This window comes from Eikenella sp. NML120348 (assembly GCF_001648435.1).
In the GTDB taxonomy this organism is placed as follows: domain Bacteria; phylum Pseudomonadota; class Gammaproteobacteria; order Burkholderiales; family Neisseriaceae; genus Eikenella; species Eikenella exigua.
In genome coordinates, this window is record NZ_LXSP01000003.1 from 107878 (window position 1) to 164066 (window position 56189).

The 56189-nt window shown below is 57.6% G+C and carries 54 protein-coding genes, 3 tRNA genes and 1 pseudogene (2 of these 58 only partly in view); 30 read left to right on the forward strand and 28 right to left on the reverse strand.

Annotated elements, in window-relative coordinates; genetic code table 11:
* The 4 genes from plsX to A7P99_RS05730 all read left to right on the forward strand — a co-directional run.
* Positions 1–558: the 3' portion of a phosphate acyltransferase PlsX gene (gene plsX, locus A7P99_RS05715; RefSeq protein ID WP_067528443.1), read on the forward strand. It extends 498 nt beyond the left edge of the window; the window shows 558 of its 1056 coding nt (coding positions 499–1056); the start codon falls outside the window, past its left edge; its stop codon occupies positions 556–558.
* 36 nt (positions 559–594) lie between these two features.
* The gene (gene tpiA / locus A7P99_RS05720; RefSeq protein ID WP_067528441.1) at positions 595–1338 is read left to right on the forward strand and encodes a triose-phosphate isomerase; all 744 of its coding nucleotides are present in this window, start codon (positions 595–597) and stop codon (positions 1336–1338) included.
* A gap of 14 nt (positions 1339–1352) precedes the next feature.
* Entirely contained in the window at positions 1353–1697 is a 345-nt protein-coding gene (gene secG / locus A7P99_RS05725; RefSeq protein WP_067528440.1) for a preprotein translocase subunit SecG, read from the forward strand.
* Between the two features lie 20 nt (positions 1698–1717).
* Positions 1718–1803 (forward strand) — tRNA-Leu (locus tag A7P99_RS05730).
* A 232-nt stretch (positions 1804–2035) separates the two neighbouring features.
* Here the strand turns inward: A7P99_RS05730 and A7P99_RS05735 are convergent.
* A complete protein-coding gene (locus A7P99_RS05735) occupies positions 2036–2527 on the reverse strand; it encodes an RDD family protein (RefSeq protein WP_231863730.1) in 492 nt (163 codons plus the stop codon).
* Positions 2524–3477, reverse strand: a complete 954-nt coding sequence (gene miaA, locus A7P99_RS05740; RefSeq protein WP_067686884.1) for a tRNA (adenosine(37)-N6)-dimethylallyltransferase MiaA — start codon at positions 3475–3477, stop codon at positions 2524–2526. Before miaA ends, A7P99_RS05735 begins: the two co-directional genes overlap by 4 nt.
* Positions 3478–3735: 258 nt before the next feature.
* On the opposite strand from miaA, the gene A7P99_RS05745 reads away from it, so the two are divergent.
* Positions 3736–4626, forward strand: a complete 891-nt coding sequence (locus A7P99_RS05745) for an NAD(+) kinase (protein ID WP_067686886.1) — start codon at positions 3736–3738, stop codon at positions 4624–4626.
* Positions 4627–4913: 287 nt separating this feature from the next.
* Here the strand turns inward: A7P99_RS05745 and hflX are convergent, their stop codons facing one another.
* Positions 4914–6098, reverse strand: a complete 1185-nt coding sequence (gene hflX / locus A7P99_RS05750; protein ID WP_067687073.1) for a GTPase HflX — start codon at positions 6096–6098, stop codon at positions 4914–4916.
* 191 nt (positions 6099–6289) lie between these two features.
* Here hflX and A7P99_RS05755 point away from each other — a divergent pair, with 191 nt between their 5' ends.
* Positions 6290–6931, forward strand: coding sequence for a DUF4189 domain-containing protein (locus A7P99_RS05755; RefSeq protein ID WP_067686889.1), 642 nt, complete (start codon positions 6290–6292; stop codon positions 6929–6931).
* 118 nt (positions 6932–7049) lie between these two features.
* Here the strand turns inward: A7P99_RS05755 and glnD are convergent, their stop codons facing one another.
* Together glnD and A7P99_RS05765 are read right to left on the reverse strand one after the other, a co-directional pair.
* Complete coding sequence (glnD, locus tag A7P99_RS05760) at positions 7050–9608, reverse strand: [protein-PII] uridylyltransferase (RefSeq protein ID WP_193563036.1); 2559 nt, start codon at positions 9606–9608, stop codon at positions 7050–7052.
* Positions 9609–9721: 113 nt separating this feature from the next.
* Positions 9722–11935: a bifunctional (p)ppGpp synthetase/guanosine-3',5'-bis(diphosphate) 3'-pyrophosphohydrolase gene (locus A7P99_RS05765; protein ID WP_067528433.1), complete on the reverse strand. Its 2214-nt coding sequence runs from the start codon at positions 11933–11935 to the stop codon at positions 9722–9724.
* A gap of 151 nt (positions 11936–12086) precedes the next feature.
* Between A7P99_RS05765 and A7P99_RS05770 the strand changes: the two genes are divergently transcribed.
* Complete coding sequence (locus tag A7P99_RS05770) at positions 12087–12677, forward strand: adenine phosphoribosyltransferase (protein ID WP_067447806.1); 591 nt, start codon at positions 12087–12089, stop codon at positions 12675–12677.
* A 97-nt stretch (positions 12678–12774) separates the two neighbouring features.
* A pseudogene (locus A7P99_RS05775) lies at positions 12775–12930 on the forward strand (plastocyanin/azurin family copper-binding protein); the annotation flags it as partial.
* Positions 12931–13044: 114 nt separating this feature from the next.
* On the opposite strand, the gene A7P99_RS05780 reads toward A7P99_RS05775, so the two are convergent.
* A complete protein-coding gene (locus A7P99_RS05780) occupies positions 13045–13770 on the reverse strand; it encodes a phosphatidylserine decarboxylase (RefSeq protein ID WP_067447804.1) in 726 nt (241 codons plus the stop codon).
* 218 nt (positions 13771–13988) lie between these two features.
* Positions 13989–14651, reverse strand: a complete 663-nt coding sequence (locus A7P99_RS05785; RefSeq protein ID WP_153705513.1) for a hypothetical protein — start codon at positions 14649–14651, stop codon at positions 13989–13991.
* A 59-nt stretch (positions 14652–14710) separates the two neighbouring features.
* Between A7P99_RS05785 and argG the strand changes: the two genes are divergently transcribed.
* Positions 14711–16057 carry an argininosuccinate synthase gene (gene argG, locus A7P99_RS05790; RefSeq protein ID WP_067447800.1) on the forward strand — a complete coding sequence of 449 codons (1347 nt, stop codon included), beginning with the start codon at positions 14711–14713 and terminating at the stop codon, positions 16055–16057.
* A 76-nt stretch (positions 16058–16133) separates the two neighbouring features.
* Here the strand turns inward: argG and A7P99_RS05795 are convergent, their stop codons facing one another.
* Together A7P99_RS05795 and A7P99_RS05800 are read right to left on the reverse strand one after the other, a co-directional pair.
* The gene (locus A7P99_RS05795) at positions 16134–16754 is read right to left on the reverse strand and encodes a DUF4189 domain-containing protein (protein WP_067686896.1); all 621 of its coding nucleotides are present in this window, start codon (positions 16752–16754) and stop codon (positions 16134–16136) included.
* Between the two features lie 190 nt (positions 16755–16944).
* The gene (locus A7P99_RS05800) at positions 16945–18027 is read right to left on the reverse strand and encodes an ATP-binding protein (RefSeq protein WP_067447796.1); all 1083 of its coding nucleotides are present in this window, start codon (positions 18025–18027) and stop codon (positions 16945–16947) included.
* 181 nt (positions 18028–18208) lie between these two features.
* On the opposite strand from A7P99_RS05800, the gene A7P99_RS05805 reads away from it, so the two are divergent.
* Positions 18209–19309: an NUDIX domain-containing protein gene (locus A7P99_RS05805; RefSeq protein ID WP_345840824.1), complete on the forward strand. Its 1101-nt coding sequence runs from the start codon at positions 18209–18211 to the stop codon at positions 19307–19309.
* Between the two features lie 70 nt (positions 19310–19379).
* Positions 19380–19859 carry a hypothetical protein gene (locus A7P99_RS05810; RefSeq protein WP_067447794.1) on the forward strand — a complete coding sequence of 160 codons (480 nt, stop codon included), beginning with the start codon at positions 19380–19382 and terminating at the stop codon, positions 19857–19859.
* On the opposite strand, the gene A7P99_RS10070 is transcribed toward A7P99_RS05810, so the two are convergent.
* Complete coding sequence (locus A7P99_RS10070) at positions 19846–20127, reverse strand: hypothetical protein (RefSeq protein ID WP_156499706.1); 282 nt, start codon at positions 20125–20127, stop codon at positions 19846–19848. The two genes, A7P99_RS05810 and A7P99_RS10070, sit on opposite strands and share 14 nt — an antisense overlap.
* 26 nt (positions 20128–20153) lie before the next feature.
* On the opposite strand from A7P99_RS10070, the gene A7P99_RS10075 reads away from it, so the two are divergent.
* The 3 genes from A7P99_RS10075 to A7P99_RS05825 all read left to right on the forward strand — a co-directional run bounded on the left by A7P99_RS10075 (position 20154) and on the right by A7P99_RS05825 (position 22179).
* Positions 20154–20324, forward strand: a complete 171-nt coding sequence (locus A7P99_RS10075; RefSeq protein WP_153705510.1) for a hypothetical protein — start codon at positions 20154–20156, stop codon at positions 20322–20324.
* Positions 20325–20354: 30 nt separating this feature from the next.
* On the forward strand, positions 20355–21527 hold the full coding sequence (hemW, locus tag A7P99_RS05820; RefSeq protein WP_067528424.1) for a radical SAM family heme chaperone HemW: 1173 nt from the start codon (positions 20355–20357) through the stop codon (positions 21525–21527).
* Between the two features lie 238 nt (positions 21528–21765).
* Positions 21766–22179, forward strand: coding sequence for a hypothetical protein (locus tag A7P99_RS05825; RefSeq protein ID WP_067528422.1), 414 nt, complete (start codon positions 21766–21768; stop codon positions 22177–22179).
* A gap of 102 nt (positions 22180–22281) precedes the next feature.
* On the opposite strand, the gene A7P99_RS05830 is transcribed toward A7P99_RS05825, so the two are convergent.
* On the reverse strand, positions 22282–22746 hold the full coding sequence (locus tag A7P99_RS05830) for a universal stress protein (RefSeq protein ID WP_067440722.1): 465 nt from the start codon (positions 22744–22746) through the stop codon (positions 22282–22284).
* Positions 22747–22888: 142 nt separating this feature from the next.
* Here A7P99_RS05830 and A7P99_RS05835 point away from each other — a divergent pair, with 142 nt between their 5' ends.
* Entirely contained in the window at positions 22889–23665 is a 777-nt protein-coding gene (locus A7P99_RS05835; RefSeq protein ID WP_067528420.1) for a ThiF family adenylyltransferase, read from the forward strand.
* A 19-nt stretch (positions 23666–23684) separates the two neighbouring features.
* Positions 23685–24155 carry a DUF1870 family protein gene (locus tag A7P99_RS05840; protein WP_067686906.1) on the forward strand — a complete coding sequence of 157 codons (471 nt, stop codon included), beginning with the start codon at positions 23685–23687 and terminating at the stop codon, positions 24153–24155.
* Positions 24156–24339: 184 nt separating this feature from the next.
* On the opposite strand, the gene A7P99_RS05845 is transcribed toward A7P99_RS05840, so the two are convergent.
* Entirely contained in the window at positions 24340–25677 is a 1338-nt protein-coding gene (locus A7P99_RS05845) for a sodium-dependent transporter (protein ID WP_067686909.1), read from the reverse strand.
* Positions 25678–26232: 555 nt separating this feature from the next.
* Between A7P99_RS05845 and A7P99_RS05850 the strand changes: the two genes are divergently transcribed.
* The 3 genes from A7P99_RS05850 to A7P99_RS05860 are packed head-to-tail and all read left to right on the forward strand — an operon-like array spanning position 26233 to position 28339.
* The gene (locus A7P99_RS05850; RefSeq protein ID WP_067686912.1) at positions 26233–27180 is read left to right on the forward strand and encodes an energy transducer TonB; all 948 of its coding nucleotides are present in this window, start codon (positions 26233–26235) and stop codon (positions 27178–27180) included.
* Between the two features lie 51 nt (positions 27181–27231).
* Positions 27232–27888, forward strand: coding sequence for a MotA/TolQ/ExbB proton channel family protein (locus tag A7P99_RS05855; RefSeq protein WP_067447780.1), 657 nt, complete (start codon positions 27232–27234; stop codon positions 27886–27888).
* Between the two features lie 4 nt (positions 27889–27892).
* Positions 27893–28339 (forward strand): biopolymer transporter ExbD, encoded by a 447-nt coding sequence (locus A7P99_RS05860; RefSeq protein ID WP_023887013.1) that lies wholly within the window; start codon positions 27893–27895, stop codon positions 28337–28339.
* A 341-nt stretch (positions 28340–28680) separates the two neighbouring features.
* On the opposite strand, the gene A7P99_RS05865 is transcribed toward A7P99_RS05860, so the two are convergent.
* Positions 28681–30081, reverse strand: a complete 1401-nt coding sequence (locus A7P99_RS05865; RefSeq protein ID WP_067447778.1) for a Na+/H+ antiporter NhaC family protein — start codon at positions 30079–30081, stop codon at positions 28681–28683.
* 480 nt (positions 30082–30561) lie between these two features.
* On the opposite strand from A7P99_RS05865, the gene A7P99_RS05870 reads away from it, so the two are divergent.
* The 3 genes from A7P99_RS05870 (at position 30562) to A7P99_RS10235 (ending at position 32144) form a co-directional block, all read left to right on the forward strand.
* Positions 30562–31122, forward strand: a complete 561-nt coding sequence (locus tag A7P99_RS05870; protein ID WP_067528414.1) for an SH3 domain-containing protein — start codon at positions 30562–30564, stop codon at positions 31120–31122.
* A gap of 129 nt (positions 31123–31251) precedes the next feature.
* Entirely contained in the window at positions 31252–31833 is a 582-nt protein-coding gene (locus A7P99_RS05875; protein WP_067686915.1) for an SH3 domain-containing protein, read from the forward strand.
* 137 nt (positions 31834–31970) lie between these two features.
* A complete protein-coding gene (locus tag A7P99_RS10235; protein WP_197474744.1) occupies positions 31971–32144 on the forward strand; it encodes a hypothetical protein in 174 nt (57 codons plus the stop codon).
* Between the two features lie 261 nt (positions 32145–32405).
* On the opposite strand, the gene A7P99_RS05885 is transcribed toward A7P99_RS10235, so the two are convergent.
* From A7P99_RS05885 to A7P99_RS05910, 5 genes are all read right to left on the reverse strand, one after another.
* Positions 32406–33311, reverse strand: a complete 906-nt coding sequence (locus A7P99_RS05885) for a metal ABC transporter solute-binding protein, Zn/Mn family (protein WP_193563039.1) — start codon at positions 33309–33311, stop codon at positions 32406–32408.
* 494 nt (positions 33312–33805) lie between these two features.
* Positions 33806–34678, reverse strand: a complete 873-nt coding sequence (locus A7P99_RS05895) for a metal ABC transporter permease (RefSeq protein ID WP_067686917.1) — start codon at positions 34676–34678, stop codon at positions 33806–33808.
* Positions 34679–34760: 82 nt separating this feature from the next.
* On the reverse strand, positions 34761–35198 hold the full coding sequence (locus tag A7P99_RS05900; protein WP_067447768.1) for a hypothetical protein: 438 nt from the start codon (positions 35196–35198) through the stop codon (positions 34761–34763).
* Between the two features lie 55 nt (positions 35199–35253).
* Positions 35254–35598: a hypothetical protein gene (locus A7P99_RS05905; protein WP_067447766.1), complete on the reverse strand. Its 345-nt coding sequence runs from the start codon at positions 35596–35598 to the stop codon at positions 35254–35256.
* A gap of 22 nt (positions 35599–35620) precedes the next feature.
* Complete coding sequence (locus A7P99_RS05910) at positions 35621–36349, reverse strand: metal ABC transporter ATP-binding protein (RefSeq protein WP_067447763.1); 729 nt, start codon at positions 36347–36349, stop codon at positions 35621–35623.
* 506 nt (positions 36350–36855) lie between these two features.
* Here A7P99_RS05910 and A7P99_RS05915 point away from each other — a divergent pair.
* Complete coding sequence (locus tag A7P99_RS05915) at positions 36856–37980, forward strand: polyamine ABC transporter substrate-binding protein (RefSeq protein WP_067447761.1); 1125 nt, start codon at positions 36856–36858, stop codon at positions 37978–37980.
* Between the two features lie 259 nt (positions 37981–38239).
* Here A7P99_RS05915 and A7P99_RS05920 read toward each other — a convergent pair whose 3' ends face one another.
* The 5 genes from A7P99_RS05920 to A7P99_RS05940 form a co-directional block, all read right to left on the reverse strand.
* Positions 38240–39580: an anaerobic C4-dicarboxylate transporter gene (locus A7P99_RS05920; protein WP_067686920.1), complete on the reverse strand. Its 1341-nt coding sequence runs from the start codon at positions 39578–39580 to the stop codon at positions 38240–38242.
* A gap of 272 nt (positions 39581–39852) precedes the next feature.
* Positions 39853–39926 (reverse strand) — tRNA-Gly (locus A7P99_RS05925).
* Between the two features lie 362 nt (positions 39927–40288).
* The gene (locus A7P99_RS05930; protein ID WP_067686923.1) at positions 40289–40933 is read right to left on the reverse strand and encodes an HAD-IA family hydrolase; all 645 of its coding nucleotides are present in this window, start codon (positions 40931–40933) and stop codon (positions 40289–40291) included.
* A 53-nt stretch (positions 40934–40986) separates the two neighbouring features.
* Positions 40987–41205: a hypothetical protein gene (locus A7P99_RS05935; protein WP_067686926.1), complete on the reverse strand. Its 219-nt coding sequence runs from the start codon at positions 41203–41205 to the stop codon at positions 40987–40989.
* Between the two features lie 71 nt (positions 41206–41276).
* Entirely contained in the window at positions 41277–42260 is a 984-nt protein-coding gene (locus tag A7P99_RS05940) for an RluA family pseudouridine synthase (RefSeq protein ID WP_067686929.1), read from the reverse strand.
* Between the two features lie 427 nt (positions 42261–42687).
* Here A7P99_RS05940 and A7P99_RS10080 point away from each other — a divergent pair, with 427 nt between their 5' ends.
* The 5 genes from A7P99_RS10080 to A7P99_RS05960 all read left to right on the forward strand — a co-directional run bounded on the left by A7P99_RS10080 (position 42688) and on the right by A7P99_RS05960 (position 50152).
* Positions 42688–42957, forward strand: a complete 270-nt coding sequence (locus tag A7P99_RS10080; RefSeq protein WP_153705502.1) for a hypothetical protein — start codon at positions 42688–42690, stop codon at positions 42955–42957.
* Positions 42958–42964: 7 nt separating this feature from the next.
* The gene (locus tag A7P99_RS05945) at positions 42965–45781 is read left to right on the forward strand and encodes an Rne/Rng family ribonuclease (protein ID WP_067447747.1); all 2817 of its coding nucleotides are present in this window, start codon (positions 42965–42967) and stop codon (positions 45779–45781) included.
* Positions 45782–46239: 458 nt separating this feature from the next.
* Complete coding sequence (ileS, locus tag A7P99_RS05950; protein ID WP_067447746.1) at positions 46240–49023, forward strand: isoleucine--tRNA ligase; 2784 nt, start codon at positions 46240–46242, stop codon at positions 49021–49023.
* A 227-nt stretch (positions 49024–49250) separates the two neighbouring features.
* Positions 49251–49853 (forward strand): hypothetical protein, encoded by a 603-nt coding sequence (locus tag A7P99_RS05955; RefSeq protein WP_067447744.1) that lies wholly within the window; start codon positions 49251–49253, stop codon positions 49851–49853.
* A 223-nt stretch (positions 49854–50076) separates the two neighbouring features.
* Positions 50077–50152 (forward strand) — tRNA-Lys (locus tag A7P99_RS05960).
* Between the two features lie 97 nt (positions 50153–50249).
* Here A7P99_RS05960 and A7P99_RS05965 read toward each other — a convergent pair.
* The 3 genes from A7P99_RS05965 to dapF are packed head-to-tail and all read right to left on the reverse strand — an operon-like array spanning position 50250 to position 52392.
* On the reverse strand, positions 50250–50894 hold the full coding sequence (locus A7P99_RS05965; RefSeq protein ID WP_067447742.1) for a hypothetical protein: 645 nt from the start codon (positions 50892–50894) through the stop codon (positions 50250–50252).
* Positions 50894–51544 (reverse strand): DUF484 family protein, encoded by a 651-nt coding sequence (locus A7P99_RS05970; protein WP_067447740.1) that lies wholly within the window; start codon positions 51542–51544, stop codon positions 50894–50896. Before A7P99_RS05970 ends, A7P99_RS05965 begins: the two co-directional genes overlap by 1 nt.
* Positions 51544–52392 carry a diaminopimelate epimerase gene (gene dapF, locus A7P99_RS05975; protein WP_067447738.1) on the reverse strand — a complete coding sequence of 283 codons (849 nt, stop codon included), beginning with the start codon at positions 52390–52392 and terminating at the stop codon, positions 51544–51546. Before dapF ends, A7P99_RS05970 begins: the two co-directional genes overlap by 1 nt.
* 360 nt (positions 52393–52752) lie before the next feature.
* On the opposite strand from dapF, the gene lgt reads away from it, so the two are divergent.
* Positions 52753–53622, forward strand: coding sequence for a prolipoprotein diacylglyceryl transferase (gene lgt / locus A7P99_RS05980; RefSeq protein ID WP_067447736.1), 870 nt, complete (start codon positions 52753–52755; stop codon positions 53620–53622).
* An 84-nt stretch (positions 53623–53706) separates the two neighbouring features.
* Here lgt and A7P99_RS05985 read toward each other — a convergent pair whose 3' ends face one another.
* Positions 53707–54483 carry a 1-acyl-sn-glycerol-3-phosphate acyltransferase gene (locus A7P99_RS05985; protein WP_067447734.1) on the reverse strand — a complete coding sequence of 259 codons (777 nt, stop codon included), beginning with the start codon at positions 54481–54483 and terminating at the stop codon, positions 53707–53709.
* Between the two features lie 46 nt (positions 54484–54529).
* Entirely contained in the window at positions 54530–55351 is an 822-nt protein-coding gene (gene mutM, locus A7P99_RS05990) for a bifunctional DNA-formamidopyrimidine glycosylase/DNA-(apurinic or apyrimidinic site) lyase (RefSeq protein ID WP_067447732.1), read from the reverse strand.
* A 418-nt stretch (positions 55352–55769) separates the two neighbouring features.
* Between mutM and rarD the strand changes: the two genes are divergently transcribed.
* Positions 55770–56189, forward strand: the 5' end (the start) of a protein-coding gene (gene rarD, locus A7P99_RS05995) for an EamA family transporter RarD (RefSeq protein ID WP_067447730.1). It continues 483 nt past the right edge of the window; only the first 420 of its 903 coding nucleotides appear in the window; the start codon lies at positions 55770–55772; its stop codon lies beyond the right edge, outside the window.

The window sequence follows — 56189 nt, forward strand, 5'->3', positions numbered from 1 at the left end:
GCCATGTATCCGCGCAACAGCCAACCGCGTATCGGCCTGCTTAATGTCGGCACTGAAGACATCAAAGGCGGTAGCGTGATTAAAGAAGCACACCACCTGTTGCAACAAAGCCCGCTGAATTTTGTTGGCAACGTGGAAGGCAACGCTGTGTTCAGTAGCGAAGTCGATGTTGTCGTGGCTGACGGCTTTACTGGCAACGCCGTACTGAAAGCCATTGAAGGTGCGGTTAAATTTATCGGCGGCATTATCCGCGAAGAATTCAGCCGCAACTGGCTAAACAAACTGGCTGCCCTGCTGGCACTGCCCACCCTGCGCGGCTTCAAAAACCGCCTCGACCCGCGCAAGTTTAACGGCGCCATCTTCCTCGGCCTGCGCGGCATCGTGATCAAAAGCCACGGCGGCGCAGACGTAGAAGCCTTCAAATACGCTCTACTCGAGGCCTACCACGAAGTTGAATCCGGCTCCATGGCCAAAATCGAACAAGGCATCGCCACCCAAATGGCACGCCTGACTGCCGCAGCAGAACAAACCCAAACCGTAACCAACCCCGCAGAATAAGCCCCCACCATCCCTCAACCGAAAGGACGGCACAGCATGAATTGGCAACAACCCTGGATTATCGGCAACTGGAAAATGAATGGCCGCCGCAGCTCAACAGCAGCATTCTCCCAAGCTTGGACGGCACAAAGGCTACCTGAAAATGTCAGCACCGGTATTGCCGCCCCCCTACCCTATCTGCTCGACTTAAAACAAGCCGCACCCGCCCTGCCAGTTGGTGCACAAGATGTCAGCCGATTCGATAAAGACGGCGCGTTCACCGGCGAAACTTCCGCCGCCATGCTGGCTGACCTTGGCGCACAATTCGTTCTGCTCGGCCACTCTGAACGCCGCCAGTATTTCGGCGAAAACAACGAATTCCTCTCTGCCAAACTAGACAACGCCTTAGCCGCCGGTCTTACTCCGATTCTGTGCGTGGGCGAAACTCTAGCCCAACGCCAAGCCGCCCAGGAGCAGGCTGTAGTGGCCGGGCAACTCTCTGTACTGCGCGGCAAAGCCATGCCCCATATTGCCGTTGCCTACGAGCCGGTGTGGGCTATCGGTACCGGCCAGGTGGCCTCTGCCGAACAAATTGCCGATATGCACGCTTTTATTTACACGGAACTCTTGTCTTTCGCCAACAAGAGTGCTAATATCCGCGCTCTTTACGGCGGCAGTGTCAATGCACAAAACGCACAAACCATCCTGACCCTGCCTAATGTAGACGGTGCCTTAGTCGGCGGCGCATCCTTGCAGGCCGACAGTTTTGCCGCCATCGTTCAAGCCGCAGCAAAGCAATAAATAGCGAAACAAACATGGAAGCTTTTAAAACCCTTATTATGATTATTGGTGGCTTTGCCTCGATTGCTGTCATCGGCTTAGTGCTGATGCAGCAGGGCAAGGGTGCTGATGCTGGTGCGGCTTTTGGCACCGGCAGCGCGCAAGGCGTATTCGGTTCTGCCGGCAGCGCCAACTTCCTCAGCCGCAGCACTGCTATCGCCGCCACTGTATTTTTCTGCTGCTGCTTAGCACTCAGCATCATTTCCTCCAAGCAGAACAGCGGCAACAAACTGGGCTTGGATACGCCTGCTGCAACACAACATCACGCTCCGGCCGCTTCTCAACCCGTAGCAGCCAGCCAACCGGTTATTCCGGAATAAAAACAATTTCTGATTTTTCAGCCGACATGGTGGAATTGGTAGACACGCTATCTTGAGGGGGTAGTGACCGTAGGTCGTATGAGTTCAAGTCTCATTGTCGGCACCATCAAACAAAAACAGCCCGATTTTCCGGGCTGTTTTTTCGTTTATCTCCATACCTTAATAATTGATATAGCTAAAGCAATTATTCTTCATATTATAAGTGTCAAGCCGAAGACAACACAGGAGTGCGGTAAGACAAACCAATACAATATGTATGAAAAGTTTAGCCAAAACCACTCTTTCAGGTAGCACCTTGTACGGCAGCTAATACTACTTCCTTTCCGCCACTTTCTCCGTTAAAACCGTGCCGCCAAGGTAGTCGTAAAAAATTGTCGGAAAGAGTGTATGATGGCAAAGCCGATGGGCAATATCCACCACGCCAATGCCATGCCGGCCACGGTTTGGGGCGGCAGAGGAGTGAGTTGGCGTAGAATGCCGAAGGAGGCGAGCGGCAGCAGCAAAAGCAGCACAATAGCCCAGATGAAGCGCAGGCGCAGTTGGCGCAGGCCGGGGCGGCTGCCGGCGGGGGTTTGCAGCTGCAGCCGCCACACTTTCATCGGCAGGGTTTGCCCGCGCGGGCTGTGCCAGCAAAGGCGGAAATAGCCCCACCACACAGCTAGGATGATCAGTGCTACGGCCGTTTCGGCCAGCAGCGGCACAGTATGCAACGCCATATTGGCGGCGGCGGCAGGGATAAAGGCTACACAGGTTACGGCGGCCAGCAGCAAGGCTTCGTAGCACAGGGCGACGAAACGGCGGTGGAAAGAGGCGGGGGCAGGAGTGCTCATGCGAAGTGTTGTTGGTAAAAAGAATGAATGGTTTGACTGTGTTGCTGGAGGCTACCTGAAAACGGGTCGATCACCAAATCGGCGGGCAGTTTACGCAGCCAGGTGAGCTGTCGCTTAGCGAGCTGGCGGGTGGCGGCAATGCCTTGGGCGATGAAAGTGTTGCGGTCGGTTTCGCCTTGCAGGTGCGCCCAGGCTTGGCGGTAGCCCACGCAGCGCACGGCGGGGTAGTCGGGATTAAGCTCGGGATATTGCATTTGCAGTTGGCGCACTTCATCGAGGAAGCCTAGCTCCAGCATAGCGTGGAAACGTTGTTCGATATTGTGGTGCAGACGTTCGCGTTGCGCCGGAATCAGGGCGATGCTGTGCAGGGAGAGCATTGGCGTGGCGCCGGGCTGTTCGGCAAAGTGTTGGCTGAGCGGCCGGCCGGTGAGCAGCCACACTTCCAATGCGCGTTCGATGCGCTGGCTGTCGCCGGGCTTGAGGCGGGCGGCAGTGGCCGGGTCAGCCTGTTGCAGTTGGGCATAGAGGTGCGGCAGGCCGTGTTGCTGTTTTTGCTCTTGCAGTTGGCGGCGGATTTCAGGATTGGCGGCGGGCAGGCTGTTGAGGCCGTTGACGAGGGCGTGGTAGTACATCATGGTGCCGCCCACAATCAGCGGCAGGCGGCCGCGCGCGCGGATTTCGCGGTACAGGCGCAGGCAGTCATCCAAAAAATCGGCCACGCTGTAGCTTTGCGGCGGGTTGATGATATCGATGAGGTGGTGCGGCACGGCAGCACGCTCGGCCGGAGTGGGCTTGGCGGTGCCGATGTCCATGCCGCGGTAAATCAGCGCGGAATCGAGGCTGACGATTTCCAGCGGCAGCTTTTCGGCCAAGGCAAGCGCGAGCGCGGTTTTGCCGGCGGCGGTGGGACCGAGCAAGGCGAGTGCCGGCGGCGGAGTGGATTGCGGCATGAGGCTACCTGAAAAAGAAATGGATTTTCCGGCTTTAGATTTCAGGTAGCCTGTGACCACACAAAAGGCTACCTGAAACATCAAGCCACACGGCGCGGCATTCTATCAGCCGCATGATTAGAAAACAAAATATAGTGAACTAAAATAAGAATGCTACAGCGCTGACCCGCCCTACTCCGCTCCCGCCTTTCAGGCTACCTGAAAATCAGGTAGAGTTCAGCCTAACATAATTTCCCCATAATTTTTTCATTACACCACATGAAACACAGCCAATTTCACCGCATCGGCATCGTTACCCGCCCTAACACCCCACACTTGGGCGAAACCCTGAGCGAGCTGGTGGCCTTCTTTCTGGGAAACGGGCTCGAAGTGCTGCTAGACGAAGAATGCAGCAATGTTTTGCTTGCCAACCCGCTGGCCGAACGCTGCCGCCGGGTGGCCAAAGAAAACATGGGCACCCGCTGCGATCTGGTGCTGGTGCTCGGCGGCGACGGCACCTTTTTATCCGTAGCCCGCCAGCTCGCACCCTACCGCATCCCCATCATGGGCGTACATTTGGGGCATTTAGGCTTCCTCACCCAAGTGCCGCGCCAAAACATGATTGCCGACATTTCGCGCATGCTCGCCGGCCAATACCTGCCCGAAGAGCGCATCATGCTCGAATGCACCACGCAGCGCCACGACGAATCCGACTGCACCGCGCTGGCCCTCAACGAAGTAGTCATCAATCGTGGCGGCTTGGGGCAGATGATTGAATTTGAAGTGTTTATCAACCAAGAGTTTGTCTACACCCAACGCTCCGACGGGCTGATTGTGTCCACCCCCACCGGTTCCACCGCCTACGCCCTGGCCGCCGGCGGGCCGATTCTGCAATCCACCCTGCGCGCCCTCACCCTCGTGCCCATCTGCCCGCAATCCATGACCAACCGCCCCATCGTGGTGCCCGACAGCTGCGAAATCGAAATCCTCATCACCAAAGCCGACAACGCCCGCGTGCATTTCGACGGCCAATCCCACATCGACCTGCACAGCATGAACCGCCTCACCATCCGCCGCTACCGCAACACCCTGCGCGTGCTGCACCCCACCAACTACCAATACTACAAAACCCTGCGCCAGAAACTGCATTGGGGCGAGCAGCTGGTTTAGCGGGCAGAGGCTACCTGAAAACGGTTTTGATCAATTAAACCGGCCGGGCTTGTATGACCGGCTTTTGGTTTTTCAGGTAGCCTTTCCACCTTTGAATCCTCCATGTATAAATGCCGGACAATTCAAATCAAAAAGGCTACCTGAAATCTTTAGCTTCACTTTCAGGTAGCCTCTTCAAGCAATAAATCTCCAGGGAAACCGCATGGGCAATACGCTTAGCCCAAGCTAGCAAGCAGGGGAAGGCTAGCCAACGCCGTAGAAAGTAAAGCGTTCCGGCTATAGCCGTTTCAGGTAGCCTCTTTGCCGCCCGATGCCTTGCTATGCGTACCTGCCCACTCAATCAATGCCTGGCGCAAGTCGTCCAGGCCCAGGCTTTGGGTAACGGAGAGGCGCACGGCGGCGATTTGGCCGCTTTTGCTGCGCAGGATGCCGGGCTGTTGCTGCTCGGCAGGCAGGAGGTCGGTTTTGTTGTAGAGCAAGAGCTGCGGCACATCGGCCGCGCCGATTTCGGCCAGCACGCGGTTGACGTCTTCCATGCGCTGTTCGTAGTCGGGCTGGGAAACGTCGGCCACATGGAGCAATACGTCGGCTTGGGCGGTTTCCTCTAGCGTGGCGGAGAAGGCGGCCACCAGGCGGTGCGGCAGGTCGCGTACGAAGCCGACGGTGTCGGTGAGGATGATGCTGTGTTCGCTGTCGAGATACAGGCGGCGGGCGGTGGTGTCGAGCGTGGCGAAGAGCTGGTCTTTGGCCAACACGTCGGCTTTGGTGAGGCGGTTGAACAGGCTGGATTTGCCGGTGTTGGTGTAGCCCACCAGGGCGAAGGTGGGCAGGCTGCCCTGCTGGCGGGCTTTGCGGCGGGTGGCGCGCTGCCGGCGCACGTCGGCCAGGCGTTTTTTCAGCGCGGTGATTTTTTGGGCGATGAGGCGGCGGTCGGTTTCGAGCTGGGTTTCGCCCGGGCCTTTGAGGCCGATGCCGCCCTTTTGGCTTTGCAGGTGGCCGTAGCCGCGCACCAGGCGGCCGGAGAGGTGGGTGAGCTGTGCCAGCTCCACTTGCAGGCGGCCTTCCTGGCTTTGCGCGCGCTGGGCGAAAATGGCGAGGATGAGCCCCACGCGGTCGAGCACGCGGCATTGCAGCTTGGCTTCGAGGTTGCGCTCCTGCGTGGGCGTGAGCTCATGGTTGAACACGGCCAATTCGATATTGTGCGCCTGCACTTCGGCCGCCAGCTCCTCGGCCTTGCCGCTGCCCACAAACAAGGCGCCTCTGGGGCGGTCGCGGCGGGCAGTGGAAACGTGCACCAACTCCCCGCCGCCGGCACGCACCAGCTCGGCGGCTTCATCCAGCACGTTTTGGAAAGCGCGGGTGCGCTGCTCGTTGCTGCCGGAAAAACTGTCGGCCAGCATCACGCCCACCAGCAATACGCGCTCGGGGCGGCTGAGGGATTTGTCGGGCTGGAAAGGCGGGCGGCGCGGCATGGCATCAGGCAGAACGATTGAAGATGCGGCATTATAGCGCATGGGCAGGCGGATGCAGGCTACCTGAAAACCATATTATGGTTTTCAGGTAGCCTTCAAGCAGCGGGATAGATGTTTACAATATCTTGTTTTTTGTTACAATCCAATTATCGGCAATACCCTTTTTCCCCTTTCCAAACAGGAGCGGCAAGATGAAGCAAACCATGATGAACACGGCAGCGGGCGCGTTGGCGGCAGTGCTATTGGGCGGCGCGGGCTTGGCATATGCCAACCCCTATCCGGTTGGCTCGCAGCAATGGCACAACTTTAATGGCATCATGCAGTCAGAAGCAGATCGGATACAACGCGAGCGCAATGCCGTACGGCAACAGCCGATCAACCGCGGCCCCACCGCCGCTGAAATACGCGCCTGGGAGCAGCGCGAGGCAAAGGTGCAAGCCGAAATCGCGGAACTGCGCCGCACGCCGTTTTACATGGCCATCGCTAACGATTTCGGTAGCAACCAAATGATGTGGGCTGGCGGTTTTAGTACCGAGCAGCGGGCGGTGGAAGAGGCACTCAAGCAATGCCGCACCTCCAATTGCAGGGTTATCAAAACATTGAGCAACTCCTGCGCCGTGGTGGTGGGTGCCACCAACCACCCGCGTTCCGACCCTGATTTCTTCATCGGCATACATAAAGATGACCGGGTAGCAGCACATCAAGCAATGCAGGCTTGCGAAACAATGCATGGCAAAAACCGCCAAGACAGATGTTTCTACTCAACCGTCCGTACTAAAAACGGCACGGCTTTCTGCGTGGGCTACGATTACAGCGTGTACGGGCAGGAATAAAGCCTGCCGTTTGAGGCTGAAAGGCTACCTGAAACTTTCAGGTAGCCTCTTTGATTGCTTGCGAAAGGCGGTTGTGCCGGATGGCAGCGCGGCTATGCCGGTCTATTCGTGCGCCGGTTTAGCCGCCGATGCGTTCCAGCAGCATCCGTTCGAGTTTGAGCTGGAAGGCAGTGTCGGCCAGCTGGGGATGGCGGATGAGGAAGCTGTCTTCTGCGCGTTCGTCGAAGGTGGCGATGGCGGCGTAGCTGAGGCTGATGTTGAGCCGGGCGAACACGTCGGCGATGTCGGCCAGCAGGAAGGCGCGGTTGGCGGCGATGATTTCCAGGGTGTAGGCGCCGGCAGTTTCTTCGGCGGAGAGGGTGATGCGCGGGGCGATGGGCAGGTGGCGCAGGCGGCGGCTCAGCCGGCGGGGCGCGGGAGTGGGCTCGGCGGCGCCCGGCGGGTGGTGCACGAATTGGTTTAATGCTTGCTGCAGGCGGCGGCTGATGCGCTCGATGTCGTCGGCAAGGCAGTTGGCGGGCAGTTGCAGCACGAAGGTGTCGAGGATGTATTGGTGGTCGGTAACGTAGGCGTGGGCGGCGAGGATGCCGAGCTGGTGGCGGCCGAACAGGCGGCACAGGCCAGCAAACAGGCGGTCGCGGTTGGGCATAAACACCATCACTTGCAGGCCGCCGGTTGCGCTCAGGGGGCGGATATGGGCTTGGGGCGTTGCGGCATCGGCAGCGAGCAGGGGCAGATGCCACAGGATGATGTCGGCGCTGTGGCGCACGAAATAGGCCTGCCCGAGCTGCTGCCACAGTTCGCGGCTTTGCGCTTCGCCCACGCCCGCTTCGGCCAAGACCTGGCGGGCTTTTTGCTGGCGGCGGCTCACGGCCATGTCGCGGCTGGTGGTTTGGCCGCCGAAGTATTGCAGGGCGGAGCGGAACAGGGTTTCGAGCAGGCTGGCTTTCCAAGCATTCCAGATTTTGGGGTTGGTGCCGCGCATATCGGCCACGGTGAGCAGGTAAAGCGCGGTGAGCCGCTCGGGCGTTTGCACGCGGCGGCAGAAGGCGGCCACCACGGCCGGGTCTTGGATGTCTTCTTTCTGCGCGGTGAGCGACATTAAAAGATGGTTGCCCACCAGCCACACGAGCAAGTCGGTTTCGTATTGGCTCAGGAAATGGTCGGCGGCGAAGCGGCGGGCGTCTTCCATGCCCAGTTCGGCGTGGTCGCCGCCGCGCCCCTTGGCGATGTCGTGAAACAGGGCGGCCAAATACAGCACGGGTTTGCGCTCGAAGGCGTGCATCAGGGCGCTGGCAAAAGGCAGCTCGTGGCTGTGCGCTTCCAGAGCCAGCCGGCGCATATTGCGCACCACCATCAGGATGTGGTCGTCCACGGGGTAAACGTGGAACAGGTCGTGCTGCAACAGGCCGACGATTTTGCCCCACTCGGGCAGATAATGCGAAAGCGCGCCGTAGAGGTTGAGGAAACGCAGCAGGTGGGTGAGCCCGCCGCCGTGGCGGAAGAAACCCACGAAGCGGCGGCGGTTGGCCGGATCGGCATAAAAACGGGCGTCGGTTTTCTGCACCGCCTGCCACCAGGCGCGCAGGGTTTCGGGGGCGAGGCCGGCGAGGTTGCTGTATTGCTGCCACAGTTCCAGCACCTTGAAAATATGCTGCGGCTCGCGGCGGAACAGGGTTTTGTCGCGCACGGCGATGAGGTTGTTTACTTGGAAATAGTGTTCGTCTAAATCCAGCGCCACGCGCGGCAGCGGCGAGGAAATGCGCCCGCGCAGCATCGGCAGCAGGATGCCGCCCAGCTGCTTCACGGTTTTCACCGCGCGGTAGAGCGTGTGCATCAGCCGCTCGCTGCGCACTTGTTTGCTTTCATCGGTGTAGCCCAGCGCGTAGGCCACCTGCGGCTGCAAGTCGAAACGCAGCTGCTCCTGCGGCTTGCCGGCGGCCAGGTGCAGCTCGATGCGGATGCGTGCCAGGCTGCGGTGGCTGCGGCGCAACATGGCCGCTTCGGTGCGGGTGAGGATGCCTTGACGGGCGAGGCGGTGCAGTTGCGGCGAAATGCCCTGCACCCGCGCCAGCCAGAGCATGGTGTGGATATCGCGCAGGCCGCCGGGGCAGGTTTTCAGGTTTGGCTCCAGGCTGCTGCCTGCTTGTGCTTTCAGGTGCCGCTGCTGCAATTCCAGCAGTTTGCCTTCGGCAAAGGCCGTCAGGTCGCGCTGCACGTCTAAATTGCGGCAAAGGCGGGCAAATAATTCTTGGCTGCCGTGGAGCAGGCGGGCTTCGAGGAGCGAGGTGTCGCCAGTTAGGTCTTCCGCTGCTCCGGCGCACAGCTCGGCCACGCTGCCGGTTTTCAGCGAGGGGTTCAGCCCCATGTCCCACAGGGTTTGCAGCCAAGTTTCAATTTGCTGTTGTTGTGTTTCATTCAGAGAATCGGCCGCTGCAATGCCCAAATCCACATCGGAATGCGGATACATCTCGCCGCGCCCGAAGCCGCCCAACGCCAGCAGCGCCAGCTCTCCTTCCGGCTGCATTTGCCGCCACAGCGCGGTAACGGTGTGCGAGAGCAGGGCGCTGTAGGCAGCAAAAAAACGCTGCGGGCTGCGGTGGCGGCGGTAGTCGGCAACAATTTGCCGTTTGTGCTCGGCCAGCTCTTGCGCCAAAAGCTGCGGGGATTGCGGCATGGTGGATTCCTTGGATGGGGTGGGGTGATGGTAGCCTTGGGATGGGAATGGGAAGGCTACCTGAAAATATTTGATTGGTTTTTCAGGTAGCCTTATTCGGTCAAACCATACGCCTACAGCCTGCTCACGCCGGTTACGCCTTTCACGTTGGCGAGGCTGGCGAGCACGTGGGGCAGGTCGTCCGCCTGATGTACTTCCAGCGTGAAACGCAGGCTGGCCTGCAGGTTGCGCGATTGGGTTTGCACGGCGGTCACGTTGAGTTTGTGCCGCGCCAGTGCTTCGGAAATATCGCGCAACAGGCCGTTGCGGTCTTGGGCGGATACTTCGATATCCACGGCAAATACTTGCCCGGCAGGCACGCCGGCCCAGCAGGCCGGTACGACTTTTTCAGCCGCGTCGGCAGCGAGTTTCTGGAAAGAGGCGCAGCCGATGCGGTGGATGGAAATGCCGCGCCCGCGCGTTACGAAGCCGGCGATTTCGTCGGGAGGGGCGGGTTTGCAGCATTTGGCCAGGGTGGTGAGCAGGCCGGATTCGCCGTCCACCAAAATGCCGCCTTTGCCGCCGGTTTCTTTGATGCGCGACTGTTTGACGATGCTCTCGGTGCTCACCGGCGCGGCAGGCGGCTCGGCCAGCAGGCCGCAGGCTTTCTGCACGGCGCGGGGCATGATTTCGCCGTGTGCCACGGCGGTGTAGAGCTCGTCCGGTTTTTTGAAGCCGAGCTTTTCGGCCAAAGCCTGCATATTGGGCTTGGGCTGGACTTTGAGCAGGGTTTTTTCCAGCTGCAGCCGGCCTTGTTCGCGCACGCTTTCGGCATTTTGGCGGCGGATGTGGGCGCGGATTTTGGCAGCGGCCTTGTTGCTTTTCACCCAGCCTTCATACAGCCAGTTTACGGAGGGTTCACCCTCTTTGGCGGCGATGATTTCCACACGCTGGCCGTTCTCTAGCGGAGTGGAGAGCGGCACGATTTGGCCGTCTACCTTCGCGCCGCGGCAGCGGTCGCCCAGGCTGCTGTGCAGGGCGTAGGCGAAGTCGATGGGGGTAGCACCCACGGGCAGGGAGAGTACTTTGCCGTGCGGGGTGAGCACATAAATGGTGTCGTTAAACAGCTCGGTCTGGAAGGCGGCGGCGAGGTCGGCTTTGCCGCTCTCGGCCATGTTTTCGCGCCAATCCAAGAGCTGGCGCAGCCAGGCGATTTTCTGCTCATATGCGGAATCGCCTTTGCCGCCTTCTTTATAACGCCAGTGCGCGGCCACGCCGAATTCGTTGAATTGGTGCATTTCTTTGGTGCGGATTTGCACCTCGATGCCTTTGTCTTCCGGGCCGACAATCACGGTGTGCAGGCTTTTGTAGCCGTTGCCTTTGGGGTTGGCGATGTAGTCGTCGAATTCGCCGGGGATGGGCTGCCATAGGCTGTGCACGATGCCCAGCACGGTGTAGCACTCGGGCACGCTGTTCACCAGCACGCGCACGGCGCGGATGTCGTAGAGCCCTTCGAAATCGAGCTTTTTCTTCACCATCTTGCGGTAGATGGAGTAGATGTGTTTGGGGCGGCCGGCCACGTCGTAATCGCGGATGCCGTATTTGGCCAGCTCGGCTTTGAGGATGCCGAGGAAGTGGTCGATATAGTGCTGCCGCTCAGGGCGTTTTTCGTCAAGCAGGTGGGCGATGCGGCGGTATTCTTCGGGATTTTGGTGGCGAAAGCCGAGGTCTTCGAGCTGCCATTTGAGCTGCCACACGCCCAAGCGGTTGGCCAGCGGGGCGAAAATATCCAGCGTTTCTTTGGCAATGCTGCGTTTTTCCGGGCTGTCGGGGCAGCCGCCGAGGTATTGCATGGTGCGGGTGCGCAGGGCGAGCTTGATCAGCACCACGCGGATGTCGGACACCATGGCCAACAGCATTTTACGCATGGTTTCCGCCTGTGCGGCACGCTCTTCAGGCGTAGCCAAGCCATCCACACGGGCAAAGTGGGTGAGCTTCTGCACTTGGTCGATGCCCTGCATCAGGCTGCATACGGTTTGGCCGCACTGCCCGGCTACCTGAAGCTGCCAATCCCCGCCCTGCTTAGACATGCCCGACAATATGGTGGCGGCCACGGCTTCGGGCAGCAAATCGAGCTGTGCCACCATCTGCGCTGCACCCACGGCGTGCGGCAGCAGCGGCTCGCCGGCGTAGGTTTGTGCGTTGGCGGGGTAGTGCACTTCGGCCAGTGCGAACGCTTGCTGCAAGAGTGCGCGGTCGGCCTCGTTTTGCTGTGCGGCATAGCCTTTCAGCCAGGCCAAACATTCTTGCAGGTTGGTTACATGCGTGTCTGAATAGCCGGTCTCCATGGTTTCCCTTTTGTGCAGTATGAAGTTTGATTGTAACCAAAAATCCGGCCAGTGGGGCCTTGTTGGCGCAGGGAGTTTGATGCAGGTGCAATTTTGTTTGGGGAAGTGGTAAGATTCGCGCTTTCCAAAGGCTACCTGAAAGATACCCGCTATGCTGTTCCACCCCGAAGTGATGACTGTTGAAATGCTGGCGCAGAAAATCCGCAAAATCCCAAACTGGCCGCAGAAAGGCGTGCTGTTCCACGACATCACCCCCGTGCTGCAAAGCCCGGAATATTTCCGCCTATTGGTGGATTTGCTCACCTACCGCTACATGACGCAAGATATCGACGTGGTGGCAGGGCTGGACGCGCGCGGCTTCATCATTGGCGCCGCGCTGGCCTACCAGCTCAACGTGGGCTTTGTGCCCATCCGCAAAAAAGGCAAGCTGCCCTTTACCACCGTCTCTGAAAGCTACGCGCTCGAATACGGCGAAGCCACCGTGGAAATCCACACCGACGCCATTAAAGACAACGCCCGCGTTTTGCTGGTGGACGATCTAGTGGCCACCGGCGGCACTATGCACGCCGGCATTAAACTCATCCACAAGCTCGGCGGGAGCGTGGTGGAAGCCGCTGCCATCCTTGAGTTCACCGACCTGCCCGGCGGCGACCGCGTCCGCAACGAAGGCGTTTCCCTGTTTACCCTGTATCAAAACAGCGGTGCCGTGGGAAAAGAGCATATTGCGCCGCAGGCCGGCTAAAACCGCCCATGCCATATCCGGCTTTCAGGCTACCTGAAGCCGGATTATTTTTCGATTTGGAGGAATTTTATGCCGCCGGATAAAGCGGTGCAGTAGGCGCGTGATTGCCCACACTAAAATCATCGGCGGCGGCGAAGAAGCCTCTGTTACCTTCCCCGTGGCCAAACTGGCCGCCGGCACCAACTACAAATTCTTCTGTTCCTTCCCCGGGCATGCCGGCGTGATGAACGGTGTGGTGAAACTGGCAGATTAAACGCCGACAGTTTGCCCAAACAGGCCAAAGGCTACCTGAAAGTTTAGCTTTGCAGAAACTCCGCTACGCTGCGTTTTCAGGTAGCCTTTGCCCCGAATGCCAAACCCCAAAAACTTACTCCGGCAGCACCTCTTCCGCCGCCGCCTGCACCAAGGCCGCAGCTTCTTCGATGGCGGTTTGTTCGCCGTCGGCTTCCGGCGGCAGGCGTGCCAAAATGGTTTCGCTGGCGCGCACTTTCTCACCGATAGCCACCAGCGGCACGGCATCGGTGGGCAGATACACATCCACCCGCGAGCCGAAGCGAACAAAGCCGTAGCGTTGGCCGCGCATGACTTTCTCGCCCGGCTGCACGTAGCACAAAATACGCCGCGCCACCAGGCCTGCCACCTGCACAAAGGTAAGCTCGCGCCCGCTTCGGGTGGTGGCAAAAACCGCGTTGCGCTCGTTTTCCGTACAGGCCTTATCCAGCGCGGCGTTTACGAATTGGCCGGGGAAGTAGTCCACCCGCGTAACCGTGCCGTCAACCGGCGCGCGTTGCGAATGCACGTTGAACACGTTCATAAACACGCTGATTTTCAGCGCAGGTACCTTGCGGAACGGGTCTTCAGCACGTTCTACCACCACAATGCGTCCGTCGGCCGGGCAGAGCACGGCTTCCGGGTCGGCCGGAATATCGCGCGCCGGATCGCGGAAAAATTGCACCACAAACACGGTAAACACCCAAAACGGCAGCGACCACCAGCCGTAGCAGATGCTCACCAGCATGCTCAGCAGCAGCCCGCCCAAAATAAACGGCCAGCCTTCCCGCGCAATCAGCGGGTGGGGGTAGGAACGGTTCACGGTATTATCCTCATGAAATAAAGTTGGAATAGGGTGCGATTATACAAGATACGGGATATATGGCGAATTAACTTAACTTCCACCATAGCCTTCGCTGCTTGCTCTATTGTGGGAGGCAATAAACTTCTTTCGGACACTTGGCGCGCGTAATATTTTTGGTCATAGGCGCAGGTTGAATTTCTAGTAGTTTGTGAAATTTCAGGTAGCCTCGGCTTACTTCACCACTGCTCGCCGCGTTCGCCCGTGCGGTCGCCCCAAGTTTCGTCTGGTTCGTAGGGCAGCACCATCATGGCCGCGAGCCAGCCGCTGCAGGCGAATAGTACGGGCAGTACATACCACGGCGGTGTGGCCATCAGCCGGCTGAACGTGCCGTCGGGCACGGGTAGCATGCCCTCCAAAGTGTTGGCAATCAGCCGGTTGAACTCCGGCACCACATCCACACCCGCCAATTGCGGCAGGGCATACAAAACCGCCGTCAGCCCCATCCAGGCCAAAGTGGCCATTGCCCGTCCCGGCAGATTATTTTGCCAAGCCAAGCGGCCGGCCAGCCAGCCCGTGAGCAGGGCGGGCAGCGCGAGTAGCCATAGGCAGTGGATGGCCGATGTCAGCACGATGCTCAAACCGTTGAATCCCGCTAGGCGCAGCAGTATGGCCTGCGGCGACTGCCAGCCGCCTTTCCACAACACGGTTAGCGCGCCGTAGAGCAGGCCGCAGGAAATGCCCGTATACAGCACATACCAAATCATCGTTTGCTGCTGCGGCAAAGTTTGCCGATTCCCCACTGCCCGCTCCTTGATTTCACCAAAGGTGCACAGGCTACCTGAAAGCGCCACATGCGTAAACCGGGCATTTTCAGGTAGCCTTATCGTGAAGCTAGACAATCTGTGCCGGCTGGCACACAATCCCAGCCTTCAACCATCTTGCCAAACAAAGGAGCATCATGAGCCAGAACAACGCCACCATTCTGCAAACCCTGCCCGTTGGCCAAAAAGTCGGCATCGCCTTTTCCGGCGGGCTCGACACCTCCGCCGCCCTCTTGTGGATGAAACTCAAAGGCGCGCTGCCTTACGCCTACACCGCCAACCTCGGCCAGCCCGACGAAGACGACTACAACGCCATTCCCCAAAAAGCGATGGAATACGGTGCGCAAAATGCCCGCCTGATTGACTGCCGCGCGCAGTTGGCACACGAAGGCATCGCCGCCATCCAATGCGGCGCGTTTCATGTGTCCACCGGCGGCGTGCCCTATTTCAACACCACCCCGCTTGGCCGAGCTGTAACCGGCACCATGCTCGTTTCCGCCATGAAGGAAGACGATGTAAATATCTGGGGCGACGGCAGCACCTACAAAGGCAACGACATCGAACGCTTCTACCGCTACGGCCTGCTCACCAATCCCGCGCTGAAAATCTACAAACCCTGGCTCGACCAACAATTTATCGACGAACTCGGCGGCCGCCACGAAATGAGCCAATTCCTCATCGCCAACGGCTTCCAATACAAAATGTCGGTAGAAAAAGCCTATTCCACCGATTCCAATATGCTCGGCGCAACGCATGAAGCCAAAGACTTGGAGTTTCTGAACAGCGGCATCAAAATCGTCAAACCCATTATGGGCGTGGCGTTTTGGGATGAAAACGTGGCAGTGAAAGCCGAAGAAGTGCGCGTGCGCTTTGAAGAAGGCGTGCCGGTGGCCTTGAACGGCCAAACCTTTGCCGACGCAGTGGAACTCTTCCTCGAAGCCAACCGCATCGGCGGCCGCCACGGCCTCGGCATGAGCGACCAAATCGAAAACCGCATCATCGAAGCCAAATCGCGCGGCATCTACGAAGCCCCCGGCATGGCGCTGCTGCACATCGCCTACGAACGCCTGCTCACCGGCATCCACAACGAAGACACTATCGAACAATACCGCATCAACGGCCTGCGCCTCGGCCGCCTGCTCTACCAAGGCCGCTGGTTCGACAGCCAAGCGCTGATGCTGCGCGAAACCGCCCAACGCTGGGTGGCCAAAGCCATCACCGGCGAAGTAACCCTCGAACTGCGCCGCGGCAACGACTATTCGATTCTGAACACCGAATCGCCCAACCTCACCTACGCGCCCGAACGCCTGAGCATGGAAAAAGTGGAAAATGCCGCCTTCACCCCGCTCGACCGCATCGGCCAGCTCACCATGCGCAACCTCGACATCACCGACACCCGCGCCAAACTCGGCATCTACGCCGACAGCGGCCTGCTCTCGCTGGGCGAAGGCTCGGTGTTGCCCAAACTGGGCAAGGGCAAGTAAGCCAAAGCCGCAGCAAATAAAAGGCTACCTGAAAAACCATATTCGGTTTTCAGGTAGCCTTTTGGCTGTAACTGGCTTAATGCTGGCCGTAGATACTGTAATCGTAGCCAGTACACAAGGGTTTACGGACTTGCCAATAGCTGCAATTGCCCGCGCCGTGCTGCGCTTCGCAGGAGTGCATGGCTTTGGCCGCTGCCTGCCTGTCATCCTTATCTAAGGCAACGAAAATATCTGCCGCCGATTTTGCCCGGCTGTCTGGCTCAACCACGGCGGCGCAGGTGTTGGCAAAAGTTCTGATAACCCGACAATTGGACGAGCTGCATTGCTTCAGAGTTTCTTCCACGGCTCGGTGCTCGGAAATATAGCCGCCGCTCCACATGGATTGGCGGGTGTCGAAATCATAGGCAATCGCCATGTAAAACGGCGTGCGGCGCAGTTCCGCGATTTCGGCTTGCACCTTTGCCTCGCGCTGCTGCCAGGCGCGTATTTCGGCGGCGGTGGGGCCGCGGTTGATCGGCTGTTGCCGTACGGCATTGCGCTCGCGTTGTATCCGATCTGCTTCTGACTGCATGATGCCATTAAAGTTGTGCCATTGCTGCGAGCCAACCGGATAGGGGTTGGCATATGCCAAGCCCGCGCCGCCCAATAGCACTGCCGCCAACGCGCCCGCTGCCGTGTTCATCATGGTTTGCTTCATCTTGCCGCTCCTGTTTGGAAAGGGGAAAAAGGGTATTGCCGATAATTGGATTGTAACAAAAAACAAGATATTGTAAACATCTATCCCGCTGCTTGAAGGCTACCTGAAAACCATCCCCCGCATTAGGAGAATGCCATCCAAGCGCAGGTTTGTATACTCCGCCGCTGCCCCGCAAATGTGCGCCGGCTGCTTATTCCATATTCTCTTTCAGCCACGTTTGCAGCAAAGGATTGTTGATTTGAAACGCGCTGTTGCCGAATTTGCTGATCAGGTCTTTGCGTTGCAGCTTTCTGATGGCACTTTGCACGGTGCTTACTTTCACGCTTTCCACGCCCAATATCCGGGCGGCCTGCTCTCTGAATTCCGCGCCATACGGGCTCACCTCCCCCTGCGCCATCGATTGCAGCAGCAGCCGCTCGATGGCGCTTAATGCTTTCCACTGCATCGGAATATTGCTGTTTTCCTGCATCTGCCCAAGCCGCACTTGCGCGGCGGCTTCCAGGCTGAGCGCGGGGTTGATGATCATGTCTTGAATCACGGCGCGGATATACATCGGGCTTTTGTTGAACTGCTCGAAAATGGCGTAAAACTTCTCCGCATCCAGCTGCTGCCCGGTTCGGTCGTGATAAACGCCGGCCAAAAAATCGATGAAATCCTGCCCCAAAGTGGGAAAATCCAGCGCGTGGGAAAAGTGGAAGAAGGGAGCCTTGATGTCGTTGAACATGGCGCGCAGGCCGTTGGTGCTGCTGCCGGTAAACAGGGTTTTTACGCGGCTTTGGTTGATATCCAGGCCGGTTCTCAAGCTGCGTATCATGCCTTCGGTATTCGGCAGCCGCGCCAATTCTTGCGCTTCGTCTAGCAGCAGCAAGGTGGGGCGGCTGTCGGCGGCGATATAGGCGATGATTTCGCTGATGCCCGGCAGGTCGCGCGGCGGCGTTTCGCGCTCCAGGCCCACGCCCAACACGTCTATCTTGGTTAGGCTGCCGAAAAAGGTTTTCACGCCGTTGCCGGTGCGGGTTTCCAAGGCAAAACGGTGTAGGGCTTCATGGAAAAACTGCGCGGTGCTGGCGCTGTCTTTGTTGTCCATGAAAGAGAAATAAAACACATTAAAGCCGTTTTTCTCGGCGGCCGGGGCAATATCGTTGGTAAGGAATTGCGTTTTGCCCATGCGGCGCGGGGCAAACAGCGTGAATGCGTTGGATACGCCGCTTTTCAGGCTGCTGAGCAGGGCGGCAGCCAATTCGGTTCTGGGGAAATAGAGAGGGTCTTCCATACGGGTGCCTTTATGTGGGATTAGCCATTATTGTACTGTATTTTGTCTAATTGTATATTTATCGTCTAATAACGTCTAAGCCGATACCCACCACCCTTTGCAGGCTACCTGAAACGCCGCCGTTGCCCCAGCCCGCCCGCTCCAGTAAACTGCCCGCGTTTATCCCTCCCTCCGCCACACCATGCCCCAAGCCCTCAACCTCCGCAACGGAACCATCACCTACGACAATTTCTTCTGGCTGCTGGAACACACCGACAGCAACCCGGCCGAGCTGCTTTTAGGCGAAGACCTGCTGCAAATCAGCTTTTGCGGCGGGCAATACCTGCTCGATGCAGGCTGGTATGGCTTCGGCCCGCGCGGGCAGTTTGCCGTGATGCTGGTGGAAAACCAAGATTGGGAACGCCCGCTGCGCAAGGAATACACCCGCGAAATCAGCCGCCTGCCTACCTTGTTGCAGGAGTGCATCGACTGGCTCTACCACACCCGCATCGCCCCAGCCGAGGCCGACCCCCGCCCGCTGCTGCAAGTGGTGGCCGGCATTGTGTATAACCGTCGCGGCGAGGTGCTGCTCAGTTCGCGCCCCGCAGGCAAGGCTTATGCGGGCTATTGGGAATTTGCCGGCGGTAAGGTGGAGGCGGGCGAGAGCGAGTTGGCAGCATTGCGCCGCGAGTTTGCCGAAGAGCTGGGCATCCACATCCACAGCGCCGTGCCGTGGCTCGCCAAAACCCACAGCTACGAACACGCCCATGTGCGGCTGCGTTTTTTCCGCGTGCCGGCCGACGGCTGGCGCGGCGAATTGCAGGCGCGTGAAGGCCAGCAATGGCGCTGGCAGCAGCCGGGGCGTTATGATGTGTCGCCCATGCTGCCGGCCAATGCCGCGCTGCTGTCGGCGCTGGCTTTGCCCACGCAGTTTTCAGGTAGCCTGAATGAAGGTTTGCACGCGGCAGACGGTTTTTGCGTGCTGCCGCTCCATGCCGCCAACCTGCCGCCGGGCAGCCGCCTGCTGACGGACTTAGCCGATTTGGCCGCCGATACGCCGGGCGATGTGCGCCGCTGGCCGCTGGTGCACTCAGCCGGCGACATTGCCGCCGCAGCCGCCGCCCAAGCCGAAGCCGCCGTGTGGCCGGCAGATAACGCAACAGCGGCAGAACAAGCCTGCGCCGCGCTGGCCGCAGGCGTGCCGCTGCCGCTGGTGCTGCTGCCTGCCAATGCGACGCTGACGGCACACTATGCCGAACGCTGGCTCGCGGCAGGGGCGCATGCGGTGGCGCAAGGGCGATGAAGATGTTTTCAGGTAGCCTTTGACACATGGCATGAGGCTACCTGAAAAACCAAACCGAAAGGACAAACAAATGTGGCACAAGCTTAATCCGTATTGGAAAGATATTTTGATTGCCTTGGCGCTGTATCTGCCGCTAACGGTATATACGCTGTGCTGGCCACCCTCAATCGGGTTATTGACTTTACCTTTTTTGGAAGACGTAGCTCTTGCTAATTATATTCTTCTGCTCATCCCCACCCTGCTGGCTTGGCTGTTCAGTTGGAAAATGTCGAGCGTTCGACCGTATTTTGTGTCGGGCATCTCGCTGACCATGAATTTGGGATTATGGGGGTATTGGCTGGCAGTGCTCGTGTTTGATAACGGTGAATTATGGTTTGCATATTGGTTTTCGACACCGGCTTTAGTGATCGGCTTTATCGTGGCCTTGATACGGCAAGCAGGATCAAAAGCCGAGGGAAGGGCAGCGTTTCGGACAGGTTTTCTCAACAGCTTTGTGCCGTTTTTGCTGGCCCCGATTGTCATAATACTTTTCCTAATCAGACCCAGATAACCCGCCCAAACTTTTTCAGGTAGCCTCTCATGCCCCTCTCCCCACCCGCACCAAAATCCTGCTTGCCTTCGCCGCGCTGTTGCTGCTGGCCGGCGGCCATTTCGCCGTACGCCAATGGCGTGCCGGGCGACAGCCCGCTGCCGAAACAGTGGTGCAAACCGATTGCGACCCGCGCCAAGGCTGTACCCTGCCCAACGGCAGCCGCATCCGCTTTGCCGCCGCACGCCACCGCCCCTTCGACATCACCCTGGAAAACGTGCCGCCCCAAGTGCAGCAGGCAGAAGTGAGTTCAGCATGGATGGCATGGACATGGGCTTCAACCGCTTCCCGCTTCAGCGCCAAGCCGACGGCTCCTGGCTCGCCGCCCAAATCCGCCTGCCCGTGTGTACCGACCGCCGCGACGGCTACCTGGCAGACTTCCGCATCGGCAGCCAGGTTTTTCAGGTAACCTTTCAAGCTGAATAACCCTTTATTTTAAAAACCAAGCGCCACACCATGCCCCTACTGCAAGCCCCCGGCTCCGGCCTCAGCGCCCTGCCCCCGCTCTCGCTCTATATCCACATTCCCTGGTGCATCCAAAAATGCCCATATTGCGACTTCAACTCCCACCGCCTCAAACCCGATACCGACGAAGCCGCCTACATCAACGCCCTGCTCACCGACCTGCAACACGAACTGCCCCACATCTGGGGGCGGCCTGTGGAAACCATCTTCATCGGCGGCGGCACCCCCAGCATATTTTCCGCCGAATCCATCCACCGCCTGCTCAGCGGCGTGCGCGCCCTGGTGCGCCTGCAGCCCGAAGCCGAAATCACCCTCGAAGCCAACCCAGGCACTTTCGAGCAAGCGCGATTCCAAGGCTACGCCGAAGCCGGCATCACCCGCCTGTCGCTCGGCATCCAAAGCTTCGACAACGCCAAACTGCAAGCCCTCGGCCGCATCCACAACGGCGACGAAGCCCGCGCCGCCATCGAAGCCGCGCTCGCCATCTTCCCCCGCGTGAACACCGACCTCATGTATACCCTGCCGCACCAAACCCCCGAAGAAGCGCAGCGCGATGCCGAAACCGCCCTCTCCTTCGGTGTGACCCACATCAGCGCCTACCACCTCACCATGGAGCCCAACACCTCCTTCGGCCGCACCCCGCCCCCCGGTATCCCCGAAGAAGACACCGCCTACACCATCGAACAAGCCGTGCACCACACCCTGCTTGATGCCGGCTTCGAACGCTACGAAACCAGCGCCTTCGCCAAAAACGGCCAGCCATGCCGCCACAACCTCAACTACTGGCAATTCGGCGACTACATCGGCATCGGCGCCGGCGCCCACGGCAAAATCAGCAGCCACAGCGGCATCATGCGCACCACCCGCGCCCGCCACCCGCGCAGCTACCTCGCCGCCATGCAGGGTAATCCCGCCGATGCCGTCGAACGCTTTCAGGTAGCCTCAAGCGAGCTGCCCTTCGAATTCATGCTCAACGCCATGCGCCTCACCGACGGCGTACCCGCCCGCCTGTTCCAAGAGCGCACCGGCCACAGCCTCGCCGCCATCGCCCGCCCCCTGCAGGAAGCCACCCAACTCGGCCTCATCGACCCCGACCCCACCCTCCTGCGCCCCACCGAACGCGGCCAGCGCTACCTGAACGATTTGCTGCAACTGTTCTTGTAAGCCCGTTTCTGCCCCAAGCAAAGACTACCTGAAAACCATAGACTAGGTTTCCGCTCCATGCATGAGCCAAACCCAAAATCCATCCCTTTTTCAGCATGTCGGCAGCAATAAATTGCCCTAGGTCAAACAACATGCAAAACCACCAAGAAGGCTACCTGAAACTTTCAGGCAGCCTTCTTGTCAGCACATCCCGCCATTGGTATTATTCCCTTAATTTCAACCCGCAAGGAGACCAACCATGCAAGCCCATCCACCCCCTGCACACCCCGCCCGAAACCTGTTGCGACTCTGCCTGGTTGCCGGCGCTGTTTTCCTGTTTACCGGCTGCGCCTCTCTAGACGACAACATGAAACGCCAAGTTGGCCAGCACATCAACGAAGTGTTCCGCGAACACGGCGGCCGCCCCAATGCCGGACGCCGCAAAGTGGGCAACAACCGCTACGCCTACACCTACAACTACTACCGTACCCGCTACGCCGGCCGTCAATTCGAAGGCAGCAGCCAAAACGGCCCCATCATTACCAACTACTATAGCGATGTCTGCTACGGGCGCGACCTCTACCAAACCTACTACACCGACGCCAACGACATCGTAGTGGACTACCATTGGGAATACACCAAGGAATGGCGGATTAACTGCAACGAAATCTAAAACCAAACGCATAGGTCGAGCATCAATGCCCGACCTAGACAATATCAAAAGAGGCTACCTGAAAGTTTCAGGTAGCCTCTAATCCTGCCTACATCCCCAGCCTTATGCTTCGCGGCGGATAATCAAAAGCGGCAGGCGGGTTTCGCGCATCACGGTTTCGGCGAAGCTGCCCATCAGGAGGTGCATCAGGCCGGTGCGGCCGTGTGTGCCCAGCACCAGCAGGTCGGCTTTCTGCTCGGCGGCATAATCCACCAGGCTTTTGGCCATATCGCGTGCATTTTTGCTGATCACAAGCAGGTGGCGGCCGAGTTTTGCATCTTCGCCCAAGGCGGTGCGCGCCTGTTTGATGGCGGCGTCCAAAATGGCGTTGCCTTGTTCGGTGGCGGCGGTTTCGTAGTTTTCATACTGCAAAAACTCGGGGGCAACGGTGGCCACGTATTCGGCGGGGTTGGCCACATGCACCAAAGTGAGTGCCGCGCCGGTGGACTGAGCCAGGCCGCAGGCCTGTTTGAGCGCGTGTTGGGAGGTGCGGCTGCCGTCTACTGCAATCACGATATGTTGATACATAAGCTTTCTCCTAGTGAACGATATTTCAATGCTTCCGCGCAGAGGCTACAGCCGCCGGACGGGTCTCTTCCTGATACGTTTACAGTATAATACCGATGCACCGAATGTGCCATTTTTTCTACCTGTTTTTTGACCTATCCCGATGATTATTTCCGCCCCAAACGAGCGCCGCTTCGGCGGCATTTCCCGCCTCTACGGCCCTGCCGCCCTGCAACACTTTGCCCAAGCCCATGTTTGCGTGGTGGGCGTGGGCGGCGTGGGCTCTTGGGCGGTGGAGGCTCTGGCGCGCAGCGGCATCGGCCGGCTCACGCTGATTGATTTGGACAACGTGGCCGAATCCAACACCAACCGCCAGCTCCATGCGCTCACCGACAATTTCGGCCTGCCCAAAGTAACCGCGCTGCACCGGCACATCCTGCAAATCAACCCCGCCTGCACCGTGCACGAAATCGAAGATTTTGTGGATGCGGAAAACGTGCAAACCTTATTTGCCGAGCCGTTTGATTTTGTGATCGACGCCATCGACCAAGTGCGTGTGAAAGCCGCCATGGCCGCTCATTTTGTGGCGCAGAAGCAAGCCTTTGTGGTGTCCGGCGGCGCAGGCGGCCAGCGCGACCCCGCCCTCATCCGCCGCGCCGACCTCGCCCGCACCACCCACGATCCGCTGCTTTCCAACCTGCGCTACACCCTGCGCCGCCGCCACGGCTTTCCGCGCGATCCGAAAGAGCGTATGAAAGTAAGCTGCATCTATTCCAAAGAAAACGTCACTCCGCCGCAAACCGGTGCCGCCTGCGAAACCGATGCCGCACCGCAAGGGTTGTCTTGCGCGGGCTACGGCGCGAGCATGCTGGTTACCGCCGCCTTCGGCCTGTTTTGCGCACAGGCAGCAATAGAACACTTGGCTGCACAAATTAAATAACCAACCCAAAAGGAAAACCATGTTCCCCATCAAACTCAAAGCCCTGCGCCGCAACCTCGGCCTCACCCAAGCCGAAGCCGGCCAAGCTCTTGCCGCCAATGTCGATTTCCCCCACGGCGCTTCTGCCGAAAAATGGGCACAATGGGAAAACGGCGCCGCCCCCATCCCCCTACACGTGGTTCGCGCCGTGGAAACCCGCCTCAACCAAAAATACCAAGCCATCGACCAATATGCCGAGCAAATCGAAGCCCAAATGCAGGGCGGCGATGCGGTGGTGGTGCTATGGTATCCCGAACCAAACGCCTGCCCCGACCTGGCCTCTTGGCGCATCAGCCAAAGCGTGGCTGGCGAAGTGGCCGCCATGGGCGGTCGGGTGATTGCCTTCGATGCTGAAGCCTACCGCAACTGGCGACAGGGGCAAGCCCAATCCGCCGACACCCCCGACAACCGCCAACGCTGGGCACAAGAGCAATTTGAGCAATCCCGATAATATGGGCACTAAAAAAAGGCTACCTGAAATTTCAGGTAGCCTTTTTACCGCTTATATTTAGAGAAAGCTCTAAAGCTCTATCGTTGCCACGGCATCGCTTTACCCTACTGCATCCCGCAGCGACTAAGGCTCGCCGATTTGCTTTCAGTTATAAGAATCCCTCCATAAGGCTACCTGAAAGCCGTTAAATCCAACCCAACGTATTGGCAAACACCAGCAAAATCGCCACCGGCGCGAGGAAACGCAGCGCATTGAGCCACAGCGCAATCACGGCTTGCGGCACGCTGCTGCCTTCGCGCATGTGTTCGAACACATCGCTCTTCTGCTGTATCCAGCCCACAAACACCGCCACCAAAAGTGAGCTGATCGGCATAATCAGTGCGGTAATCATGTAGTCCCACAGGTCAAACAGCGTTTTGCCGAACAGCTTCCATTCGGAGAGCACGCCGAACGAGAGCGCGGAGGGAATGCCAACAATAAAAATCGCCGTGCCGATCAGCCAAGTAGTTTTGCTGCGTTTGCTTTCATCTTCGCGGATGGCTGCGGCAATCACGGTTTCCAGCATGGAGAAGGCGGAAGTAAGCGTGGCAAATACCACCAGCAGCATAAACACGGCAAACAGAATTTGCCCCAGCGGCAGCTTCATAAACACGGCAGGCAGCACCACGAAAATCAGCCCCGGCCCCTGCCCCGGCTCAAAGTTGAAAGCAAACACAGCGGGAAATATCACCAGACCAGCCAACAAAGACACCAGCAAATTCATCCACATAATGCTGTTTCCGGAGCGGAACAAATCCTGTTTTTTGTCCAAATAAGCGGCATAAGTAATCATGGTGGATACGCCCAAGCTCAACGCGAAAAAGGCCTGCCCCAGTGCGGTGAGCATGGTTTGCGGCGTGAAGTGCGACCAATCAGGCTTGAGCAGGAAGGAGATGCCCGCCATCGCGCCATCCAGCGTGAGCGAACGCACCGCCAGCAATAGCAGCAACACAAACAGCGCGGGCATCATGTATTTGTTCGCCCGTTCGATCCCCGCCGCAATGCCGCTTTTCACCACACACACCGTCATCAGCATAAACAACCCCTGATAGACGATTGAGCCTGCCGGGCTGGAAATCGTACTGCCGAACAACGCGTTGAAATCCGCATTCGGATGAATGCTGCCATCGAATGCGTGCACCACATAATTCAACACCCAGCCACCCACCACGCTGTAGAACGACAGCAAAACAAAGCAGGCAAACACACCCATGCGCCCGATCCACGGCCACAGGCTATTTGGCGCGAGCGTTTTAAACGCATCCACCGCGTTTTTGCCGCTCTTGCGGCCTATATAAAACTCGGCCAGCTGCACCGGCAAGGCCACCAATACGGTGAAAATCAAAAACATCAGCACAAACACCGCACCGCCGTTGGTGCCGGCGGTGTAGGGGAATTTCCAAATTGCGCCCAAGCCGATGGCAGAGCCGGCGGCAGATAAGATAAAGCCGATTTTAGACGACCAGGAAGCAGGAGATTTCATAAAACTGCAATAATCCAAAACTATTCAGAATAGAGCGATTTTAACAAAAATAAACATCCAAACCGCTGCCAAAACTGCGCCGCTGCCGCATTACGCAGTTTTCCTGCCCGAATCAGCCAGCATGCAGACACTGTTGATTGTTGTTTTCCATATTTATAGCATTTTATGCTATATAAAAGATTAAATAGCAAGTTTATTGCTTATATATTATATTTTAGATTATCAAACAGATAGTTATACCAATATAGCCAGTTTTAGCTGATTAAAAAACAGGCACCACAAAGGCTACCTGAAATTTTAGGCAGTCTCCAATCTATAGCTAAAGCAATTATTTTTTCATACCAAGCAGCGAGCCGCAGACAATAACAGGAGTGAAGCAAGGCGAGCCAACTCAATAGTAAAGTGAAGTGCTTTAGCGATAAAAGACTAAGTCATCCACACTTCCACGTCACCCTCTACTGAAACACGCTTTTTGGCGAAAATACCTGCCACTTAAACAATCAAATAGAAACTCCTTGCAAACAGAAATAGTTCGCACTAATATGCCGCCCTATTATGCAAACCGAAAACCGTCTTTTATCCCCGGCCGCGCTCTTATTCGTGATTGCCGCTCATGCCCTGCTGTATTGGCTGCTGATCTCGATTAAGCCGCCGGAACTGCCGGCTGAGCCGCCCGGGCTGAGCTTTGTTGATCTCGGCGAGATCGGCGGCGGCGGGGGCGGCGGCGGTACGGGTGGCAACACCATATCTGAAGACGAGCAGCCCGCCGGGCCGCCGGAGCAGACCCCGCCCGAAGCGCCCAAACCCGAGCAGTCCAAGCCGCAGCCGGCCAAACCTGTTCCAGAGCAGCGCGCGCAAATCAAACCGGTGGAACGGCAAGACAAACCCGCCGATATCGTTCAGCCCAAACCTGTCGAACCAAAACCCGAGCCCAAGCCGCAAGCGCAACCCCACCCCGAACCCGTGCCGCAGGCGCAGCCTGAACGGCCGATTGCCCCTACCAACCCGAACACAGGCCATGGCGCCAACGCAGGTGGCGGTGGTGGCAAAGGCACGCCTTCCGCCGGAGAAGGCGGTGGCAGCGGTGGCGGCAAAGGCACCGGTGTCGGCTCCGGCGAAGGCAGCGGACGCGGCCCCGGTTCTGGCTCTGGCGAAGGCGGCGGCCACGGCAGCGGGCGTGGTACGGGCAATGGCTCCGGTACCGGCCAAGGAGGTGGTGGCGACAGCGCACCCACCCACCTTGGTGGCTACCTGAATAACCCGAAACCGCCCTATCCGAAGCAATTAGAAGAAGATGGCATCAGTGGCACGGTAAAACTGCGCGTGATGGTGGAAGCCAATGGCAAGCCTTCCAGCGTGGAAATCGTTTCCGCCTCTCATCCGCTGTTCGGCAGATCGGCAGCCGACACCGTGCGTCAGAGCTATACCTTCGTTCCAGCCAAACGTAACGGCCAGCCTGTACGCCAAAGCTATACTTTTACCCTGCGGTTTAAAGCCCCTTAAAGCCCCAAACTAAACCAATTATCCAATTTCATCATTAACATTAGGAATATCATGAATTTAGGACATGTTTTCGCCCAAGGCGACATTGTATTGATTACCGTATTTATACTGCTGGTGCTGATGAGCGTCCTTACCTGGTGGATTATCATCATGCGCAGCATCCGCCTGCACCAAGTGCGCCACGCCAATCGGGGCACGATTGAGTCCGTAGCCACCGTGGCCTCGCTCGATGATATGCTGCGCCTGGCCAAAGCCCATCCCTCCCCACTGGCCGACCTCACCGAATCTGCCATTCAAGCCGCGCGCCATTATCGCGCCAACCCCGCCAGCCAGCTCACCAGCATCCCTTTGGGCGACTATTTGGTGCAGCACATCCGCCATAAAATGAACATTGCCAAACGCGGCCTCAACGGAGGCCTTACCATTCTCGCCTCCGTAGGCGCCACTGCTCCGTTTATCGGCCTGTTCGGCACGGTATGGGGCATTTACCACGCGCTGGAAAACATCAGCCTGCAAGGCCAGGTAAACATCGCCACCGTGGCCGGCCCCATCGGCGAAGCGCTGGTGGCCACCGCCATCGGCCTGTTTGCCGCCATCCCCGCCGTGCTGGCCTACAACTTCATTGTGTTCGGCAACAAACAGGTGGTGCAGGATATGGATGCCTACGCCTACGATTTGCACGTTAAAATTATGAACAATAAGGAGTAAAAGTATGGCTTTCGGTTCGATGAACAGCGGCGACGATTCGCCTATGGCCGACATCAACGTTACCCCGCTGGTAGACGTGATGCTCGTGCTGCTGATTGTATTCATGATTACCATGCCGGTGATGACCCACTCTATCCCGCTGGAACTGCCCACCGCCTCGGCCAAACAAGTGGCGGAAAACGCCGCCCAGCCCAAAGACCCGCTGCGCATTTCTATTTCCGCCGACGGCAGCTACCACTTAGCCGAAGGCGAGCCGATTACCCTGCAGGCCTTGGAAAGCCAGCTGCAACAGCTGGCCAAAACCAATCCCGACCAAGTGATTGCCATCGCCGCCGATAAAAACGCCCAATTCGACTACGTGGAAAAAGCCCTCAGCGCCGTACGCGACGCCGGCCTGAGCAAAGTCGGCTTCGTTACCGAAGAAAAAGAGCGCACCCAGCCGCAACAGTAAACTGCTACCTAAGCAAATAGAATAAACAAAGGCTACCTGAAACTTTAGCCGCGCAGAAACTCCGCTGCGCTGCGTTTTCAGGTAGCCTTTTATATCGCCGTAGATCGGCATTGCCACGCCGACTCAAATCACCCTCCCTTTATTGCAGCGCCTCCTCAGCCGCCGGCTGGATATCGGCATCCCCCTGTACGTGCCAACCAAAACAAAAGGATTTACTGCTTGCCCCTGTTGTCAGGGCGTAATATGTAATATAAGGCTACCTGAAAGTGTCAGCTTCTGCGAAGCAGAAACCCGCCTTGCACTTTTCAGGTAGCCTTTTCCAATCTGTAGTGTCGTGCCGTTTATGCTGCCTCGTTCTTGCTCAAAGTGAGCCCGGTGAAGCCGAACACTAGGGTGAGCAGTAGGCTGAGGTAGCAGAAGAAGGCATAGGGCAGATAATCGATCACGGGCACGCCGAGGGCATGGTGGATAAACACGCCGCACACGCTCCAGGGCACGAGCGGGTTGGTTACCGTGCCTGCGTCTTCCACGGTGCGGGCGATGTTGCGCGGATGCAGGCCGAGCCGCTCGTAGATAGGCTTGAAGGTGTTGCCGGCCAGAAGCAGGCTGAGGTATTGCTCGCCGATGAGCACGTTTACGCCCAGCGAAGTGGCGGCCACGGTGAAGGTGGCACGACCGGCGTTGACCAGCATATGGCCGATGCCAGAGAGCAGCGCGGGCAGGATGCCCAGAGCGTTGAGCAGGCCGCCGAGGCTGAGGGCGAGGATAACGATGGTTTGGGTGAAAAACATGCTGCCGATGCCGCCGCGCGAAATCAGCTTGGCCACATTGCCCAAATCGGTGCCTTCTGGCGGAGCGTAGCCGTTGAAGAAGTAGCCGCCGAGCTGTTCGACGCTGGGGCTGCTGTGCAGGTAGGTGAGCACGAGGGAAACGGCGATGGTGATGATGATGGTGTAAATAGCGTTCACGCGGCGCATGGCCAAAACGATCAGCACGACAAAGGGCAATAGGGCGTAGCCGTGCACTAAGCCACTGGCCTGCAGCTGGGTTTGGAAGGCGGCCACGCTGCTTAAATCAGCGGCAGCGGTATGGCCGGAGAGCAGCCAAAGCAACAGCGCGGTAAGCAGCCAGGCGGGGATGGTGGTGTACATCATATTGCGGATGTGATCGAACAAATCGATGCCCACAATGGAGGCGGCAATGCTGGTGGTGTCGGAAATGGGCGACATTTTGTCGCCGAAAAACGCGCCGGACACCACCGCCCCGGCCACCACAGCCGGATTAGCACCCAACGCGCTGCCCATGCCAATAAAGGCCACGCCCAGGGTGGCACAAGTGGTGAGGCTGCTGCCGATGGCCACCCCCACCATCGAAGTGAGCACGAAGGCAGAAAGGTAGAAAAACTGCGGCGAAATCAGCTCGAAGCCGTAATACATCAGCGTGGGAATCGCGCCGGACACCATCAGCGCCGATACCAGCAAGCCAATAAAGAAGAAGAGATAAATCGCGCCGATGCCGGAGAGCACGCCACGCGCCATGCTCAGCTGCATACGGCCAAAATCCAGCCCCTTGGCTTTGCCGAAGCCGAGCAGCCCGCACAGCACCAGAATCACGGACAAATGCGGCACCCAGCCGAAATGAATCATGGTAATGCCCATCACGGCCACCGCCAGCGCGGCTATCACCGCCGCCTCGCGCGGTTGCATTTCCAATAAGGCTTCTTTTGTTTCGTTCACTTCCATCTCCTCCCGCTTCAACTTGGCAGTTTGTGCTACAAATTTTGTAAATAGGCTGCCAAACTACCATTTCCCGCCCGGCAAGGCAATCTCGGCATCAGCAATACCTATTTTAAAAGGGCATAGATTCGCCCGATTTGTGTTTCAGCCTGCCTAAAAACAGTTTGGAATCATACTGAAAACAATGTTCGTGAAATAAAATTGCTAAATACGGAATAGAATAAAAAATAAATGTCCTCTCTCCTTTCCAAGCGGCACTTGCAACAAATCTACCTGATTCAGCTAAAATAAACCCCAGCCGAGAGGCTGCCTAGAAAAAATACTGCCTTTGACCGTTTTAACTTATATTGAAACACGAACTTTCAGATAGCCTGCTACACCACGCAGGCTACTTGAAACTTTATCTGGCACAGCAATTTAGATATGATGGCGGCAGGTGAAACCGTAACGAATTTCCTCCAATCAACCCAACTCAGGAGCAAGCCCATGCTTTCATCACTGCATACCCGAACCACCATCCTTGCCACTATGCTGTTGGCGCTATCCGCCACTGCCGCCGCCCATGTTGCCCCCGATAGCTGTGGCCTGCCCGACAGTGCGACACCTGCCAGCTATCTGGCCACCAACCACAACAGCGAAGAAGTCAATATCCGCGCACAGCCCAACACCCGAGCCGCCATCCTTGCCGTTTGCGACAATCAAGGCGAAGCCGCCATCCTCGGCAAAAGTGGCGCGTGGTACCGCGTGCGGCTGGCCTTACGACCGAACCAGCCAGCAGAACGGCGCATCATCAACGGCTATGTGCACCAAAGCCAGGTTAGCCTGCGTCACGTTTATATCGTGCACAGCGCCGACGGCTCGGCCAACCTGCGCCTGAATGCCAACCGCCGTGCCGAAATACAGCAACGCATCCCCAACGGCACCACCGTGATCGAACACCCCGCCAATCGCAAAGGTGACTGGCACTATGTGAGCGTGCACGGCAGCGACAGCGATACCTATGGCTATGTGCACCAAAGCCAGTTGAGGCCGAAAGCCGGGCGCTAAGCAGTAAAACTTTTCAGGTAGCCTGCCATACCATGCAGGCTACCTGAAACTTTATCCGGCGCAATGTTGGATATAATGGCGGCAAGCACCACCGCCACAAACTTCCTACCCTATCTCAGGAGCACGCTCATGCTTTCATCACTGCATACCCGCACCTCTGCCCTTGCCGCCGTGCTGTTGGTGCTATCCACCACTGCCGCCGCCCATGTTGCCCCCGATAGCTGCGGCCTGTCCTCCGTAGCAACCGGCGAAGCCGAACCCACTACCTATTTGGTTACCGACGGCGGCAAGAGAGTAAACATCCGTGCCCGTCCCAACACCCGAGCCGCCATCCTTGCCGTTTGCGACAATCAAGGCGAAGCCGCCATCCTCGGCAAAAGTGGCGCGTGGTACCGCGTGCGGCTGGCCTTGCGACCGAACCAGTCGGAGGAGCGGCGTATCATCAACGGCTATGTGCACCAAAGCCAGGTTAGCCTGCGTCACGTTTATATCGTGCACAGCGCCGACGGCTCGGCCAATATACGCCGGAAAGCCGGCAACCGTTCCGGTATGGTGGGGCGTTTCGCCAACGGCACAAGAGTGATCGAATTCCCCGCCAAGCGTAAAGGAAACTGGCATTTCGTGGGCGTAATCGGCAGATGGGGAATAGTCACCTCAGCTTATTACGGCTATGTGCACAAAAGCCAGCTGAGGCCGGAAGCCGGGCAGTAAATGGCAAAGAAAGTTTCAGGTAGCCTGCCACACCATGCAGGCTACCTGAAACTTTATTCGGCGCACTAATTTGGCTATGATGGTGCCAAACTAATCGCCTGACTGCTTGCTGCGTCTCGCCAAATTCTCCAATCATCATGCCGACCCTGCATATCCGCACCCCCAATCCCACGCTCTATATCGCCTTCTTGGCGCTCGGTTTATTGAGCGCCATCAAATCGGGTACCATTTCGCCGGAAGCAGGCATTTGGACATTACGCATGCCGCAAAATTATGATGAAATCCTGCCCTACTGCCCGCCAAAATTGTAGAATATCATTGCGTGTTTCGATGAGTTAGACCTGCTCTCCCGGCTCGATGCCGTTGCATATGCCCAAACCATCGACCGCCTGATGCGCGATTTGCAGCAAATCGTGGCGGAACATTCCGAACCGTACGATGCCCATTTAAACGTAAGCGGCTAGTTTGATCATAAGCTGATGCCATACTGCTTTGTTTCCACCATCACAAAAGGCTACCTGAAAACCAGAAAATCGGTTTTCAGGTAGCCTTGACTATGCCGTTTCAAATCATTACTGCTTCATCGCATTCACTAGCGCGTTCACGTTGTAGCGGAACATCTGCTCATAAGTGGCGGCGGGGGCGCCACGGCTCAGGGCGTCGGAATAGAGCTTGCCGTTTACGCGGATGCCGGTTTCGCGCGAAATGCGTTCCACCATGCGCGAATCTTTGATGTTTTCGCTAAACGCGGCGCGGATGCCCTGGCTGCGGATTTGGCGGATTAGGGCGGAAACCTGGCGGGCGGAAGGCTCGGCTTCGGTGCTCACGCCTTGCGGGGCGATGAATTCGATGCGGTAGCGTTTGCCCATGTAGTTGAAGGCATCGTGCCCAGTGAGCACTTTGCGCCGTGCCTGCGGCACGCTGTTAAATTGGGTTTGCGCCCATTGGTGCATGGTATCGAGGCGGGCTTGGTAGCCGCTGAGGCGCTGCTGATAATAAGCGCGGCCTTGCGGATCGACTTTAATCAGCGCGTCGGCCACGTTTTGGGCGTAGGTTTTCATCAGCACCGGGTCGTTCCACACGTGCGGGTCAAATTCGCCGTGATGATGGTGGCCGTGGTCATGGTCGTGATCGTGCTCATCGTGGTCTTCGGCCTTCATCGGCTGGATGTTTTTGGTGGCCTCGGCAAACGGCACGCCGCTTTGACGAATGCCGCGCATCACCGCAGCCTGCTCAAAACCCAAGCCGTTCACCAGCACGAGCTTGGCATTGCGGATGCGCTGCATATCGCGGCTGGTGAGGTTGTAGGCATGCGCGTCTTGGTCGGGGCCGACCAGGTTACTCACGTTCACGCGCTCGCCGCCCACCTGCTTGGCTACGTCACCCAAAATGCTGAAGCTTGACACCACTTCCAACGGCGCGGCATACAGGCTGCCGGAAAACAGCGCGGCAATCAGGCCGAGTTTCCAATGTTTCAATTTCATCTTTTACTCCTTATGTTTGGTTGTCATATGAGTCTTCCGACTCGTCCGTGAGGCTACCTGAAAGATTTCAGGTAGCCTTTTTACTAATGTGCGAATTTCAAAACAGAAAATTCACCACAAACGTACAATGCAGCGCCCCCTGCTGGCACAGCCGAACGGAGCGCGGTTTTTTGGGGAATAAGGGCTTGCATGCCCGAAGCGGCGCAGCCGCAAGTTGCGAGCCCGCCCGAAAAATCGTGCGAAGTGAGGGAAGTTTGGCAAAGCCAAACCTGTGCCCGCAGTCGCCTTTCTTTGCTTTCTTTCTTTGGCGAAGCAAAGAAAAAAAGTGCCCCGCGCCGGCATGAGGCGCAAAAGCGAACAAAGTGGGAGAGGGTGGGGCTACCTGAAAAATAATTTGTCTCGAAATCCAAAATATCGCTGCTAAAACTATCTGAACTAAGGGTTTAGTTTCGCAGAGCATTTTCAGGTAGCCTTCAAGCTACCGGCCGCTACGTCCGCAAATGCCTGCCGCGCCACCATTTTGGCAGCATCCCGCCCTCGCGCCCGATAAACAGCGACACGGCATACACGCCGCCCAGGCACAAAATAATCGCCGGGCCGGAGGGGATATCCACATGGTAAGAAAACAGCAGGCCACAGAAACTGCAGGCGAGCGCAATCAGCACCGCGAGCGCAATCAGCCCGCCCATGCTACGCGACCACAGCCGCGCGGTAATCGCCGGCAGCATCATCACGCCCACCGACATCAGCGTGCCGATAGCCTGAAAACCGGCCACCAAATTCAGCACCACCAGCATCAAAAACAGCACATGCCACAGCCCGCCGCGCCCGTTCACCGCGCGCAGAAACAGCGGATCGATGCTCTCCAGCATCAGCGGGCGGTAGATCAGCGCCAGCGTCAACACCGATACCGCGCTCACGCACAGCACCAAAATCAGCGAAGGCGTATCCACCGCCAGCACCGAACCGAACAGCAAATGCAGCAAATCCACATTGCTGCCGTAGCTGCTCACCAGCACCACGCCCAAGGCCAGGCTGGCCAGATAAAACGCGGCAAAATTCGCGTCTTCCTTCAAATTGGTGTGGCGGCTCACCAAGCCGGCCAACAGCGCCATCGCCAGCCCGGCGGCAAAACCGCCCAAGCTCATGGCGGGCAGGCTGAGCGAACCGGCGGCGATATAGCCCGCCGCCGCGCCGGGCAGCACTGCGTGGCCGAGCGCATCGCCCACCAGGCTCATGCGCCGCATCACCAAAAACACGCCCACCGGCGCCGCGCCCACGGCCAGAAACAGCACGGAGGCAAGGGCATAGCGCATAAAATCGTCGGCAATGGGTTCGATCAGGAGCTGGGAGAGGGTCATGGTGTGTGCTTTTATCGTGTTTCGGGTGGTCTTTTGGATTTGGGTTGATAGCTAAAATACTGATTTCAGCCATATCGGCAGGCTATTTGCCATAAGGGTGAAACACAACAAGTTTCCCCTCCGGATAATCGCCCAGCCAGCCGCAAGGGAAAACGCCTTTTTTATAGGCTTTGAAAACGGCATTCCAAAGCGGATGTTTTTGTATATGCTTGATATTCAAGTAACAGTTGAGCAGGTCTGCTTCGATGTCGTTCAGATAGTCGGCATATCCGACTTCTTCCAGTCGGGATTGGATAACGGGCACAATCTCTTTATCCCAATAATCACGAAATTTTTCATCTGTCAGTTTGAAGATGAGCGAGCAGTTTTCCCGTAAATCCAGCCAGCAGGTTTCCACTTCTGTTTGGCTGTAGAGATAGGTTTTCATTTCATCGATATTGGAAACGAAATGCCAGTTTGGGTTTTCGGCAGTTTCAAAATCCAACAGGTGGTTATCAATGATGCCAAACATTTGTTTCATTTTTATACCTTTTTATATTTTCGATGTGCGGTACGCAATATTTCCAGCCCGGCTTTCAGGTAGCCTGTTGGGCAGACGGATGGCCGTTGGCAATGATTACGCCTTCGCCCACTGCGGTGCCGCCTTCCATAATCCAAAATTCCGTGCCGGGGCGTAGGGCGGAATAATCCACGCGGTCGGGGTAGAGGTAATCCAGCCCGGCTTGCAGCGGCTCGTCGAATCGGGTGTGCTCAAACGTGGCAAACACGATGCCGAGCATTTCGCGGCTGCCTTTGGGCGCAAAGTGCGGGCGGTAGCCTTCGGCGGGGAAGTGTGTGCGGCTGCGGATGCGCTGCGGGAACGCTCCGGTAGAAAAATCTTCGCTGCGGTTTCGGAAGAAAACAACGGTGGCGGCAAACATGGCATTCAGGCTACCTGAAAACTCAAGCGGCGCACCATTCGCGCGGTTCGGTACGGTGCATGGTTTCGGCAGCCTGTTTCAGGTAGCCTTCGGTGAGCACGTCCGCAGTGGCGCCACTGGCGATTTTTTCGCGGGCAATCAGGAAGGTGTGGGGGAAATAGGCGCGCACCTGCTCATAATCGTGCAACACGGCAATCACGGCACGGCCTTCGTTTTGGTGACATTGGCGCAATACTTCCAACAATTCATACGTGGTGCGCGCGTCCACGGCGTTGAAGGGCTCGTCCAGCAGCAAGAATTTGGCATCTTGCACCAGCATGCGGGCAAACAGCACGCGCTGGAATTGGCCGTTGGAAAGCTGGCCGATGCTCCGGTGGGCAAAATCGGCCATGCCAACGCGCTCGAGCGCGGCGTGCACCCGTTCGCGCTGTTCGGGTTTGGTGCCGCCGAAAAAGCCGATTTCATACCACAAACCCATGGCGGCCAGCTCATATACGGAAATGGGCTGGCTGCGGTCGATATCGGATTGCTGGGGCAGATAGGCGATATCGCGGCGGGCGATGCCTTGCCATTGCACGCTGCCGGTGCTGGTTTTCAACAGCCCCATGATGGCTTTGAGCAGGGTGGATTTGCCCGCGCCATTAGGCCCGAATACCGCCCACATGCTGCCGGACGCAAATTCGCCGCAAATGTGGTGCACGGCGGGATGGCGGCGGTAGCTCACGGTGAGGTTGTCGAACACGATGCTCATAGTGCGGCGCCCGTCCAGGCAAACACGCCCAGCATCAGGGCAATAAGCGATACGGCCAAAAGCAGGCGGCTGCCGGCGCCGCGAAGTAACCAAGAGTGCATAGTGTGTGCTGAATGTTATGTTGTAACAGGTGGCATGATACCCTATAACATGTGCTTTTTCCATAGCCGGAAGGATACCTGAAAAGCAGGCAGAAAATGCCGCTGCGTTAATTTAGTGCAGACAAAGTGCCAATTTGTTGGCAATATTGAAAAATACTTGCCACACAGCACAGCTGCCCCAACCACGCCGCCACGCCGTTTCCCTAGCCCGCGGTATGAAGGAGCAAAGCGTTTGGCTATAATAGAAAAACCATATAGTGGATTAAAATAAGAATGGGACAAGGCGGCGAGCCGCAGACAGCATGAGCAATACGGCAAGGCGAGCCAACACGGTAGCATTCTTATTTTAATTCACTATACTTGCGCCTACTTACCCCTCCTTACCCCGCCCACCAAGGAATAACGATGAAAAAACTGCTCCTGCTCGCCATTTGCGCCGGCCTGCTTGCTGCCTGCGGCGGCCAAGCCAAAAGCGAAGCCTCCGCCCCTGAAGGCAACAACGCCAACCTGCTCAACCTCTACAACTGGGCGGATTATGTCGACCCCGCCACCCTCACCGCCTTCACCGAGAAAACCGGCATCACCGTCCGCTCCGCCTACTACGACAACAACGAAACCCTCGAAGCCAAAATGCTCAGCGGCAGCAGCGGCTACGATTTGGTGGTGCCCTCCATTTCCAACGTAGGCCGTCAAATCCAAGCCGGTGCCTACCAGCCCATCGACAAAAGCCAAATCCCCAACTACAGCAACCTTGACCCGCAGCTGCTCAAACTGATGGAGCAGGTGGATCCCGGCAACAAATACGCTGTGCCCTATTTCTGGGGCATCAACACGCTGGCCATCAACACCCAAATGGTGCAAAAAGCCTTGGGCGGCAAACCCATGCCCGAAAACGTGTGGGATTTGGTGTTCAATCCCGAATACACCGCCAAGCTCAAATCCTGCGGCATTTCCTATTTCGACAGCCCGCTTGAGCAATACCCCTTGGCACTCAACTACTTAGGCAAAGACCCCAACAGCACCAAGCCTGAAGACCTGCAAGCGGCCACCGATATGATGCGCGCCGTACGCAAAGACATCCGCATCTTCACCGCCTCCACCTATATCAACGACCTCGCCGCCGGCAACCTGTGCGTAGCCGTGGGCTACGGCGGCGATTTGAACATCGCCCGCAACCGGGCCATCGAAGCCGGCAACGGCATCGACATCCAAGTGCTCGTGCCCCAAAACGGCCTGGCGGTGTGGATCGACTCCCTGATGATTCCCAAAGACGCACACCACCCCGCCAACGCCCTCAAATACATCAACTACACCCTTGATCCCAAAGTGGCCGCCGCCAACGGCAGCTTCGTGACCTATGCCCCCGCCAGCAAACCGGCCCGCGAGCTGATGCCCGAGGCATACCGCAACAACGAATCCATCTTCCCCAGCGAAGAAGCCATGGCCAACAGCTTCGTCATCCTACCCAAAGACCCGCACACCAGCCGCCTGATGACCCAGCTCTATCAAAGGCTGATGGCAATCAAATAACGGCAAGGCCAGCAAACCACAAAAGGCTACCTGAAAATTTCAGGTAGCCTGTAATGGCGTGGATAACAACAAATATCAGAGTTGGGTTTGACACCCACCATTTGCTGCTCCGGTATGCTACATAAAGGCTACCTGAAAGCAGCAATCCCAACGAAATCAAACGAGCTACTTGAGTTCTTGAGAAGCTAACATCAGGTAGCCTTCCCCCAAGCAAAACACCCGAACCAAAGCCCGGGCGTTTGTATTCCAATCAAACTGTTCAGCCAAAGAACATCTTGGAAAACAGTAGGCCGAAGGCCAGGCTGAAACCCATGCTCAACAGGCCGGGCAGCATAAAGCTGTGGTTGAAAATAAACTTGCCGATTTTCGTCGTGCCCGTGCTGTCGAAATCGATGGCGGCAATAATCGGACCATAGTTCGGAATGAAGAAATAGCCGTTCACCGCCACGAATGTGCCGATGATAACCGGCGTGGGCACGCCCAACGAAATGGCCACCGGGAACAGCGTAGCCACAGTGGCACCCTGGCTGTTCACCAATATAGAGAGCACAAACAACGCAAAGGCAAACGCCCACGGCGCACTCTGCACCAGGCCGGACACCGCCTGCTGCACTTCGTCCAAATGCCCGTGCATCAGCGTATCGCCCAACCAGGCTACGCCGAACACGGCAATCACGGCACGCATACCGGCATGGAACACTGAGCCCTGCGTAATCGCGTTGCCATCTGGTTTGCAGGTAACAATAATCAGCGCAGCAGCAGAAAGCATCACAATTTCAATGGTGTGCGCCATACCCATCGGCTTATCGTTAAACACCGGGCGCAGCGAAGGCATCGCGCCGAGCAGCACCACCAAAATAGCGGCAAACAGGAAAATACCCACCGAAATCTTAGCCTTGCCGCTCACTTGCGCATCGGCGGCAACGGTTTCCGTGTCATACAGCTTGCTGTAGGCCGGGTCTTTCGGGCGGCGTTGATATTCCGGATCGTCTTTCAGCTCTTTGCCCATCCGGTTCACCAACACGCAGGCGATACCGATGCCGATGATGGTGGAGGGCACGCTCACTTTGAGCACGTCTGCCATCGTAATATGCTGCGGCTCGAGGTAGCTCACGCAAGCCACCACTGCCGCCGCAATCGGGCTGGCCACAATAGCAAACTGCGAAGCAATCACCGCCATGGTGAGCGGGCGTTCCGGGCGGATACCGTTTTTGCGGCTCACTTCCGCAATCACCGGCAGCACAGAATAGGCCACATGCCCCGTGCCGGCCAAAACGGTGAAGGTGTAGGTAACCATCGGCGCGATAAAGGTGATGTATTTCGGGTTTTTATGCAGCACGCGGGTGGCGATTTTAATCATATAGTCCAAACCGCCGGCCGCTTGCATGGCTGCCGCTGCCGACACAACCGCCATAATCATCAGCATCACATCAATCGGCGGGCTGGTGGGCTCTAGGCCGAAACCGAACGACAACACTGCCAAACCTATGCCGCCGAACACACCTAAGCCGATGCCGCCCACCTGGGCACCGGCTAAGATGCACAACAGCACCACAGCAAACTGGATAAAAAACTGCGCATATTGAGCAAAAAAGCTCATTATGGTCTCCAAAGTAAATTTATGTATGCAAAAGAGCGCCGAGTCTACCAAACTTTATCCTGAAAATAAAACGGATTTTATTTTCAGGTAGCCTTTATTCGAAATAATAATTTGTATATAAACAATAAATATTTATCTATCCTTAACTACACCTCCCCACACACCCTGCCCGAAAAAGCTGTCCCCTCTGCATTCCATCCACCTACTTGTAAATATTTCTTAACAAACCGCCAACAAAATCCCATGCCAGGAAAGTAGCATGGGAAAGAAAATGGAGCGGGTAACGGGAATCGAACCCGCATAGTCGGCTTGGGAAGCCGGTGCCTTACCATTAGACGATACCCGCAAAACAGGAGTGCGCGCAGTATAGAGGATTTCCATGCAAACTACCAGCCTGCGCCTAATCGAGGAATGTCAGCTCGCCCAGCACCCTATCTGGCGCTTGGGCATCACTGCCGGTATCGCAAACCAGATAGTCCCAATCCAAACGCACATCACTGTCAGCAGAGCCACACAAGGCCTCCAAATCCGGCCAACCGCCCTTCCAGACTCATCCTCTCCTTAATTCTGGCCTGCTGCCGCCCACAAACAGCGGTAATATCAAAAATGTGCCATTCTACTCCACACTGCACGGCAAAAAATCTTAGCTTCACAGAAACTCGCAAAACTCATCTTAACTTCATTGAAGCTTACGCTTTCAGGTAGCCTTCATTCTGCCAGCCAAGCCGCCAAGCTGGCCAAACCATCCAGCATGGCCAGATGTGGGGCAGTTTGCAGTTGGGCGGGGGTGTGGGCGCCGGTGGTGAGGGCGACGGCGGGGCTCTGGGCGTTGTGTGCCATGTGCAAATCGTGGGTGGTATCGCCGATTACCAGGGCTTCGGCCGGGTGCACGCCCAATTCGTCGCAGATGGAGAGCACCATTTCCGGCTGGGGCTTGGAGGCGCATTCGTCGACGGTGCGGGTAGCGAGGAAGAAGCTGCGCGTGTCGGTTTCGGCTAGGGCGGCATCGAGCCCGCGCCGGCCTTTGCCGGTAGCCACGGCCAGCCAGTAGTGCTGTTGCAGCCGCTGCAGGGTATTGCCTGCGTCGGGGAACAAAACGGTTTGCCCGCGGTGGTGGTGGAATTCGTGCTGATAGGCGCGGATGGCGGCCTCGGTTTGCTGTTGATCCAGCTGCGGGCACAGGCGGCGCAGGGCTTCGCGCAGGCTCAGGCCGATGGTGGTGCGGATGTCGGCCTCGGCGGGCGGCGGCCAGCCGAAGCGGCAAAAAGAGTTTTGCACGCCCTGCACGATTTGGGCGGTGGAATCGGCTAAGGTGCCGTCCCAGTCGAAAATCAATACGCGATACGGTTTCATGGGCATTCCTTGATGTGTTTGGAAATTTAGGCTGGCTGAATTTTCAGATAGCCTCACTTCAATCCGCGCCCTGCGCCGTGCAGCAAGGCGTTAATCATGATTTCATCGGCTTCTGCCTCGGCTTGGCGGCACGCCGTTTCCTGCCGGATGATTTCCTCCAAATCGGCACGGCCGCTCTCGACGGGCTGGGTAATCACCTGCTTGGGGCGATCCAAAGAAAAGCCTTCCGGCAGGATCACTTTGAATTTGGGCTGTTGATCGTTTTGCTGCATATCTTTCCTTTTTGGCTAAATGGCAAACAGGCTACCTGAAAACCGAAGCCGGAATAATGGGCACACTTTTTTCAGGTAGCCCCTTGCCCCTGTCGCAAGCCCTCCAGCATCTGATGCAACTCTTCCGGCAATGGCGCGGTGAGCACCAGCGTTTCGCCGCTTGCCGGGTGTTCGAGCTCCAAGCGGTGGGCGTGCAGGAACATGCGTTTGAGGCCGAGCTTCTTCAGGCGGCGGTTGGCGGTGTAGTCGCCGTAGCGTTCATCGCCGGCAATCGGGCAGTTTTGCGACTGCATGTGCACGCGGATTTGGTGGGTGCGGCCGGTGCGCAGCGTGGCTTCCATCAGGCTCAGGGCGGAAAGCCCCACCGCGTGCAGCGGCGCACCGCCGAAGGTTTCCAGCACGCGGAACAGCGTGTGCGCGCTCTGCCCTTCTTCGCTCACGCGCACCATTTTCTCGCCTGCCGCACCGGTGTATTTAAACAGCGGCAGTTTCACCTGCCGCACATCCTGCGGCCACGCGCCCATGCCCAGCGCCAAATATACTTTTTCCGGCTTATCGTTGCGCCAGGCTTCGTGCAGCTTCACCAATACGCTGCGCTTTTTGGCCACCACCAAGAGGCCGCTGGTATCTTTGTCCAGCCGGTGCACCAATTCCAAATAACGCGCCTGCGGCCGGGCGCGGCGCAGCTGTTCGATCACGCCGAAGCTCACACCGCTGCCACCGTGTACGGCCACGCCGGAAGGTTTGTCCACCACCAAAAGGTGCTCGTCTTCAAACACAATGTCAAATTCACGCGGCGGCACGGCAGCCTCGGCCGGCCCGGTTTTCTGCGCCAGCCGAATCGGCGGAATCCGCACTTCGTCGCCCGCGGCCAAACGGCTGTCGGCAGCGGCACGTTTTTTGTTCACGCGCACTTCGCCGCCCCGGATGATGCGGTGAATATGGCTCTTGGGCACGCCTTTGAGCAGGCGGATGAGAAAGTTATCCAAACGCTGCCCGGCGGCGGCTTCGTCCACGCTCAAATAATTGACTGAATTTTTGCTAATTGCCGGCATTTTCTCTATAATCCTCTCCCTGCCGACACCGTGCCCAGGCTACCTGAAAGCCAAGCTTCAACGAAGCGAAAAACAAAAGGTGCCGCGGGTTGGCAAGTTGATTGTTTACTGTTTATTTTATCGTAATAAAGACAATTCCGAACGGCTTTCCTCTACCTGCCGCGCATTTTGGCAGGCAGATTGAAATAGTAATTGAGTTTACGGCTCCGGCAGCCCAAACGGCCTAAGATGCGACCAGCGCGCCGCCGCACCCGCTGCCGGGCTTAAAGAAGACCACAACACCGAATTAATAACGGATTAAGTTTGAAACAAAGCCAAGCGGCGAGCCGCGATCCAAGCAGTACGGCAAAACCAGCCAACACAGCCTTGCTTTAAAATTAATCCGCTATACCCCGCCGCAAGCGGCCGCCATCCGGCCTGCCGCGGCTTGCCAAAATTAGCCGCCCGTCCGGCGGCCGGCGCGGCAGCGATGCCCGCCCCGCTCTTTCACTACCTTCTTTACCGTTTTCTGCCCGCGCCCGATGCCGGCTGCCCAACCGCCACGGCGGTTTGCCGCACACCGCGCTTCAGGCCAGCACAACAACGGCTGCCGATTTTAACTTCGTTGAAGCTTTATTTTCAGGTAGCCTTCCCCGGCGGCAGCAAAGCGGCCAAACTAATTACGCGCTTCGGAATTGCAAACCAAACAAAAGGTTAGCAATATCATGAAACGTATGTTGTTTAACGCCACCCAGGCCGAAGAGCTGCGCGTGGCGATTGTAGACGGGCAAAACCTGCTCGATCTCGACATTGAAACGCTGGGCAAAGAACAGCGCAAAGGCAATATCTACAAAGGCATCATCACCCGCATCGAGCCCTCGCTCGAGGCCTGCTTCGTGGACTACGGCACCGACCGCCACGGCTTCCTCCCCTTCAAAGAAGTTTCCCGCGCCTACTTCCAAGACTACGACGGCGGCCGCGCCCGCATTCAAGACGTATTGCAGGAAGGCATGCAGGTTATCGTGCAGGTGGAAAAAGACGAACGCGGCAACAAAGGCGCCGCGCTCACCACCTTCATCAGCTTGGCCGGCCGCTATCTCGTGCTCATGCCGAACAATCCGCGCGGCGGCGGCATTTCCCGCCGTATCGAAGGCGAAGAGCGCCAAGAGCTTAAAGCTGCCATGAGCCAGCTCGACGTGCCGCACGGCATGAGCCTGATCGCCCGCACCGCCGGCATCGGCCGCAGCGTGGAAGAACTGCAATGGGATTTCAACTACCTATTGCAACTGTGGCGCGCCATCGAAGAAGCCGGCAACGCCCACCAAGACCCCTACCTCCTCTTCATGGAGAGCTCCCTGCTCATCCGCGCCATCCGCGACCACTACCGATCCGACATAGGCGAAATCCTCATCGACAACCGCGAAGTATTCGGCCAAGTGCAGGAATTCATGAGCTATGTGATGCCGCACAACGTAGGCAAGCTCAAATACTACGACGACCATATCCCGCTCTTCTCCCGCTTCCAAATCGAGCACCAAATCGAAAGCGCCTTCTCGCGCTCCGTGAGCCTGCCTTCCGGCGGCGCCATTGTGATCGACCACACCGAAGCCCTGGTTTCCGTAGACGTGAACTCCGCCCGCTCCACGCGCGGTGCCGATATCGAAGAAACCGCCTTCCAAACCAATATGGAAGCTGCCGAAGAAGTGGCCCGCCAAATGCGCCTGCGCGACTTGGGCGGCCTGATCGTGATCGACTTCATCGACATGGAAAACCCCAAGCACCAGCGCGATGTGGAAAACACCCTGCGCGACGCGTTGCGGAAAGACCGTGCCCGCGTGCAGATGGGCAAACTTTCCCGCTTCGGCCTGCTTGAGCTTTCTCGCCAGCGCCTGCGCCCCTCCCTGGGCGAAAGCAGCCACGTGGCCTGCCCGCGCTGCGCCGGCACCGGCGTGATTCGCGGCATCGAATCCACCGCCCTGCACGTGTTGCGCATCATCCAAGAAGAAGCGATGAAGGACAACACCGAAGAAGTGCACGCCCAAGTGCCGGTGGACGTGGCCACCTTCCTGCTCAACGAAAAACGCGCCGAGCTGTTCGGCCTGGAGGAACGGCTGGATGTGTCCATCCTAATGATCCCCAACACCCATCTGGAAAACCCGCACTACAACATCACCCGCGTACGCCCCGACGACGTGGATGACGATGCCGAACCCAGCTACAAACAAGTCGAAATCCCCGAAGAAGACGACAGCCAAACCTTGGAAATCGGCTGCCAAGCCAAGCCAGTGAAACCTGAGCCCGCTGTAAAAGGCATCAAACACAGCAGCCCCGCCCCCGTGGTGCAGCAGCCTGCCGAACCCGGCTTGCTGGCCAGCATCGGCGCTTGGTTTGCCAAATTGTTTGGCGGCGGCGAAACCAAACCTGCCGAAGCCCCCGCAACCAACAACGGGCGCAACGGTGGCAATCGCGGCAAAGCCCCGCAAAACCGTAACCGCCGCAACCGCACCCAGCAGCGCGGCCAAAACGGCAACAGCCGCCCGCCGCGTCAGCAAAATGCCGACGATGCCGAAACCTTGGACAACCGCACACCGCAACAGCTGGCAGAGAAATCCACTGCCGAGCAGCAGCCCAATCCGCGCCAACGCCGCCGCCAACGCAAAGACAGCGATGTTCAGGTAGCCTCGGCTGAAAACGATAAGCTGCAGGCCGCCAGCCAAGCGGCTGACATCCCCGAACGTTTTGCTGATGACACCGGCAGCTCTGCAGAAAACCAAGAGCGTGGTAGCGAACGAAGCGAGCGCGAGCGTAACAATGAGCGCGGCGAACGCAACGAACGCCGCTCCGGCCGCGACCGCCGCCAAGACAGCAGCCAGCGCAACGGCAAAGGCCGAGGCCGCCAGCGCAACATCCCCTCTGCACAGAAAATCATCCAATATCTGGATATTCCGCTGCAAGCCGAGCTGGTGAAATCTGCCGCCGACGTGGTATTGGGCCTGCACACCGAAGCGCCCGCCCCCGTGCCGCAGCCTGATGAGGCCGACAACGATAAACCGCTGGTCATCACCATCCCCGAAGTGGCCGATGAAGCCGATGCGCCCACCTTCGTGTTTGCCGAAGAAAATGCAGCTGAAGCCGTGGAAGCTACTGAAGCTGTAAACCCAGCTGCTGTTACAAGCCCGGTTGTGGAAACAGCGCAGGAAGAAGCCGTGGTAGAAACCGTGGCAGTAGAAACTTCATCTGCCGAAACTCAAGTCGCTCCGGAAGTTGCTCCTGCTGATGATTCCATTGTTGCTGCAGCCCAAGCTGTAGAAACGGCAGTGGCAGCCGTGGCACAACCCACGCCGCAACAAACCGCAGCTGAACCCGCTGCCGCCGACCTGGGGGGTTTGGTATTGGTGCAAACCGATCCCGCCGCGCTCACTGCCGCTCAGCCCGAGCCCGAGCAGCCCAAAGGTCTGCGCCGCGCCGATGTTGTCCCAGCCGCCCCGGCTGCCGTGCCCGAGCCGCAGCAACTGCAGCAAGTGGAAACCCACCGCAGCTAATGTGGACTTTCAGGTAGCCTTCCAAGGCAACAACCAACCGCCCCGAACAATTGCTTGGGGCGGTTTGTTATCGGCAACTTGAGGCTACCTGAAATTTAAATCGCAAAATGGCCAAACGGATTTTGGAATGAATAAAGTCAGCGCAAGGCGGTGAGCCACAGGCAGTACAGAAGTACGCAAGGCGAACCAACGCCGTATGAAATGAAGCACTTCAGTCATAGCAAACCAAAACCATCGCCTGCTCTCTATTTTCAAGTAGCCTCCCCTCCCGCCTGAGGCTAGCTGAAAACACTGCTGCCCGTTTTATAGCGGATTACTCAGCTGAAACCCGCTTTCAGGTAGCCTTTTGTGCCAAATCCTTATAGAATCGGTAACTTGTATTTTCACTTAATTCCGACACGGCAGACAGGCTGAAACGGCCCGCCGCACAGCCGTACTCAAACCACTCCGAGACCACCATGACCGACTACTCCCAAACCGTAAACCTCTACGAATCCCCCTTCCCCATGCGCGGCAATCTGGCCAAGCGCGAGCCGGCGTGGGTGAAGCAGTGGCAGGACGAAAAACGTTATCAGAAGCTGCGCAAAATTGCCGCCGGCCGCCCGAAATTCATCCTGCACGACGGCCCGCCCTATGCCAACGGCGACATCCACATCGGTCATGCAGTCAATAAAATCCTGAAAGACATCATCATCCGCAGCAAAACGCTGGCGGGCTTCGACGCGCCCTATGTGCCGGGCTGGGACTGCCACGGCCTGCCGATTGAAGTGATGGTGGAAAAACTGCACGGCAAGGAAATGCCGCCCAGCAAGTTCCGTGAGCTCTGCCGCCAATATGCTGGTGAGCAGATTCTGCGGCAGAAAAAAGACTTTATCCGCTTGGGCGTAATTGGCGATTGGGAAGATCCCTATCTGACCATGGACTACCAAACCGAAGCCGACACCGTGCGCACGTTGGGCGAAATTTACAAAGCAGGCTACCTGTATCGCGGTGCGAAGCCCGTGCAGTTCTGCTTGGACTGCGGCTCATCGCTGGCCGAGGCCGAAGTGGAATACAAAGACAAAGTATCGCCCGCGATTGATGTGGCCTACCGCTTCCAAGACAACGCCGCGCTGGCCAAGGCTTTCAGGCTACCTGAAATCTCAGGCGAAGCGTTTGCCGTAATTTGGACCACCACCCCGTGGACACTACCCGCCAGCCAGGCCATTTCTGCCGGCGCAGACATTGTGTACCAACTCATCAACACGCCGCGCGGCAAACTGGTGCTGGCCAAAGATTTGGCCGAAGCCGCGCTGGAACGCTATGGTTTTTCAGGTAGCCCCGTCCTCGCCGAATGCACCGGCGCGGATTTGGAAAACCTGAAAGCCGAACACCCCTTTATCGAACGCGATATTCCCGTTTTAAACGGCGACCATGTAACCACCGAAGCCGGTACCGGCCTCGTGCATACCGCACCTGCGCATGGTTTGGAAGACTATTTTGTCTGCAACAAATACGGCATCGAGCTCATCAACCCTGTGAACGCGCAAGGCCGCTATGCCGCCGATACCCCGCGCTTGGCAGACATGACCGTGTGGGAAGCCAACCAGCCGATTATCTCCTGGCTGCAGGAAAACAACTGCCTGCTCGCCCACAGCAAAATCGAACACAGCTACGCCCACTGCTGGCGGCACAAAACCCCGCTGATTTACCGCGCCACCGGCCAATGGTTCATCGGCATGGACAAAGCCGGCACAGAGGGCAAAACCCTGCGCGACAAAGCCCTCAAAGCCGTGGACGACACCGAATTCTTCCCCGCCTGGGGACGCGCACGGCTGGAAGCCATGATTGAAGGCCGCCCCGACTGGGTAGTGAGCCGCCAGCGTTTCTGGGGCACGCCGATGACCTTCTTCGCCCACAAAGAAACCGGCGAGCTGCACCCCGATTCCGCCGCGCTGTTGGAAAAAGTCGCCCTGCTCATCGAGAAAAAAGGCATCAACGCCTGGTTTGAACTGGATAAAGCCGAGCTGCTGCCGCCCGAAGACTGCGAACAATACGACAAACTGCCCGACACCATGGACGTGTGGTTCGATTCAGGCAGCACCCACTTCTCCGTGCTGAAACAGCGCCCCGAGCTCGCCTGGCCGGCCGATTTGTATCTGGAAGGCAGCGACCAGCACCGCGGCTGGTTCCAATCCTCCATGCTCACCGGCTGCGCCACCCTCGGCCGCGCGCCCTACAAACAACTGCTCACCCACGGCTTCGTGGTCGATCAGAACGGCCGCAAAATGTCCAAATCCATCGGTAACGTGGTTGCCCCACAGGAGGTGTATAACGAATTCGGCGCCGACATTCTGCGCCTGTGGGCGGCTGCCACCGACTACAGCGGCGAATTGGCGATTTCCAAAGAAATCCTCAAACGCGTAACCGAAAGCTACCGCCGCATCCGCAACACGCTCAGCTTCCTATTTGCCAACCTCAAAGACTTCAACCCGATTGAAGACGCCGTGCCGCAGGCCGACATGGTGGAAATCGACCGCTACGCCCTCGTGCTGGCGCGCCAGTTGCAGGAAAAAGTTTCAGGTAGCCACTACCCGCGCTACGCCTTCCACTTCGCCGTGCAGGACATCGTACAGTTCTGCTCCGAAGACCTCGGCGCGTTCTATCTGGACATCCTGAAAGACCGTCTCTACACCACTAAAAAAGACGGCCACGCCCGCCGCAGCGCGCAAACCGCGCTCTACCACATCACGCGCAGCCTCGTGCTCCTGATGTCGCCCATCCTCTGCTTCACCGCCGAAGAAGCGTGGGATATCATCGGTGGCGGTGAAGAAGACAGCGTGCTTTATCACACCCTGCACAACTTCCCGCCCATCCCCGCCGCCGGCGAAGCCGCGCTCGTGGAAAAATGGACGCACATCCGCGAAGCCCGTGCCGTTGTAAACGCCGCCATCGAGCCACTGCGTGCCGACAAAACCGTTGGTTCCTCATTGCAGGCCGAAGTCGTCCTCACCGCGCCCGAACCGCAATATGGCTACCTGAAAGCACTCGGCAGCGAACTGCGCTTCGCCATGCTCGTTTCCAAAATCGAGCTGCAAAAAGGCGACGAACTCACTGCCGAAGTCCGCCCCAGTGCCGAGGCCAAATGCGAACGCTGCTGGCACTATGTGGACAGCGTAGGCAGCGTTGCCGCCCACCCCACCCTGTGCGCCCGCTGCGCCGGGAATGTGGACGGCAAAGGCGAAGAGCGGGATTACGCCTAAGCCGGTTGAGGCTACCTGAAAGCGTCAGCCTCAACGAAGTTAAAATATCCGCAGCAAAAAGGTGGGCATTGGTTGCCCACCTTTTTTCAGGTAGCCTGAAAGCGCATATAACCGAAATAATGATTTCTTCATACCGGGCGGCGAGCCGCAGACAGCACAGCTAGTACGATAAGGCGAGCCAATACAATAGGAAGGAATAAGGATTTGAGCTATAAGGAATCAAACACATGACAACCCACCCCTATTTAGACCTGCAGCAAGGCAACGTGGAAAGCTGTTGCATGGTAGTGCCCAAAGCAGAAGTGCCGCAATGGTACGAGCAAGGCTGGCTGCCGCATTACGCCGTCGGCCTGTCGCGCCGCGAGGCCAACCGCGCCTATATGATTTACGGCTTCATGCGCTTCGGTCGCGATGTGCTGCTGTTTAGCCGCTCCGAATATTTGGCAGCCAAGTCCCCTATCGGGCGTAAAATTGTTGGCTTCTGCACCCATCTGGGCACTTACGGCATGGGCGGCCCCGGCTTTTTCGGCCTGCTGCTGGACACAGATAAATACTTGGTTTACACCGCATGGCACGCGGGATACAACACGCTGCTGGACAACCACGCAGTAAAAATGCCCCCATATGGCAACACTGCTACACGCGGTTGGGTTGGCAATTTGAACGGAGCTGAATGGGACGAACTCTCACCCCTGCTCATCGGCTGCGAAATCGCCGATTGTTCCCTCGCCGAGCACCGCTGTACCCTGCAGCTGCAAAATGCAAAAAGACGGCCAAACCCATTTATTGGAATTCGTGCGCCAAGACGAACGCATCCCGAGCACTCCTGATCAAAAACCCCGCCTGGCATACGAAGACGGGAAAATCGTCGACTATTTGATGTATCAGCACAAAAATGCTTGGCTGGTGGCTTAGGTAAGCAGGGCGCATTACTCGCACAATAAAAGGCTACCTGAAAACCATTTTTCAATTTTCAGGTAGCCTTTCCTCTCCCGCCATACCAACCATGCTTGACAGTCTGTTAAAGCATTTTTACAATACACAACATTACATGGGTCGTTAGCTCAGTTGGTAGAGCAGCGGACTCTTAATCCGTAGGTCGAGCGTTCGAGCCGCTCACGACCCACCAAAATTAAAGTCGCAAATCAGTTGGTTATACTGGTTTGCGATTTCTTTTATCTGAGTTCTCAGCGGCACTCTGAACAAACTTTGGACTAACTCAATCCCTATCCATAAAACAGCATCCAAAGCGCGCGCAACAGGGCAATCAACAGGATTTTTTCGCCCGCAAGCAAACAGGCTACCTGAAAAAGCAAACTAATCAGTAGCACGCCCTGAAGCTGCAAGGGGCTGAACAGCAGCACATCATCGCGGCTCAAATAACGCCGGTGCAGCCACATCAGCAGCATCAGCATAGCCTGCCCGGCTATCCACAGCAGCGGTTTGAGCAGATACAGCGACATCAGGCCGGTGAGCAGCGGCACCGACATCCCATGCGGATACTGCCAGCACGCCAGCAGCAGCAAAAACAAAAACGTAATGTGCTGCACCGCACCAGCCACGGCGAAATAGGCCAGAAACACCCCGCCGCCGTCCAGCCGCCAGCCCATCTGCCGCGCATCGTAACGCCAGCCGTTGGCAAACAGAAACAGGCTGCCCAACGCAAAATAGCCATACACCGGATAAAGGTTGGCCACATGGGTAATCCCCAGCACGCCGGGCATAATCCGTGCGCTGAGGATACCGAAGCCCAGCCACAGCATCACGCTGCCCCACAGCCAGGAAAACTGCTGCCGCTGGAACGCCAAAGTCAGAAACACGGCGATATACACCGATAGCGCCCACAAAGTCGGGCTTTGCCAAGCCATCATTACCACCCGCCGGCTCTGGCCAACGCCGCTGCAGTGCAGGCAGCCAGCTCGCGCACCCAATCCAGCGGCAAATCCGGCGCAAAGCGCGTTTCATCGGCATCGCCCGCCACCATCGATGCCACGGTTTGCCCGTTCACGCGCAAGGGCAGCAGCAGGAAGCTCTCCAGCCCCCTACCCTCCTGCGGCAGCGCCTTCATCAGCGCCGGCGCGATGCGGTTGCCGCACACCGGTTCTTTCAGAGCAGATAACACAGCATGGGCGGCATGGTTTTCAGGTAGCCTGTAGGCGCCGGAAACCGCACCTTTTTTCGGCGGCTCGGCTAGCAGCCACACCCGGCCGGACGGCAGCGCGAAATCTTCCTGCCAGCCTGCCTCCGCCGCACGCAACACCTGCAACAGCGTATTGGCCGACAGTAAGCGGCGCACAAAGCCGAGCATCCGGCCCAGCGTTTGGTGGTTGCTGTCGGCATCCTGCATGATTTGCGCCAACTGCCCGGCCATTTTGGCCGCCTTTTTCTGCTGCGCCAGCCATTGCGCCTGTGCAAACGACTGCACCCGCCCTTCTGCCGGACGCACACCCAAATCGGCGGCATGGTTCAACAGAAATTCCGGGTGTTCCTGCAAATAAGCCAATATTTTCTTTTCGTTCATCAGTAAGTTACCGTTCCTTCAAACACCGTGGCCGCCGGCCCTGACATCAACACATGGTTATCCGCCGCCCACTCAATCTGCAAATCGCCGCCCGGCAGGCTCACGCACACCGAACCCTGCCGCGCCAACTGCCCCGCCCGCATGCCGACCACCGCTGCCGCACACGCGCCCGTGCCGCAGGCTTGGGTTTCACCCGTGCCGCGCTCAAACACACGCAGCCGGATATGGTGCGCATCCAGCACCTGCATAAAGCCCACGTTCACCCGCTCGGGAAACTGCGGATGCCGCTCCAGGCGCGCGCCCCATTCGGCTACCGGCGCATAGTGCACATCGTCCACCACCAGCACAGCATGCGGATTGCCCATATTCACACAGGAAAAACGTGCGCTTGCGCCATCCAAACCAATCTCGTGCCACAAGGCATCGGCAGCCTCGCCCGGCGCGGGCGCAAACGGAATATCCGCCGCCGCCAAACGCGGCTCGCCCATATCCACCGCAACCAGGCCGTTTTCCTGCAAATTCAACACAATCAGCCCTTTGGCCGTGGCCACCTTGATGCGGCGGTTTTGGCTCAGGCCTTTTGCATGCACAAAACGGGCAAAACAGCGCGCGCCGTTGCCGCACTGCTCCACCTCGCTGCCGTCTGCATTAAAAATACGGTAGCCAAACTCGGCTTCGGGCAGCAGCGGCGCTTCCACCAGCAACAGCTGGTCGAAACCGATGCCCAGGTGGCGGTCTGCCCATTCGGCAATCGGCGCGGCCGCCGGATCAAAATGCTGGCTGATGCCGTCGATAACCATAAAATCGTTGCCCAACCCGTGCATTTTGGTGAATTTCAATACAGCCATCACGGCCTCCGCCGACGCTTTCAAAGCGGGCTATCATACCCAATCCCCGCCGCAAGTTAAAGCCGCGTTTCAACTTTCAGGTAGTCTTCCCGGCACAGGCTACCTGAAAATCAGCATAGCCATGCCATACGACAAGATACTTCCGTTTACAGCAGACCTCTTAGCTTGATAAGCCCAATCGCTCTTTTCAGGTAACCTCTCCCCTCCTCCAAGGCTACCTGAACCCCCTACTTCCCAACAAAACCACAACACAACCCGGCAAAATCCAACCCAAACCGGGTTTTCTTTACGCCTCTGCCTGTTATCGGCCAATGGCCAGATGCGCTATAATGCGCCCTTTTGTTTTAGCCGCATTTTCCTATGTTGATCCATCCCGCTTTCAATCCCGTTATGCTCCAGCTCGGTCCGCTCGCCATCCGCTGGTATGCCATCAGCTACCTCGTCGGCTTCGCCCTGTTTATGTGGCTCGGGCGGCGGCGCATCCGCCAAGGCAACAGCGTGTTTACCACGCAAACCCTAGACGACTTCCTCACCTGGGGCATTATCGGCGTGATTGTGGGAGGGCGGCTGGGCTATGTGCTGTTTTACCAGCACGCCTACTATTTTGCCAATCCGTTGGAAATTTTCAAAGTATGGCAGGGCGGCATGTCGTTTCACGGTGGCTTCCTCGGCGTGGTAACTGCCGGCCTCCTGTTTGCCTACAAACATAAAATCAACCCGCTCAAGCTGGCCGACTCCATCGCCCCGCTCACTCCATTAGGCTTTGCTGCCGTGCGCCTGGGCGGCAACTTTGTGAATGGCGAGCTCTGGGGGCGCGTCACCCGGCCGGATGCCTTCTGGGCCATGGGCTTTCCCCAAGCACATAGCGAAGACTTAAAACTGGCCACCGAACAGCCGCAGCTGTGGGGTGCAATTTTCCAGCAATACGGCATGCTGCCGCGCCACCCCTCCCAGCTCTACCAATTTGCCCTGGAAGGCATTTTGCTGTTTGTGCTGCTGTGGTGGTTTTCCAAAAAACCACGCCCAACCGGCCAGGTAGTGAGCCTGTTCCTGCTCGGCTACGGCACCGCCCGCTTTATCGCCGAATTTGCCCGCGAGCCCGACGAATTCCTCGGCCTGCTCTATTTAAACTTCTCCATGGGCCAGTGGCTCAGCCTCCCCATGATCGCCTGCGGCCTTATCGGCTTCCTCTACTTCGGCAGGCGCAAGGCCGAACCGACAGAGGGTTGATGTTTAATGCAACGGCTTTGAAAGCAAAAAGGCTATCTGAAGAATAGTTTCCAGGTAGCCTTTTTTCATTACCTTCAACAGCAATCAGCCCTTATCCTCCCCGTTCACAATCTCGCCCACAAAAGCTTCGGCCTTATCTTTGAGCAGGAAGCGGGAGGAGGCGTCAGCGGCTTCTTCAGCATTCAGGGTAAGCGGCATGGAACAGTCGACACGGACGATGATGTCGGGCATGGATACGGTACGCCACAGGGCTGTAAAGAGGCCGATATTGCCAGCATAGGCGGGGGCGGTGGTGCGGCAGCCGTCACTGTCACAGTAGCGCAGCGCCACGGCCATGGCGGGAAGGCCGCTATCTAGCGCAGATTGAAACAGTGCAGCTTTAAACGGCAGCAACGATATGCCGTCTGAAGCTTTAGATTCAGGGAAGAACGACACGCTGTGCCCCGCACTCATCGAACGCACAATAGCCTTGTTTACCGGCGCCACATCGTTGCGGCTGTTGCGGTTGATGAACACCGCGCCGGTGCGCGCTACCATCGCACCCAACACCGGCCAGGAGCGTATTTCGCGTTTGGCGATAAACACGGTGGGATACATGGCCATCAGGATCATCGGATCGAGCCAGGACACATGGTTCGCCGCGCCGAGGAACACAGGCGGAAACGGTGGGTTGTTCGGATTAGCTTCGACACGGATATGCAACACTTTCAACATACTACGCGCCAAATCCTGCATCACGTCTTTGCTATGCTGGTTGTATTCGCGCAGGCGGAACAGCCGGTAAATCGTGCATAAGAACCAACACAGCAGGTGCAGGACGCGGAACAGACGGGTGAAAATTGAAGTAGATTGCGTGCTCATTTGTGCTGGTCTAATTATTAGATTGAGAAAGGCCACCTGAACGGCTTCAACGCTGGCATTGCGGGCAGTAAAAACTGCTGCGCTGGCCGATAATCTGCCGCGCAATCGGCGTGCCGCATTGACGGCATGCTTCGCCCTCGCGGCCATATACATTATATTGCTGCTGGAAATAGCCGCTTTGCCCATCGCTGTGCAAAAAATCGCGCAGGCTGCTACCACCGGCTTCCAGAGCGCGGTGCAGCACGCTGCGGATTTCCACTACCAAGCGGCGGCACTCCTCGGCAGACACGCTGTCGGCACAGCGGGTGGGCAGGATACCGGCGGCAAATAGCGCTTCGTTGGCATAAATATTGCCCACGCCCACCACAACTTTATTGTCCATCAACGCGGTTTTGATGGCACTTTTGCGACGTGAGAGTGCATTTTTCAGGTAGCCTGCAGTGAACTCGTCTTGCAGCGGCTCAGGGCCCAAATGCCGCAACAACGGATGCTGTTCTGCCGCCCCGGCAAACCATAGCACTGCGCCGAAACGGCGCGGGTCTCGCAGGCGCAGCACAGTCTGGTCGGTGGTGATGATATCGAGGTGATCATGCTTTTCCGGCGATGGCGCGCTGCCGTCGGGATACACACGTAGGCTGCCCGACATGCCCAAATGCAGCAGCATCACGCCGTGGGCAAACTCAAACAGCAAATACTTGGCGCGGCGGCGAATATGCACAATGCGGCTGCCGGAGAGCTGCCGCGCCAAATCCGGCAGCACTGGCCAACGCAATTTCGGCTGGCGCACCACTACCTCGGCCACGGTTTTGCCCTGCATATAGGGCTGGATCCCCCGGCGGGTGGTTTCAACTTCGGGCAGTTCGGGCATGGGAAAATTCGGGCTTGAAGTATATAAAGCCAGAAGTTTAGACCGTTTGCACGGTTTAGGCTACCTGAAAGCGTGAGCTTCAACCCAACAAAGTGGATCGATGTCTGATTAAAGCCAAGACCGAGTTTCTGAGAGGCAAAAATGCAGCCAACATTTTTTCAGGTAGCCTTTCAGTGTGCAGAAGGCTACCTGAAAAATCGTCTTAGCACTCAACCCAAAACCCTTTTCATCTTAATTAACTCAACTTCACACAAACCATTACCGGAATTTTTCAGGTAGCCTTTACCCACGGCACAAATAGGCAAATCATTGCCCTGTTTCTCCTTTCCCACGGTTATTTAAGCAAAACCGCTAAAACGTGCCAAGCGGCACGATGAAGCTTATAATGTTAACTATCTTTAATTCTAGAAGGCTGTATATGTCGAGAATGGCCAAGGGGATTATTGCGGCCGTGGTCTCCAATATTCTGTTCGGCTCGCTGTTTATGTTTGGCCCGTGGATGCGGCCGATGAGCGGCACGGATGTGTTTGCCTGGCGTATCGTGGGCACGTTTGCCTGTGCGCTCTCCATTATGCTGCTCACGTCGGCCAAACACGATGCGGCCAAATTCCTGCACGAAATCGGCGGCAATGTGCGCCGCTGGGCGCTGGTGCTGCTGCCCGCGCCGATTATGATCGGGCAGATTTGGCTTTATATGTGGGCGCCGGTAAACGGCAAGGGCGTGGATGTGTCGATGGGCTACTTCCTGTTTCCGCTTGCGATGATGCTGGGCGGGGTGATGGTGTTCCGCGAGCGGCTCGATCGATTGCAGCTGGTTGCCGTGCTACTGGCTTCGGCG

Coding starts and splice junctions, on each gene's coding strand:
- A7P99_RS05850 (WP_067686912.1), top strand. CDS start 26,233: ATGCAAACCGAAAACCGTCTTTTATCCCCGGCCGCGCTCTTATTCGTG.
- A7P99_RS05935 (WP_067686926.1), bottom strand. CDS start 41,205: ATGCAGCAAAACGATCAACAGCCCAAATTCAAAGTGATCCTGCCGGAA.
- A7P99_RS05985 (WP_067447734.1), bottom strand. CDS start 54,483: ATGAGCACGCAATCTACTTCAATTTTCACCCGTCTGTTCCGCGTCCTG.
- A7P99_RS05915 (WP_067447761.1), top strand. CDS start 36,856: ATGAAAAAACTGCTCCTGCTCGCCATTTGCGCCGGCCTGCTTGCTGCC.
- hflX (WP_067687073.1), bottom strand. CDS start 6,098: ATGCCGCGCCGCCCGCCTTTCCAGCCCGACAAATCCCTCAGCCGCCCC.
- A7P99_RS05965 (WP_067447742.1), bottom strand. CDS start 50,894: ATGATGGCTTGGCAAAGCCCGACTTTGTGGGCGCTATCGGTGTATATC.
- A7P99_RS05755 (WP_067686889.1), top strand. CDS start 6,290: ATGAAGCAAACCATGATGAACACGGCAGCGGGCGCGTTGGCGGCAGTG.
- A7P99_RS05855 (WP_067447780.1), top strand. CDS start 27,232: ATGAATTTAGGACATGTTTTCGCCCAAGGCGACATTGTATTGATTACC.
- A7P99_RS10075 (WP_153705510.1), top strand. CDS start 20,154: ATGGATGGCATGGACATGGGCTTCAACCGCTTCCCGCTTCAGCGCCAA.
- mutM (WP_067447732.1), bottom strand. CDS start 55,351: ATGCCCGAACTGCCCGAAGTTGAAACCACCCGCCGGGGGATCCAGCCC.
- A7P99_RS05905 (WP_067447766.1), bottom strand. CDS start 35,598: ATGTTTGCCGCCACCGTTGTTTTCTTCCGAAACCGCAGCGAAGATTTT.
- A7P99_RS05930 (WP_067686923.1), bottom strand. CDS start 40,933: ATGAAACCGTATCGCGTATTGATTTTCGACTGGGACGGCACCTTAGCC.
- A7P99_RS05910 (WP_067447763.1), bottom strand. CDS start 36,349: ATGAGCATCGTGTTCGACAACCTCACCGTGAGCTACCGCCGCCATCCC.
- tpiA (WP_067528441.1), top strand. CDS start 595: ATGAATTGGCAACAACCCTGGATTATCGGCAACTGGAAAATGAATGGC.
- A7P99_RS05770 (WP_067447806.1), top strand. CDS start 12,087: ATGCTGTTCCACCCCGAAGTGATGACTGTTGAAATGCTGGCGCAGAAA.
- A7P99_RS05805 (WP_345840824.1), top strand. CDS start 18,209: ATGCCCCAAGCCCTCAACCTCCGCAACGGAACCATCACCTACGACAAT.
- A7P99_RS05920 (WP_067686920.1), bottom strand. CDS start 39,580: ATGAGCTTTTTTGCTCAATATGCGCAGTTTTTTATCCAGTTTGCTGTG.
- A7P99_RS05735 (WP_231863730.1), bottom strand. CDS start 2,527: ATGAGCACTCCTGCCCCCGCCTCTTTCCACCGCCGTTTCGTCGCCCTG.
- A7P99_RS05765 (WP_067528433.1), bottom strand. CDS start 11,935: ATGGAGACCGGCTATTCAGACACGCATGTAACCAACCTGCAAGAATGT.
- A7P99_RS05875 (WP_067686915.1), top strand. CDS start 31,252: ATGCTTTCATCACTGCATACCCGCACCTCTGCCCTTGCCGCCGTGCTG.
- A7P99_RS05895 (WP_067686917.1), bottom strand. CDS start 34,678: ATGACCCTCTCCCAGCTCCTGATCGAACCCATTGCCGACGATTTTATG.
- glnD (WP_193563036.1), bottom strand. CDS start 9,608: ATGCCGCAATCCCCGCAGCTTTTGGCGCAAGAGCTGGCCGAGCACAAA.
- A7P99_RS05745 (WP_067686886.1), top strand. CDS start 3,736: ATGAAACACAGCCAATTTCACCGCATCGGCATCGTTACCCGCCCTAAC.
- A7P99_RS05835 (WP_067528420.1), top strand. CDS start 22,889: ATGATTATTTCCGCCCCAAACGAGCGCCGCTTCGGCGGCATTTCCCGC.
- A7P99_RS05810 (WP_067447794.1), top strand. CDS start 19,380: ATGTGGCACAAGCTTAATCCGTATTGGAAAGATATTTTGATTGCCTTG.
- A7P99_RS05970 (WP_067447740.1), bottom strand. CDS start 51,544: ATGAACGAAAAGAAAATATTGGCTTATTTGCAGGAACACCCGGAATTT.
- A7P99_RS05945 (WP_067447747.1), top strand. CDS start 42,965: ATGAAACGTATGTTGTTTAACGCCACCCAGGCCGAAGAGCTGCGCGTG.
- lgt (WP_067447736.1), top strand. CDS start 52,753: ATGTTGATCCATCCCGCTTTCAATCCCGTTATGCTCCAGCTCGGTCCG.
- A7P99_RS10235 (WP_197474744.1), top strand. CDS start 31,971: ATGCCGACCCTGCATATCCGCACCCCCAATCCCACGCTCTATATCGCC.
- A7P99_RS05825 (WP_067528422.1), top strand. CDS start 21,766: ATGCAAGCCCATCCACCCCCTGCACACCCCGCCCGAAACCTGTTGCGA.
- A7P99_RS05800 (WP_067447796.1), bottom strand. CDS start 18,027: ATGGAAGACCCTCTCTATTTCCCCAGAACCGAATTGGCTGCCGCCCTG.
- A7P99_RS05900 (WP_067447768.1), bottom strand. CDS start 35,198: ATGAAACAAATGTTTGGCATCATTGATAACCACCTGTTGGATTTTGAA.
- A7P99_RS05840 (WP_067686906.1), top strand. CDS start 23,685: ATGTTCCCCATCAAACTCAAAGCCCTGCGCCGCAACCTCGGCCTCACC.
- miaA (WP_067686884.1), bottom strand. CDS start 3,477: ATGCCGCAATCCACTCCGCCGCCGGCACTCGCCTTGCTCGGTCCCACC.
- A7P99_RS05845 (WP_067686909.1), bottom strand. CDS start 25,677: ATGAAATCTCCTGCTTCCTGGTCGTCTAAAATCGGCTTTATCTTATCT.
- A7P99_RS05860 (WP_023887013.1), top strand. CDS start 27,893: ATGGCTTTCGGTTCGATGAACAGCGGCGACGATTCGCCTATGGCCGAC.
- A7P99_RS05865 (WP_067447778.1), bottom strand. CDS start 30,081: ATGGAAGTGAACGAAACAAAAGAAGCCTTATTGGAAATGCAACCGCGC.
- hemW (WP_067528424.1), top strand. CDS start 20,355: ATGCCCCTACTGCAAGCCCCCGGCTCCGGCCTCAGCGCCCTGCCCCCG.
- secG (WP_067528440.1), top strand. CDS start 1,353: ATGGAAGCTTTTAAAACCCTTATTATGATTATTGGTGGCTTTGCCTCG.
- A7P99_RS05870 (WP_067528414.1), top strand. CDS start 30,562: ATGCTTTCATCACTGCATACCCGAACCACCATCCTTGCCACTATGCTG.
- A7P99_RS05830 (WP_067440722.1), bottom strand. CDS start 22,746: ATGTATCAACATATCGTGATTGCAGTAGACGGCAGCCGCACCTCCCAA.
- A7P99_RS05795 (WP_067686896.1), bottom strand. CDS start 16,754: ATGAAGCAAACCATGATGAACACGGCAGCGGGCGCGTTGGCGGCAGTG.
- A7P99_RS05940 (WP_067686929.1), bottom strand. CDS start 42,260: ATGCCGGCAATTAGCAAAAATTCAGTCAATTATTTGAGCGTGGACGAA.
- dapF (WP_067447738.1), bottom strand. CDS start 52,392: ATGGCTGTATTGAAATTCACCAAAATGCACGGGTTGGGCAACGATTTT.
- ileS (WP_067447746.1), top strand. CDS start 46,240: ATGACCGACTACTCCCAAACCGTAAACCTCTACGAATCCCCCTTCCCC.
- A7P99_RS05955 (WP_067447744.1), top strand. CDS start 49,251: ATGACAACCCACCCCTATTTAGACCTGCAGCAAGGCAACGTGGAAAGC.
- argG (WP_067447800.1), top strand. CDS start 14,711: ATGAGCCAGAACAACGCCACCATTCTGCAAACCCTGCCCGTTGGCCAA.